Source organism: Rhodococcus indonesiensis, from assembly GCF_047782815.1.
Lineage (GTDB): Bacteria > Actinomycetota > Actinomycetes > Mycobacteriales > Mycobacteriaceae > Rhodococcus > Rhodococcus indonesiensis.
Map to the genome: position 1 here is coordinate 3,585,896 of NZ_CP180630.1, position 55,104 is coordinate 3,640,999.

Below are 55,104 nucleotides of genomic sequence, written 5' to 3' on the forward strand. Positions count from 1 at the left end.
GAACTCGGCGCCGCCCTGGGGGCGTTCGTGCGCGAACTCGGGCACGCCGACCCGGAGGACGCCGCCGCCCGGTGCCGTCGCGGCGGCCTGGACGACAACGCGACCACGAACCTGACCCGGCTGCTCGAGGAGCAGCGCACCGCCACGGGGCATCTGCCCACCGACCGCACCCTGGTCGTCGAGCGGTTCCGCGACGAACTCGGCGACTGGCGCCTGGTGCTGCACTCCCCGTACGGGATGCGGGTGCACGCACCGTGGGCGCTGGCCGTGGGCGCGCGACTGCTCGACCGATACGGCGTCGAAGCCGCACCCACGGCGTCGGACGACGGCATCATCGTCCGGCTCCCCGACACCGAGGACGCACCGCCGGGGGCGGAGGTGTTCGCCTTCGACACCGACGAGATCGAGGATCTCGTCACCGAGCAGGTCGGCGGCTCGGCACTGTTCGCGTCCCGCTTCCGGGAGTGCGCGGCGCGCGCCCTGCTGCTGCCACGCCGCAATCCGGGTAAGCGCGCGCCGCTGTGGCAACAGCGCCAGCGGTCGGCCCAGCTGCTCGACGTGGCCCGTCGCTACCCCACCTTCCCTATCCTCCTCGAGACGGTGCGGGAATGCCTCCAGGACGTCTACGACCTGCCTGCCCTGCGCAGCCTGCTCGGCCGTGTCGCCCGGCGGCAGGTCCGGATCGCGGAGGTCGAGACAGCCACCGCGTCGCCGTTCGCGACCTCGCTGCTGTTCGACTACGTCGGCGCGTTCATGTACGAAGGCGACAGTCCCCTCGCCGAGCGGCGCGCCGCGGCCCTGTCCCTGGACTCGACCCTGCTCGCCGAACTGCTCGGCCGGGTGGAGCTGCGCGAGTTGCTCGACGCCGACGTCATCGCCCGGGCCGAACTCGAGCTGCAGCATCTCGCCCCGGACCGCAGAGCCCGCGACGCCGAGGGTGTCGCGGACCTGCTCCGGTTGCTCGGCCCGCTCACCGACACCGAGATCGCCGAGCGCACCACGGCCGATCCGGCCGCCTGGCTCGACGAACTGGACGCCCAGCGCCGGGTGCTGAAGGTGTCCTTCGCCGGCCGGGAGCGGTGGTCCGCCATCGAGGACGCCTCGCGTCTCCGGGACGCTCTCGGAGTCCCGTTGCCGATCGGCGTACCGACGGCGTTCGTCGAGCCGGTGCCCGATCCGCTGGGCGACCTGATCGGCCGGTACGCCCGCACCCACGGCCCGTTCACCGCGGCGGAGGCGGCGGCCCGGTTCGGGCTCGGCACCGCGGTGGTGCAGGACGTGCTGCACCGGCTGGCCGCCGAGAAGCGGGTCAGCGCAGGTGAGTTCCGGCCCGGCACGACGGGCGCCGAGTGGTGCGACACCGAGGTGCTGCGGCGGCTGCGGCGACGGTCGCTCGCGGCGGCACGACACGAGGTGGAGCCGGTCGGCACCGCCACCCTCGGCCGGTTCCTGCCGGCGTGGCAGCACGTGGGCGGCGGCCTGCGCGGGGTGGACGGGGTGGCCGCGGTCGTCGAGCAACTGGCCGGGGTGCCGGTGCCGGCGAGCGCTCTCGAGCCGCTGATCCTCGCGCCGCGGGTGCGGGACTACTCCCCCGCGATGCTCGACGAACTCACCACGACGGGCGAGGTGCTGTGGGCGGGGTCGGGGCAGATCTCCGGCAAGGACGGCTGGGTGTCGCTGCACCTGACCGACACCGCCCCCCTGACCCTCGCGCCGGCGGCCGAGATCGAACAGACCGACGTCCACCGCGGCATCCTGGACACGCTCGCGGGCGGCGGGGCGTTCTTCTTCCGTCAGCTCACCGAGGCCCTCGGCACCACCGATACGGAAACCGCCTCGGCACTGTGGGATCTCGTGTGGGCCGGCCTCGTCTCGGGGGACACGCCGGCCGCGCTGCGCGCCCTCGTCGGCGACACCTCCCGCGCGACCCCCGCGCACCGCACGCCCCGACGCGCCCCGCGCGCCCGGATGTACCGCGGCCGTCCGGCGCTGCCGAGCCGGACCGGGCCACCGACGGTCGGTGGGCGGTGGTCGCTGCTGCCCGACCGGGAAACCGATCCGACAGTGCGCGCCCACGCCGCCGCGGACCTGCTGCTCGAGCGCTACGGTGTGGTCACCCGCGGCGCGGTCGTCGCCGAGGGCGTGCCGGGCGGCTTCGCGCTGATGTACAAGGTACTGAGCCGGTTCGAGGAGACGGGGCGGTGCCGCCGCGGCTACTTCGTCGACACGCTCGGCGGTGCGCAGTTCTCCACCCCGGAGGTCGTGGACCGGTTGCGGTCCTACGGCGAGTCGCTCGAGGGCCGCCACACCGGCACACCCGCGGTGACGCTGGCCGCGTGCGACCCGGCGAACCCGTACGGCGCGGCACTGCCTTGGCCGAAGTCGGCGGCGCCCGAGGACTCGCCGCGGCACCGCCCCGGCCGCAAGGCCGGGGGGCTGGTGGTGCTCGTCGACGGCGAGCTGGGTCTGTTCGTCGAACGCGGCGGCCGCACGGTACTGACGTTCACCGAGGACCCGGGGACACTCCGCGGTGCGTGCGCGTCACTGGCCGGGTCGGTCAAGGGCGGGGGCCTCGACACTCTCGTCGTCGAGAAGGTCGACGGCAGTTCCATTCACGGTCACCTGTTCGCGGAATTCCTCGCCGAGGCCGGCTTCTCGGCCACCCCCCGCGGTTTCCGGTTGAGGGCCTGATGCCCGAGGGCGACACCGTCTTCCAGGCGGCCACCCGGCTGCGCCGCGCCCTCGCGGGAAAGCCGTTGACGCGCTGCGACATCCGCGTGCCCCGGTACGCGACGGTCGATCTGACCGGCACCGTGGTCGACGAGGTGCTCGCCCGGGGCAAGCATCTTCTGATCCGCGTCGGTGCGCACACCCTCCACACCCACCTGAAGATGGAGGGGGTGTGGGACGTCCACGCGCCCGGGACCCGCTGGCGCCGTCAGGGATATCACGCCAGGATCGTGCTCGCGGTCGCGGACGCCGAGGCCGTGGGCTTCGACCTCGGGATCGTCGAGGTGCTGGACCGCGACCGCGAGGAGGAGGCCGTGGGACACCTGGGACCCGATCTGCTCGGCCCGGACTGGGACCCGGCAGCCGCCGCCGCGAACCTGATGCGCGATCCGGGCCGACCCGTCGGTCTGGCGCTGCTCGATCAACGGGTGATGGCCGGGGTGGGCAACGTGTACCGGTGCGAGCTGTGCTTCCTGCGGGGCGTGCACCCGTCGACACCGGTCGCGGACGCGGGAGATGCGGCCGCCTGGGTCGATCTGGCGCACCGCCTGCTGGTGTTCAACCGGGACCGCGTCAGCCGGATCACCACCGGCGACCGCCGGCCCGGCCGGGGCACATGGGTATACGGACGCGCGGGCAAGCCGTGCCGCCGGTGCGGAACCACGATCCGGACCGGCATGCTGGGGTCGGCGAGCGACCCGGATCGCAAGATCGACTGGTGCCCGCACTGTCAGCCGCGCGACGGGGACGGCTGAGCCGGCGCGTCCCGCCGGCTCGGTCGTCCCGCGGCTCGGTCGTCCCGCGGCTCGGTCGTTCCGCAGCTCGATGGTTGCGCAGCTCAGTGGTTGCGCAGCGCGTCGATGAGCTCACCCTTGCGCTTGGACGAGTAGCCCGAGATCCCGAGCTCCTTGGCCCTCTTCTTCAACTCGTCGACGGTCCAGTCCTCGTAGGACCCCGACGTACCGCCCTTGTGGCCGACGGAGGACCGGCCGCGCTTCGCCGCCGCGTTCGAGATCCGGGCGGCCTTCTCCTTGGAGGCGCCGTCGTCGCGCAGTTCCTGATACAGCTTCTCGTCCTTGATCGACGACCTGGGCATGATGCCCCTCCTTTCGTCGAGCGTGCCGTCGTCTCGGGAATACCCCTCCGCCTGCGGCCCTACACTTCCGGCCTGGACGAGCAGGCCCACGCAGTGCCGCACCAACCGCTCCGGCGACACCGCGACGGTGCCGTCCAGATAGCCGATGAACAGGCTCGTCAGCGCCCCGACGAGCCCGACCGCCACCATGTGCCGCTCCTCGCGGTCGGCGATCGCCGTGAGCTGCTGCTGGACGAGCAGCACGAACGTGGGAGCGAGGTCGAGTCCCTGACCACCGAGCGACGGCTCCCGCAGCGGGCCGAGCAGCAGCACCCTGCCCACGGCCGGGCGGTCCACGATCAGCTCGACGAAGGCCGGGACCGCCGCTCCGGGAACGTCCCGCGGTTGCGGGACCGTTCCGACCGCGCCCTCCAGCACTGTGCGCACCTGTTCCCCGACCGCTGCGTACACGGCGCGCACGAACGCGTCCCGGTCGTCGAAACTGTCGTAGAAGCACCGTTCGGTCAGGCCGGACGCCCGGCACACGGCGCGGACGTCGGCCGCCGGTCCGTCCGGCGCACCGAGCAGGTCGATGCCCGCCGACAACAGTGCGTCCCGGCGTGCCCGCCGGCGTTCCGCCATGTCGGTGCCGCCCCAGCGCCGTCGCGCCCTCTCCACCACCGCGATCCCGTCGTCGACCGTCTGCGCCGTCGGATCCTACGCGCCGGGGCCGGCCGCGACGGATGCACGCGGTTGCCGCCTCGGTGTGCCCGGCGGTCTGTCACCCTTGTCGGCATGGACTCCGATGCCAACGCGCTCCTGCACGGCCCGTTGTTCTCCCGGCGCATGCCGCTCGACCGCGGCAATGCCGCCAGTCGCATCAGCGCCTACATCTACGGCAACGTCCTGGTGCTCGCGGCACTCGTACCGATCGTCACCGGGCCGAAGTACGTCGGCATCGCGATCGTGCTCGGCACGGCTCTGTCGACGTTCGTCGCCCACACGTTCGCCGAGGCGGTCGGGCACACCGTGCGCCAGGGCACCCCGTTGAGCCGCGCGGAGAAGATCGCCGAACTGCGCAACTCGGTGCCGATCCTGAGCTCGGCGGTCCTGCCGTGCGCGATCCTGGGGATGGGCTGGCTGGGGTGGCTCGAACCGCGCACCGCCCAGCTGCTCGCCGAGGTCGCCGTGCTGGTGCGGATCGGAGGCATCGTCTTCGTCATCGGCCGCCTCAACGGGGAGCGGCCGGGCCGAAGCTCGTTGGTCAGCGCCCTCGCGCTCACCGCCGTCGCCGCGACCGTGGTGCTCGTCAAGGTGATCCTGACCCACTGACATTGCGCTCCCGGCTCGGCGACCGATGTCGGGGCGCGTCGACCACCGCTGCTGCCCCGGCCGCGACTCAGGCGCCCGTCGGCACCGGCTCGAGGATCTCCGCGCGTGCCTCCGGAGCGGCCGCCCGCAGTGCGTCGGCGGACTCGTCGTCGGGCCGGCTCTGCGATTCGATCTCCGCGTCGACCCTCGCCCGGTAGGTTGCGATCTCCTGCTCCACCGTCGCGGCGTCCCACCCCAGGACGGGTGCCACCAGGTGGGCCGTCTGCTCGGCGCAGTGCACGCCGCGATGGGGATACTCGATCGAGATGCGGGTGCGGCGGGCGAGGATGTCCTCGAGGTGCAGCGCTCCCTCCGCCGTTGCCGCGTAGACGACTTCTACCTGCAGATACTGTGGGGCATCGGTGAGCGGTTCGAGCAACTCGGGCCGGTCGGCCGCCACCTCGAGCACCTCGTCGATCAGCGATCCGTACCGGTCGAGCAGATGCTTGATCCGGTACGGATGCAGGCCGTACCGCTCGGCGAGCTGCATCGTCTGGTTCACGAGTGCGAAGTAGCCGTCGGCCCCGACCAACGGCACCCGTTCCGTGATGGAGGGGGCGATCCGGGCGGGGATGTCCTCGGCCGCCAGGTCGACGGCATCCTCGGCCATCACCCGGTAGGTGGTGTACTTGCCGCCGGCGATCGCCACGAGCCCGGGCGCGACCCGGGCCACGGCGTGCTCGCGAGACAGCTTCGACGTCTCGTCGCTCTCCCCCGCCAGCAACGGCCGCAGCCCCGCGTACACGCCGTCGATGTCGTCGTGGTCGAGCGGGACGACCAGGACCCGGTTGACGTGGTCGAGGATGTAGTCGATGTCGGCCTTCGTCGCGGCGGGGTGGGCGAGGTCGAGATTCCAGTCGGTGTCGGTGGTGCCGATGATCCAGTGGCTGCCCCACGGGATCACGAACAGCACGGATTTCTCGGTGCGCAGGATGATCGCCGAGTCACTGACGATCCGGTCGCGCGGCACCACGATGTGCACGCCTTTCGACGCGCGCACCCGGAACCGGCCGCGCTGCCGGGACAGCGCCTGGATCTCGTCGGTCCACACCCCCGTGGCGTTGATCACCACGTGCGCCTTCACCTCGGTGATCGAGCCGTCCTCCGAGTCACGCACCCGTACGCCGGAGACCCCGTCGGCCTCGCGCAGGAACCCGACCACCTGAGTCGAGGTGCGCACCACGGCGCCGTAGTGCGCGGCGGTGCGGGCCACGGTCATCGTGTGCCGCGCGTCGTCGACGACGGTGTCGTAGTACCGGATCCCGCCCACGAGCGAGTCGCGTTTGAGCCCGGGCGCCATGCGCAGCGCGCCGGATCGAGTCAGATGTTTCTGGGCGGGCACGGATTTGGCGCCGCCCATCCGGTCGTAGAGAAAAATCCCCGCGGCGATGTACGGGCGCTCCCACCCGCGGTGGGTGATGGGGAAGAGGAACTTCAGCGGCTTGACCAGATGCGGGGCCAGCGTCGAGAGCGACAGTTCGCGTTCGCGCAGCGCCTCGCGGACGAGGCCGAACTCGAGTTGCTCGAGGTAGCGCAGCCCGCCGTGGAACATCTTCGACGAGCGGCTCGACGTGCCCGAAGCGAAGTCCCGCGCCTCCACCAGTGCGACCCGCAACCCGCGGGTGGCGGCGTCCAGGGCGGCGCCGGCGCCGACGACACCGCCACCGATGACCACCACGTCGAACTGTTCCGAGCCGAGTCGTCGCCACGCGTCACGGCGCTGCTGCGGTCCGAGGACCTGGACGCCTGGTTGGTTGGTCACCGCATCGCTCCCGTGAGTCGCCGACGTTTCCGCACTCAGGCTAGTAGGTTCGTCCGCAGACTGCCGTCCCGAACCACACGCCCGGAGAGGTTGCCGTGACCCGATACATCGCCGCGATCGATCAGGGGACCACGTCGAGTCGCTGCATCATCTTCGACCACGACGGTCGCATCGTGGCGTGGGCCCAGACCGAGCACGAACAGATCCTCCCCCGCGCCGGCTGGGTGGAACACGATCCGGAAACGCTGTGGATCAACACTCGCGAGGTCGCCGCCCTGGCACTGGCGAAGGCGGATCTCACGCGTGCCGACATCGCCGCGATCGGGATCACCAACCAGCGCGAGACCACGGTGGTGTGGGAACGCTCCACGGGCCGGCCCGTCCACAACGCGATCGTGTGGCAGGACACCCGCACCGATCGCCTCGTCGAGCAGCTCGCCGGGGACGCGGGCGTGGACCGGTATCGCGACGCCACGGGCCTGCCGTTGTCGACGTACTTCGCGGGCCCGAAGGTGCGGTGGATCCTCGACAACGTCGAGGGCGCCCGGGAGCAGGCGGAGGCCGGCGAACTCGCGTTCGGGACGGTGGACAGCTGGATCCTGTGGAACCTCACCGGCGGCACCGGCGCAGGCAACCGGCAGCCGGGGGTGCACCTCACCGACGTCACCAACGCCTCGCGCACGATGCTCATGAATCTCGAGACACTGCAATGGGATCCGGACATCTGTGCGGATTTCGGTATTCCGATGTCGATGCTGCCGGAGATCCGGAGCTCGTCCGAGATCTACGGCTACGCCCGTGACCGCGGACCGCTCGCCGGCGTCCCGGTGGCCGGCATCCTCGGCGACCAGCAGGCCGCGACGTTCGGTCAGGCGTGCCTGTCGCCGGGGGAGGCGAAGAACACCTACGGAACCGGCAATTTCCTGCTTCTCAATACCGGGACGACGCCGGTGCGCAGCGAGCACGGACTGCTGACCACCGTGTGCTACCGCGTCGGCGATGCCCCGGCCGTGTACGCCCTCGAAGGGTCGATCGCCGTCACGGGCTCCCTGGTGCAATGGATGCGCGACAATCTGGGGCTCGTGCGCACGGCCGCGGAGATCGAGGACCTCGCCGCCACGGTCCCCGACAACGGCGGCGCGTACTTCGTACCGGCCTTCTCGGGCCTGTTCGCCCCGCGGTGGCGCCCCGACGCGCGCGGTGTGATCACCGGCCTCACCCGCTTCGTCAACCGGGGGCACCTGGCGCGGGCCGCACTCGAGGCGACCGCCTATCAGACCCGCGAGGTCATCGAGGCGATGCACGCCGACTCCGGTGTCGAACTGCACACCCTGAAGGTGGACGGCGGGATGGTCGTCAACGAGACCCTGATGCAGTTCCAGTCGGACATCCTCGGCGCCCCCGTGGTCCGTCCCGTGGTCTCCGAGACCACCGCGCTCGGTGCGGCGTACGCGGCGGGCCTGGCGGTCGGCTTCTGGGACGGTGAGGACGACATCCGGCACAACTGGGCGGCCGGCCGGACCTGGGAACCGAAGATGGACGGCGCCGAGCGGGAACGGCTCTACGCCGAGTGGAACAGGGCGGTCGAACGGACCTACGGCTGGGCCTGAGTGGCGTCGCACACGTGCGGCACTGCGGCTCCGGGGCGGGTTCCGGCTCGCGCGGCGCGGCCGAGCCGCCTCGGTGAGGTCGGCCTCCCCGGCGGTCGCGAAACGTAGCCGCGCACTGCGGCTGTGGTCCCCGGAGACCACGAAGGCGCCCGGCACGCACGCGACGCCGTGCCCGGCCGCGACGGGCAGCACCGTTCGGCGAGGGCCGCGAAATGCCCGGGCCGCGCGGCGCGGCGGCCTCGGGAACCCTCATTCCGGAACGAGGTCACCCGGCACAGGGTGCAGCACCCGCGTCCGCATCGCCTCGGGAGCGACGTCGCGCGGGTGGGTGAGGTAGTACTCCCGGAACGGTCCCCCGGCCCCGAGACCGCGCTCCTCCAGCCACCCGAACAGGGCGTGATAGGCGACCGGCAGCAGCGCGACCGGACCGACGAAGTCCACGCCCGCGAAAGTCCCGCCGGTCAGCGTCGTCGTGGCGGTGTCCGCACGTCCGGGTGGGGACCGCAACTCGAGGCCGACGCCGAACTGCACCACCCCGTCGAGGGCGGCCGGGTACTGCCCCACCACCGGCGCGTCGGTGGGCAGCCCGGCGCTCGTCGCGTCCGCCAGCAGCGCCGTCACGAGGTTCGTCACATCCGTATCCAGAGCCTCGGCGGTCGATTCCCCGTTGCGCCACAAGACCGTTCGATCCTCGATCCGGTACCGGCGCACGGGGAGGCCGTCGGCTCCGGCGTCGGCGAGGGAAGCGACGAGGGCGAGTGCCCGGTACTTGCGGGCGGCCTCGCGCTCGATCCGCTCCCGCTCCGCGGCGAGGACGGCCTCGGTGTGTCCGGGGTCCTGCAGCAGGCGACGGATCGCCGGGACGGACACCTCGGCTCTGCGCAGTACCGCGATGCGCAGAGCCGCGGCGAGCTGCTCGCGCGAGTAGTACCGGTATCCGGTACGCGGATCGACCCGGCCCGGAGCGAGCAGCCCTTCGCGGTCGTAGTGGCGCAGCGTCCTGACGCTCAGCCGGGACATCCGCGCGAACTCGCCGATGCTCAGCCATCCGCCGGCCGGACTCACCCGGTCACCACCGCCCCGCTACCGGCAACCTCCGGCGCGTACGGGATCACCGTGATGACGTCGACGAGCAGGCCGTCGGGATCGACGGTCATGAAGTGCCGCTGCCCGAAGTCCTCGTCGCGCAGTTCCGACGCGATCGGGAGTGCGAGGTCCCCGGCTCGCGCGTACACGGCGTCGACGTCGTCGACCTCCACCGAGATCAGCACGCCGGCGGGGGTGGAGCGGTGGGGCCGGGGAATCGTCTCGTGGCCGTGTGCCACGAGACCGAGCTGCACGGTCTCGTCGGTCGCCGCCTGCAGCTGCACATACCAGCCGCTGTCGAAGACCACGCGCAGACCGAGCAGCCCGGCATAGAAGTCGCGGCTGCGGGCGACGTCGTGAGCGGGGACCACGGGGAAGATGCTGTTCGTTCGCATGCGTCCACCGTCGGCCCTCCCCCAGGGAGAGAGTCAAGGACGTCGCCGCCGGTCATCTGGCTCAGTCCAGGTGGTCGTCGTGCCGCATCAGCTGACGCGCCGCCTCGGTGATCGACCCGGTCAGCGACGGGTAGACCGAGAAGGTGTGGGCGAGGTCGTCGACGCTGAGGTTGTTCTGCACCGCGATCGCGATGGGCAGGATCAGCTCCGAGGCGGTGGGCGCGACCACCACACCACCGATCACGACGCCGGTGGCGGGACGGCAGAAGATCTTCACGAAGCCGCGGCGCAGCCCCGCCATCTTCGCGCGGGGGTTGGTGTGCAGCGGCAACATCACGGTGCGGGCCGGGACCTCGCCGTTGTCGATCGCGGCCTGGCTGACACCGACCGTGGCGATCTCGGGCCGGGTGAACACCGCCGAGGCGACGGTCTTGAGCCGGATCGGGCTGACCCCCTCACCGAGGGCGTGGTACATCGCGATGCGGCCCTGCATCGCGGCCACCGACGCCAGCGGCAGCAGCCCGGTGCAGTCGCCGGCGGCGTAGATCCCCGAGACGGACGTGCGCGAGACCCGGTCGACCTGGAGGTAACCGCCGCGGTCGAGTTGCAGGCCGACCTTCTCCAGCCCGAGGCCCGCCGTGTTCGGCACCGAGCCGACCGTCATCAGCGCATGGCTGCCCTCGACGATGCGGCCGTCGGCCAGCTTGACGCGGATCCCGTCCCCGGTGCGCTCGACGGCGTCGGCGCGGGCGTGCTTGACCAGGTTCACGCCCCGCTCGGCGAAGGCGTCCTCGAGCACGAGGGCGGCGTCCTCGTCCTCGTGCGGCAGCACCCGGTCGCGGCTCGAGACCAGCGTCACCTGCACGCCGACCTCCGTATAGGCGGAGACGAACTCGGCGCCGGTCACACCGGAGCCGACGACCACCAGGTGCTCGGGCAGCGCGTCGAGGTCGTAGAGCTGACGCCAGTTGAGGATGCGGTCACCGTCCGGCTCCGCACCGGGCAGCACCCGCGGGCTCGCGCCCGTCGCGATGAGCACGACGTCGGCGTCGAGGACCCGCTCCTCGCCGGTGGAGAGGTCGGCGCGCACCTGGTGCGCCGCCATCCCGACCTGGGTGTCGATGAGCTCGCCGCGTCCGCTGAGCAGCTGCACGCCGGCCGCCTCGAGCTTGGTGCGGATGTCCGCGGACTGCGCCCGGGCGAGGCTCTTGACACGGGTATTGACCTCGGGCAGCGCCACTCCGGCGCTCTCGAGCCGAACGCCGAGGTCGGCCGCTCGGCGCATGTCGGTGCGGATGCCCGTGGACGCGATGAACGTCTTGGACGGCACGCAGTCGAAGAGCACGCAGGCACCACCGATCCCGTCCGAATCGATCAGTGACACGGTCGCGCCGTACTGAGCCGCCACCAGCGCCGCTTCGTAGCCCGCAGGGCCGCCGCCGATGATCACGATCCGGGTCATTGTTCTCCTCTGTATCGATTCCGAGATGGTCCTCGGTCCGGGATGTGCGGGCGCCGGGGTTGCCGAACGTCCGCAGACACGCTATGCCACGGGCACCGTCCTGCGCACGCGGACGCCACCACGAAGCGGCCGGCGCCCCGTGTCCTGCGCCGGACGGTCAGCCATTAGCCTGTACCCCGTGCCGATCTACGCCGCCTACGGCTCCAACATGCATCCCGAGCAGATGCTGCAGCGCTGCCCGCATTCGCCGATGGCCGGAACCGGCTGGCTCCACGGCTGGCGGCTGACCTTCAGCGGCGGCGACATCGGCTGGGAGGGCGCGCTCGCCACCGTCGTCGAGGACCCCGACTCGAAGGTGTTCGTCGTGCTCTACGACGTGCCCGACGAGGACGAACGCAGCCTCGACCGCTGGGAGGGCTCCGAACTCGGCATCCACCGCAAGATCCGGTTGCGGGTGGACACCGACGACGGGCCCGTGCTCGCCTGGCTGTACGTCCTCGACGCGTACGAGGGCGGCCTGCCGTCGGCGCGCTACCTGGGCGTGATGGCCGACGCCGCCGAGATCGCCGGTGCCCCCGCCGACTATGTGCGGGATCTGCGCACCCGCAACAGCCGTAACGTCGGGCCCGGCCGGCCCGACAGCTTCTAGGCCGGCTTCCCGGCCCCGCCCGGCCGAGCCGGGTAGAACGGCACCGGGACGCCGACCCGCAGCGTCACCGGATCCCCGGGCTGCACGTCGTGCGACGCGGCCCGCTGCGCCCGGATCGTCTGCCCGGCACCGGTCACCCGCACCTCCGTCAGGGCGCCCCCGAAGGCCAGGTCGAGCACGGTGAACTTGGACGGCTCGTCGGTTGCGGCGACCTGCACCTGCTCCGGGCGTACGAGGACGTGGCCCTTGCCGTGGGCGGGGGTCGCGAGGGGAACCGCCCCGATCACCGTGTGCGCGCGGTCGCCGGCCGCGTCGGCGTCCAGGACGACCGAATCCCCCACGAAGGCACCCACCTCGAGCGTCGCGGGCCACCGGTAGACCTCCTCCGGCGTGCCCACCTGCGCCAGACGCCCGCCGAGCATCACCGCGACCGTGTCCGCGATGGCCAGGGCCTCGGCCTGGTCGTGGGTGACGAGCACCGAGGCGACCTCCTGGTCCCGCAGCAGGGTGCGAACCTCGGTGCGCAGGCTGGACCGCAGCCCGGCATCGAGAGCGCTGAACGGCTCGTCGAGCAGGACGACGGCCGGATTGGGCGCGAGCGCCCGTGCCAGCGCGATGCGCTGTTGCTGACCGCCGGACAGCTGCGACGGCTTGCGCTGGCCGGTGCCGGCCAGGCCGACCAGTTCCAACAGCTCCTCCACGCGACGCTGCCGCACGGACTGCTGCCGCACCATCGACCGCCACGTCGGCTGCACCAGCCCGTAGCCGACGTTGCGCGCGACGCTCAGATGAGGGAAGAGCGCACCCTCCTGCGGCACCAGCCCCACCCCACGGCGCTCCGGCGGCAGCGCCGTGAGGTCGCGTCCGTCCGCGACGACGCGGCCCGCTGCGGCCGGGTGCAGGCCCGCGATCACCCGCAGCAGCGTGGTCTTGCCTCCACCGGAGGGCCCCAGCACGGCCAGCAGCGCGCCTCGTTCCACCGTCAGCGAGACGTCGCTGACGACCTTCGTCCGCCCGTACCGGGCGCAGACGCCCTCGAGACAGAGCCCGCTCATTCCTCACCGCCACTTTCCGCATCGACCCGGCCGCGCAGCAGCCGGCCCAGCACCAGGGACGGCAGCGCGGCGACGAGCACCAGGATCGCCGCGTACGGGGCCGCCGACCCGTACTCGAGGGTCTCGGTGTACTTCCACATCCGTGACGCCAGGGTGTCCTCCCCGATCGGCACGAGCAACAACGTCGCCGGCAGTTCCTTCGCGATGGTGAGGAACGCCAGTGCCGCCCCCGCGACGACGCCGGGCGCCGCCAGCGGGATCATCACCCGGATGCCGGTCCGCATCCGTCCGCTGCCGAGCGTCGCGGACGCGTCCTCGAGGCCGAGCGGAATCGAGGCGACCGCCGCGCGGATCGAGCCGACGGCGAGCGGCAGGAACAGCACCGCGTAGCCCATCACGAGCATCGGGGTGTGCTGGTACCACTGCGGCAGCAACCGGATCCCGAAGAACACCAGGGCCAGGCCCACGGTGATGCCGGGCAGTGCGAATCCGACGTAGGCGGCGCTCTCGGTGAACCGCGAGACCGGCGAGGTCGACCGCGCCGCCAGGACGCCGACCGGGAGGGCCAGCGCGGTGGTGAGCAGCGCGCCGAGGGCAGCCACCCACAGGGTGTACGTCGTCGCCGTCCAGATCCCCGCCCAGTCGATCGCCGCCTGCTGCGAGAACCACAGCCAGCGCGCGAGTCCGGCGAGCGGCACACCGACGCCGGCCGTCAGCACGACGGCGAGGAACGCCAGAGCCGTCCACCGCTGCCGGCCCAGCGGTACGGGCGCGGCGGGCCGTGGGGCGCCGGAGCCGATGCGAGCGGTGGCCCCGCGGCGCACCCGGCGTTCGGAGACCGTCAGCGCGACGGCGAGCACGACGAGCACGAGGCCGAACACCGCCGCCGGCGTGCGGTCGAGCAGCCCCCGGTAGCTGCCGTAGATGGCGAGGGTGAACGCCTCGTACCGCATCAGCGCGACGGCCCCGAAGTCGCTGAGGGTGTACAGCGCCACCAGCAGGCCGCCGGCCGCCGCGGTGGGCCATACCTGCCGCAGGGTGACGGTCAGCGTGGTGCGCAGCCGGGACCGGCCGAGAGTACGCGCGACCTCCTCGAGCCCCGGGTCGACCGAGGCCAGCGCGGCGGACACCGGCAGGTACACGTACGGGAAGCTCGCCGCGGTCAGGACCAGCGCAGCACCCGCGAAGCCCGCGAGCCCGGGGAACTGGGCGATGTACACGAACCCGGACACGTACGACGGAATGGCGAGGGGAACGCTCAGTGCGAGGGCGAACCACCGTCGGCCGGGCAGGTCTGTGCGTGCCGTGAGCCACGCGGCGGTGACCCCGACGACGAGGCAGGCCACGGTGACGGTGAGCGCGAGAATGCCGCTGCGCCAGACCAGATCGAGGGTGCGCTGCCGGAACACCAGCGACCACACCCGGTCGGGACCGTCGGCGAACGCGCGCATGACCAGGTGCGCGACGGGGGCGAGTGCGAAGACCGAGACACCCAGCGCAGCCAGCGTGAGAACCGGCCGGCTGCGCCGGGTGGGACGGAGCGAGGCGAGCTGGATCAGATGAATCCCAGCTCCTGCAGCAACGCCTGGGTCTGCTCGAGCGAGGCGAGTTCGGCGAGTTCGATGTCGGCATTGCCGATCTCGGACAGCGGACGCAGCTGATCCTTGGTCTCGACACCCTCGACGACCGGGTACTCGGACGTCTCGTCGGCGAAGTACGTCTGGGCTTCGGGCGAGAGCAGCGCGGCGACGAACTGCTCCGCCTGTTCCTTCTGGTCCGTGGTCTGTACGACGCCGGCCCCGGCGATGTTCACGAGTGCGCCCGGATCACCGGCCTGGAAGTAGTAGACCTGCACGTTCAAGTTCTCGGCACCGCGCTCGTCCGCGAGGCCGTACCAGTAGTAGTGGTTGGTCAGGCCGAGGGTGACCTGGCCGGTGTCGACGCCTTCCATCAGCGGGCCGTTGCCCTCGAACGCCACCGGCTCGTTGGCCTTGAAGCCCTCGAGCCAGGCGCGGGCGCCGTCCTCGCCGCGCGCGACGCGCAGCCCGGTGACGAACGCCTGGAACGACGCGTTGGTCGGGGCGAAGCCGATCTGGCCCTTCCACTTCGGGTCCAGCAGGCCGTCGATGCCGGTGGGCAGATCCTGTGGCTGCACCTTCTGGTCGTTGTAGACGAGTACACGGGCACGTGCGGAGGTCGCCACCCAGGTGCCGTCGGCAGCGCGGTAGTCGGCGGGAACCAGGTCGGTCACCGAGGCCGGCAGCGTCTCGAGCAGCCCCGCCTGGTCGAGCAGGCCGAGCGCACCGGCGTCCTGGGTGAACACCACGTCGGCGGGCGAGGAGGCGCCCTCCTCCACCAGCTTCCCGGTGATCTCCGGGGTGCTGCCGTAGACGACGTCGATCTCGAAGCCGAGCGTGCCCTCGAGCTGGTCGATCAGGGGTGCGACCAGGTTCTCGCTGCGCCCGGAGTACAGGGTGAGCGCACCGGTGGAGTCACCCTCGGACTCACTCGAGTCGCTGCCGCACGCGGCCAGCGCGGCGGCAAGTACCCCGGCCGACAGTACTGCGACGGCTCTGCGTCGAAATTGCATTCCGGACCTCCTGGCGTGAGCGGCGACTCACAGGCAACGTACAGGTTGCCTAAGCCTAACCTGAGCCCAGGGCCAGGTTCGTCATCACCCGTACGCCGACCGCCAGGGCACGTTCGTCGAGATCGAAATCGGGCTGGTGGATGTCGAGCTTCGGTCCGGTCCCCCGCCACACACCCAGCCGGGCCATCGCACCCGGAACCTGTTCGAGGTACCAGGAGAAGTCCTCCCCGCCTCCGGACTGCGGGGTGTCCGCCAGCGCGTCCGGGTCGATCGCCCGCACCGCGTCCTCCACCATGCGGGCCGACACCTCGTCGTTGACGACGGGTGGCACACCGCGCCGGTAGTCCAGCTCGTAGCTCAGACCGGTCGGGGCGAGCAGGCCGTGCACGATCTCGCGCACCATCGGCTCGAGCAGTTCCCACGTCTCGTGGTCGCCGGTGCGGACGGTGCCGGTCAGCATGCCGGTGCGGGGAATCGCATTCGCGGCCTTGCCCGCCGCGACCGCGCCCCACACCATCACCGTGCTCGTGCGGGGGTCGATGCGCCGGCTGAGCATGCCGGGCAGCCCGGTGATCACGGTGCCGAGGCCGTACACCAGATCGCCCGTCAGGTGCGGGCGGGAAGTGTGTCCTCCCGGCGAGTCGAGAACCAGCTCGACCGTGTCGGCGGCCGAGGTGATCGCCCCGACCCGCACCCCGACCTTGCCGGCCTCGAGTCTGGGATCGCAGTGCAGCGCGAAGATCCGGACCACGCCCTCGAGCGCGCCGGCGGCCACCACGTCGAGCGCGCCGCCGGGCATCACCTCCTCGGCGGGCTGGAAGATCAGCCGCACCCCCACCGGCAGCTCGGGCACCGAGTTCAGCGCCAGCGCCGTGCCGAGCAGCACGGTCGTGTGGGCGTCGTGCCCGCAGGCGTGCGCCACGCCCGGCACGGTGGAGGCGAACGACAGGCCCGTCATCTCCTGCATGGGCAGCGCATCCATGTCGGCACGCAGGGCGATCCGCGGCCCGTCGGGACCGAGATCGCAGATCAGGCCCGTGCCGCGCGGCAGCACCTTGGGTTCGAGCCCGGCGGCCGCGAGTGTGCTTCCGACGAACTCGGTGGTCGCGTACTCCTGACGGGCCAGTTCGGGATTGGCGTGGATGTGCCGGCGCCACGCCGACAGGTCGTCGGTGTGCTCGCCCAGCCATTTCTCGATGTACGGGTTCATCGGCGTGCCACGTTCTCGAGCAGCCGCGCACGTTGCGTGGGATCGGCCGCCGCCCGGGCTGCCGTCGCGGCCAGGGCGCGGGCGCCGTCGAGGACGGCGAGGTCCGCCGAGGCGGTGACGCACGCGTCGGCGAACGCCGCCTGGTGGGTCACCGCACCACCGGAGTCGAGACCGATCACCGGGTGGATACCCGGCACCACGTTCGTCACGTTTCCCATGTCCGTACTGCCCAGCGGGCGCGATCCTTCCTCCTCGACGGGCAGCGGCGTGCGCCCGAGACCGATGATCTCCTCACGATAAGCCCGGACCAGCCACGGGTCGGGAGTCAGTTCCGTATAGGTCGGCGACACCGTGCGGATCTCGTGCGTGCAGCCGGCGGCGAGGGCCCCGGCCGCGAAGCAGTTGCCGGCACGCTCGGTCAGGTCGGCGAGGGCCTCCGCGGTAGTCGCCCGCAGGTAGTACAGCAGTTCCGTATGCGCGGGCACGATGTTCGGGGCGGTGCCGCCGTCGCTGACGATCCCGTGGATCTGCTGACCGGGCAGTAGATGCTGACGCAGCAGGCCGACGGCGACCTGCGCGACGGTCGCCGCATCGGCAGCGTTGCGGCCGTATTCGGGAGCGGCGGAGGCGTGCGCCTCACGGCCGGTGTAGCTGACCGCGATGTCCGCGAGGGCCAGCGACGTCGCCCCGGTGATGTCGAACGGGCCCGGGTGCACCATCAGGGCCATGCCGACGTCGTCGAACACCCCGCGTTCGAGCATGAGTACCTTGCCCCCGCCGGTCTCCTCGGCGGGTGTGCCGATGACGCGGACGGTGATGCCGAGCGCGTCGGCGACGGCGGCCAGACCCAGGCCCGCGCCGGCGGCGGCAGCAGCGATGATGTTGTGCCCGCACGCGTGCCCGATCCCGGGCAGCGCGTCGTATTCGGCGCAGATTCCGACGACGAGGTCTCCGCTGCCGAACCGGGCGTCGAACGCGGTGGGCAGGTCGGCGATCCCGGTACGGACCTCGAATCCGCCGCTGCGCAACAGGTCCGCGATCTTCGCGGCGCTGCGGTGTTCGTCGAAGGCCAGTTCCGGCTCGGCGTGGATCGAATGCGACAGGGCGATCAGGCCGTCCGACGCAGCCTCGATCGCCCTGTCCGCATCGCTCGTCACCCGCTCAGTCTGGCACGGGCGGAGAGCACGCACCTCACCCGAGGCGGAAGTTCGACTCGTCCGTCTTCGTCTCGAGTGCCGCGATCAGCGGTGCATGCAGACCACGCTTGATGCCCGCCAGGTTGGCGCCGCGGGTGCCCGTGAGGGTGGCGGCCCGTTCGACGGCGGCGGCCAGCACGGCATCGCCGTCGACGGTGCGATCGACTATGCCCGCCGCGAGCGCGTCACCACCGCCGAACCGGCGGCCGGTCGTGGTCGCCTCGACCGCGGCCTGGATCGGCAGCCGCTCGCGCAGGAGTGCCGACATGCCCACGGTGAACGGCATGTTCAGGGACACCTCGGGCAGGCACCAGAAGCCGCGGTCGGCCCGCATCACGCGGAAGTCGTGGGTCAGCGCGAGCATTGCACCGGCCCCGAACGCGTGGCCCTGCACCGCCGCGACGGTCGCCGCGGGGAAGGTCAGGATCCGCACGTACAACTCGTGCACGGAATCGAGGTAGCTGGGCAGTTCGGGGAGGTTGCCGAAGATCCAGTCGGTGTCGAGCCCGTTGCTCCAGAACTTTCCGGTGGCCGCGGTCACGAGTGCGGCCGGGCCGTCGTGGGCGACGACCTCGTCGAGCAACTCGTGGACGGCGGAGAGCCAGCCGGGATGGAAGCGGTTCTCGGTGTCGCCGCCGGAGCGGTCGCCGAGGTGGAGGACGAAGACGTCGCCGTCGCGGTCGAGGTATGGCATGCGGAGAGGATAGCGCCACAACCTACCCGCGAGTAATAACCGGTGTGGCGCTAGGGTCGACCGACATGGGAGCACCCGATGCCATCGCCGACCCCCCTGCCGAGGCCGCCCGCGCCGCCGCGGCACTCGCCGAGCGCACCGGGGTGCCCGAACACCCCGTGGCGGTGGTGCTCGGTTCGGGCTGGCGCGCTGCGGTGGACCGCTTCGGCGCGGCGGTCGCGGACGTCCCGATGGGCGAACTGCCGGGGTTCGCCCCGCCCACCGCCGAAGGGCATTCGGGCACCGTGCATTCCGTGCGGGTCGGCGACACTCCGGTGCTGCTCCTCGCCGGCCGCACCCATGCCTACGAGGGGCACGACCTGAGCCGCGTCGTGCACCCGGTGCGTACCGCCGTCGCGGCCGGCGCGCGCACCGTCGTGCTCACCAACGCCGCCGGCGGCATCCGGCCCGATCACACGGTCGGTCAGCCGGTGCTGATCTCGGACCACCTCAACCTCACCGGGCGATCGCCCCTGCGCGGCGCCCAGTTCGTCGATCTCGTCGACGCCTACTGTCCGCAGCTGCGCGCCCTCGCCCGTGAGATCGACCCCACCCTCGACGAGGGCGTGTACGCCGGTCTGCCCGGCCCGCACTACGAGACCCCCGCCGAGATCCGCATGCTGCGCACGCTCGGCGCCGACCTGGTGGGCATGTCCACCGTGCACGAGACCATCGCCGCGCGGGCCGCGGGCGCGCGGGTGCTCGGAATCTCACTGGTCACCAATGCCGCCGCGGGACTCACCGGTGAGCACCTGGACCACCACGAGGTGCTCGCGGCGGGGCGGGCCGCCGCCACCCGCATGGGCGACCTGCTGCGTGAGCTGGCGGGCCGGCTGTGAGCCTGCGTTTCGGGACCGCCGGGCTGCGCGGGCCCGTCGGCGACGGACCCGGCTGCATCAACGAGGACGTGGTCGTCCGCACGACCGCGGGCCTGGCCCGGTGGCTCCGGGCGCGCGGGTCCGGCGGCGGCACCGTGGTCGTCGGCCGTGACGCCCGCACCGGATCCGCCGAGTTCTTCGCCGCCGCCACCGAGGTTCTCGCGGCCGCCGGTTTCGCTGTCGTGGCCCTGCCGCGTCCGTTGCCGACCCCGGTGACGGCGTACGCCGTGCGGACCCTCGACGCGGTCGCGGGCGTGCAGATAACCGCGTCCCACAACCCCGCCTCGGACAACGGCTACAAGGTCTACACCCGTGGCGGTGCCCAACTGGTCGAGCCGGACGACCGTGAGATCGAGAGGGCGATCGACGCCGTCGGCGCGGCGTCGTCCGTGCCGCGCACCGCCGTCGCGCCCGCCGGGGACGACCTGGTGGCGCGGTATCTGACGCGCGTCGCCTCGCTACCGCGCGCCACGGCGCGCACCCTGCGCATCGCGCTGACACCGCTGCACGGCGTCGGCGGCGAGACTGCCGTCGCGGCGCTGCACGCCGCGGGCTTCGACGACGTGCACGTGGTGGACGCCCAGTTCGCGCCCGACCCGCGCTTCCCCACCGTGGAGTTTCCCAATCCGGAGGAACCGGGGGCCGCCGATGCCGTCCTCGCTCTTGCCGCCGACGTGGGCGCGGACATCGCGCTCGCCCTCGATCCCGATGCGGACCGGTGTGCCGTGGGTGTCCCCACACCCGAGGGCTGGCGAATGCTGCGCGGCGACGAGACCGGGGCGCTGCTCGGGGACCGAATTCTCGCGGGTGCCCCACGCGGCGCGCTGGTGGCGACGACGATCGTCTCCTCGACCCTGCTCGGCAAACTCGCCGCCGCGCGGGGTGCCCGCTACGCGCAGACCCTCACGGGTTTCAAGTGGCTCGCTCGCGCGGGCGACGGACTCGTGTACGCGTACGAGGAGGCCCTCGGTCACTGCGTCGACCCGGATGCGGTGCGCGACAAGGACGGCATCGCGACGGCGGTCGTCGTCGCAGACTACGCCGCCGAACTGAAGGCCCGCCGAAGCACTCTCGTCGACGCGCTCGATGCCCTGTACCGCGAGTTCGGGCTGCATCTCGGCGACCAGGTCTCGATCCGGGTGACCGATCTCGCCCGGATCGGGGCGATCATGAGCCGGTTGCGGTCCGCGCTACCGGCCGAACTCGCCGGGGAGCCGGTCACGGCCACGGACCTGGCGACGGCGAGCGGCCCGCTGCGCACGGACGCCGTGGTGCTCGAGGGCGCGTCGGTGCGGGTCGTGGTCCGGCCGTCGGGCACCGAACCGAAGCTCAAGTGCTACCTCGAGGCCGTCGCTGCGGACGGCGACCGCGACGGCGCGAGCGCGCGACTGCAGGCGTTGCGCGCGTGGGCCACCGGCCTCGGTGAGCACTGACGGGCGGCACCGACGGGCAGCACCGACGGGCCGGTGACGGCCGCTCGTCGCGGTCGTCACCGGCCCGGAGGAGGAACGACAACCCTCAGAGACGGTGCGGCACACCGTAGGTGATGACGGTGTCGTTGTTCGAGGTGACGGCCCGGGCGTACGGCCGGATCGTGACCGGGCCGAGCGCTCCCGAGACGGAGCCGTGGACCCCGGCCAGCCGGACGGTCGCGGACCGGCCGTCGAACTCCATGTCCTCGACGAACGCCACGTCGGTGATGCCGCCCGGCGAGAGATCGACCTCGATCTCCTGCGACGGGATGATCGACCCACCGATCGTCGCTCCGGTGCTCGCGTCGAGTCCGAGAGCGAACTCGGGGGCGAGTTCGACACCGATACCGAACTCGTTGCCGACCTCCCAGTCGAGGCTGGGAGTGTTGATGTGCACGACGGCCCCGTTGAGGGCGACCGGGTAGCCGATCTGGTAACCGATGGTCAGCTTGGTGTCCTGGAACGAGTCGGCATCGGGCCCGGTGAAGTTGACCGACACCACCTCGTCGTGGAAGAACTCGAAGCTGACGGGCGAGCTGTCGAGCGGCGGATAGGACTGGATCGACGTGTCGGCCTGGAGGACTTCGATGGCGTTGTTGTTTCCGAGGGGCAGTGTCCGGGCGTTGTCGACAGCGGCTCCGGCACTGCCGGACCCCACCACCATGCCCAGCACGGCGGCCGCACCGAGTGCGGTCGCCCGGGCGCACTGTCGAAATCTGTTGCCGGAGAAGGTGTTGATCATCGAGCGGACCTCATTTTCGTGGGCGGTCGAGGACAGTGGACGTTCCAACCGATCACGGGGAGCGTAACCAGAGCAGGCCCGTGGAAAAGGGAAGTTGATCAACTTCCCCGAATCGAGACGGTGCCCGTCCCGGCTGCGGCCGCTCGGACCGGGGTCCTCAGCGGCGTCGCATTCGGCGCCGAAAACCCGTTCCAGCCTGGTATTTCGACCGCCCGGACACCGCCCGGCGCAGGGACGACCGGGCACCCGCCGGCCAACCTCATCCGACACTCTATTGTTATCCTGCAACAACACGGACTATTCGGGCAAAACCGGCGATCCGGTCGTTCGGGGGTTCACCGATGCCGCGCGCGGACCCGCGCAGGAGGTCAGCGTGGGCCGAACTGCCGGTCACCGGCGTCCCCGAGGCCCGGAACGATGTACTTGTTCTCGTTGAGACCGTCGTCGATCGATGCGGTCACGAGCCGGACCGGGTGGCCGGACTCGGACAGCGCCGTCACACCTTCCGGAGCCGCGACCACGCACACCGCCGTGACGTCGGTCGCCCCGCGAGCGACCAGCAGGTCGATCGTGTGCACCATCGAACCGCCCGTGGCCAGCATCGGATCGAGCACGTACACCGGCAGGCCGGACAGGTCGTCGGGAAGCGACTCGAGGTACGGCACCGGCTCGAACGTCTTCTCGTCGCGAGCCAGGCCGACGAACCCCACCCGCGCCTGCGGGATGAGCGCGTGGGCCTGCTCCACCATCCCGAGGCCCGCTCGCAGCACCGGCACCAGCAGTGGTGGCTGTCGGAGGCGCACACCGATCGTCGTCGCCACCGGCGTCCGCACCTCGAATTGCTCGACCGGCGCGTCCCGGATCGCCTCGTACACCAGCATCTGGGTCAGCCGGCGCAGCGCGTACCGGAAGGCTGCGTTGTCGCTGCGCTCGTCGCGCAGCGTGGTCAGGAGGGCAGCGGCGAGCGGGTGGTCGACGACGAGCGAATCCATGCCGGAAGGATAGAACGCCGTCGTTCGCCCGCCGTCGCCGAGTGCTTCCCGGCCCAGCCCATGCGCACGGTCCGTCGCGGTCCTGTTTCCCCGACTCGCCCCGACGCCGGTGCAGGTGTGCCATCGTGACAGTCGGGCATGCGGGCGGACGGGACGGGTGGGCATGTGGGACTACATCGACGAGCGCAAGGCGCAGATCGCCTTCAGCGCGTACCAGCATGTGAGCCTCGTCGTGCAGGCCGTGCTTCTCGCCACCGTCGTGGCCGTCGTGCTCGCGGTGATCGTCACCCGGATCCCCCGGCTCGAACCGGTGGCCAACACCCTCAGTGCCGTCGGTCTGACCATCCCGTCCTTCGCGCTGCTCGGCATCCTCGTCCCGCTCGTCGGGATCGGGGTGGCACCGGCATTCCTCGCGGTCGCCTTCTACGCGACCCTGCCGGTCCTGCGCAACGCGGTGGTCGGGTTGCAGGGCGTCGACGGCACCCTCGTCGAATCCGCGCGGGGAATCGGCATGGGTGAGATCGGCTCGCTCACCCGCGTCCGACTCCCGCTGGCCTGGCCCGTCATCCTCGCCGGCGTGCGGGTCTCGACACAGATGTCCATGGGTATCGCCGCGATCGCCGCGTACGTACTCGGTCCCGGCCTCGGCTCGTTCATCTTCACGGGTCTGTCGCAGATCGGCGGCGCGAATGCACTGAACTCGGCCCTGGTCGGCACGATCGGAGTGGTCGTCCTCGCGCTGGCGCTCGACGCGCTGCTCCTCGCGCTCGGCAAGGTCACCGTCTCGAAGGGAATCCGTGCCTGAGATGAACCCGCCGTCCTCGTCCGCCGCCCGGATCAGCGGCACCGACATCGACCTGATCGACGTGGTCAAGACGTTCCCAGGGCAGGCGCGCCCGGCAGTCGACGGTCTGAGCCTGCACATCCCCGCGGGTGAGATCGTGATGTTCGTGGGCCCGTCGGGCTGCGGCAAGACCACGTCGCTGAAGATGATCAACCGTCTCGTCGAACCCACGTCCGGAACCATCCGGATCGGCGGCGACGACATCCGGTCGGCGGACGTCGACGACCTGCGGCGGCGGATCGGGTACGTGATCCAGGGCGGCAGCCTTTTTCCGCACATGACGGTCGCGCAGAACATCTCGATCGTGCCCCGGTTGCTGGGGTGGGACCGGCGGCGAACCGCGGACCGCGTCACCGAGCTGCTCGAACTGGTCAACCTCGACCCGGACCGGTACCGGGACCGCTACCCGCGGGAACTGTCCGGCGGGCAGCAGCAGCGGGTCGGCGTCGCCCGGGGCCTCGCCGCCGACCCACCCGTCGTGCTGATGGACGAGCCGTTCGGCGCGGTGGACCCGATCACCCGGCTCCGATTGCAGGACGAGCTGCTGCGCATCCACGAAGATCTGCGCAAGACGATCGTGTGCGTCACCCACGACATCGACGAAGCCGTCAAACTGGGCGACCGGATCCTGATCATGCAGGAGGGCGGGCACGTCGCGCAGTACGACACCCCCGAGACGATCCTGTCGGCGCCCGCGAGCCCGTTCGTGGAGAAATTCGTCGGTGCCGGTTCCACCCTCAAACAGCTCTCGCTCAGCCGCGTCGCGGAAGTCGAACTGGCCGAACTCACCACCGCGGAAGTCGGCAGCTCCGCCGACGAGGCCGTCGCACGCGCCAGGGCGCGCGGGGACGACACCGTGGTCGTCCTCGACCGGCGCCGTCGTCCGGTGGCCTGGCTGTGGGTGCGCGAGCTGCAGGGTTCGGGCACCGTCCCGGACGGCGACCCCGACGACCTGGTCACCCTCGACCGGCACGCCACCCTCAACGACGCACTGGACACGATGCTCGCCTCCGCGCACGGGGCCGCGATCGTGACCGGGCGGCAGGGCGAATTCCAGGGACTGATCAACTTCGAATCGGTGACCGGACGGATCCGCGGCGGCGAGTCGCAGTCCGCGGCCGCAGGCCCCGGCGAGACGGGACACCGGACATGAGCATCGACACCGAACCGTCGACCGCCGGGTCCGGTACCCGCCCGGGTCCTCCCTCGCGCCGCCGCGGCGGTACCGCGATGCTGTTCGTCCTGCCGCTCGTCGTCGCCGTGGTGTTCGCCGCCTGGCTGCTGTGGCGCGCGAACGCGGACCTCGACTCGATCGAGGCCCGCCAGCTCGAATGGATCACCATCTCGACTCTCCTCCGGGAACACGTCGAGCTCACGGCGGTCTCGGCGATCCTCGTCGTCGTGATCGCCGTCCCCCTCGGGATCGCCCTCACCCGGCCGGCGTCGCGCGCCCTCGCGCCGGTCGCGGTGGGCGTCGCCAACGCCGGGCAGGCGGCGCCGGCCATCGGACTGCTCGTGCTGCTGGCCATCTGGCTGGGATTCGGATTCGGCACCGCCGTCGTCGCCCTGACCCTGTATGCCGTGCTTCCCGTCCTGCGGAACACGATCACCGGCATCGAAGGTGTCGATCCGACCCTCGTCGAGGCCGGGCGCGGACTCGGCATGTCCGGGTTCGGCGTGTTGCTCCGGGTGGAGCTGCCCCTCGCCCTGCCGGTGATCATGACCGGTGTCCGCACCGCGCTCGTTCTGCTGGTCGGCACCGCCACTCTCGCCACCTTCATCAACGCCGGCGGCCTCGGTTCCCTCATCGTCACTGGAATCACCCTCTTCCGTTATCCCGTCCTCGTCAGCGGTGCGCTGCTGGTGGCGCTGCTCGCCCTTCTGGTCGACTGGGCGGGGCGCATGCTCGAGTTCACGGTCCGGCCGAAGGGGCTCCGCTCGTGACCGCACGCCTTCTGTCCCGGCTCGCCGGAGCGCTCCTCGCGGCGGCGACGCTGGTCGCGTGCGGGTTGGGAACCGCCGGCGGTTTCGTCCCCACCGGCGAACTCGCGGGCCCGCTGCAGTCCGTCGAGCCGCTCGACGGTGCGAGCATCTCGGTCGGGTCGAAGAACTTCTCCGAGGCCCTCCTCCTCGGGAAGATGGCGGTGATCCTGCTGCGCTCGGCGGGCGCGGACGTCACGGATCTGACCAACATCCCCGGCAGCGCCAGTGCCCGCCAGGCGCAGCTCGAGGGACAGGTCGATCTGCAGTGGGAGTACACCGGCACGGCATGGATCGCCTATCTCGGACACGAGGAACCGATCCCCGACGAGCGCGGCCAGTACGAGGCCGTGCGCGACGAGGACCTGCGCGAGAACGGTCTGGTGTGGCTGCCGCCCGCCCCCATGAACAACACCTACGGATTCGCGGCCACCAGCGCCAATGCGCAACGCCTCGGCGTGGCTTCGCTCTCCGACATCGCGAACATCCCGGTCCCCGAACGCACCTTCTGCGTCGAATCCGAGTTCGCCAACCGCAACGACGGTCTGCAGCCGATGCTCGAGACCTACGGCATTCCGCTCGGATCCGGTGTGCCACGCGAGAACATCAGGACGCTCGACACTGGCGCCATCTACGAGGCGACGGCACGCGGCGACTGCAACTTCGGCGAGGTGTTCACCACGGACGGCCGGATCGAGGCCCTGGATCTGACCGTGCTCGAGGACGACCGGAAGTTCTTCCCCATCTACAACGTGGCGGTCGTCGTCCGCGAGGAGACCCTCACCGAGAACCCGCAGATCGCGGAGTTGTTCGCCCCCGTCTCCCGGAAACTGACCGACGAGACACTCATCGAACTGAACGGGCGGATCGACGTCGACGGCCAGGAGCCGGCCGAGGTCGCCTACGACTGGCTGGTTCAGGAGGGCTTCGTCGAATAGGTGACCGGGAGTGGGACACCGGCTGCACCCGCGGCCGTGTCAGTGGACGAACTGCCGTGTCAGTGGACGAACTGCCGTGTCAGTGGACGAACTGCCGTGTCAGTGGACGAACTTCAGTCCCACCACGCCGCCGACGATCATGGTCAGGAACAGGATCTTCCATGCCGAGACCGATTCGTTCCCGGTCGCCATCGCGTACACCACGGTGAGCACCCCGCCGATGCCCACCCACACGGCGTACGACGTTCCCACCGGCAGTCGACGCATCGCGTAGGCCAGGCCCGCCATGCTCGCGATCAGCGCCGTGACGAACACGACCGTCGGAACGAGACGGGTGAACCCTCGGGAGCGGTCCAATGCCGTGGCCCACACCGCTTCCAGCACCCCGGACACCACCAGCACCAACCACGACATCACAGGCTCCCTCGGGCCGTCTTGTCGCACACCGGGTACGGCGCCCCTCGTCCGGGAACCCGGGTTCCGGGCTCGCTTCCAAGGTCCCACACCCCGTGGCGGGGAACAAATCCGGCCCGCCGGCGCGGAACCGGGGCACCACCCGCTGCGTCCAACCGGTCGAAGGACGATCCGTTTCACCGAGGGGGAACAGCCCGAATGGACGCAGGCACCGGAAACCACGACGTGGTACGCGCTCGACCCGAGACGATCGCGGCGTTCGGACGCACCGCTGCGGCCATGGCGGAGCGGCTCCACGAAGCCGCCGCCGAGGCACACGCTGTCGATCCGGCGCCCCTCGCGCCGGCATTCGGTCCGGTCGGCACCGCGTTCCTCGCCGCGTTCACGGCCACTCACCGCGCCCATCGGACCGAACTGACCCGGCTCGGCGGCACCTTCGCGGCAATGGGCGCGGTCGCCGGTGCCACCGCCGCCGCGTACGAACGCGCCGTCACCACCCAATCCGCACTGCTGGAGGCCGCCGGAGCCCCGCGGTGACCGCGGTGCCGGAGGTGGACCTGCTCGCCGCTCCCCTGACCGAGCTGCTGTCGGCGTTCGGCACCGGCACCGTCGCCACCGATCCGGCCGCGGCACTGCGCTCCTGCACAGAACTGGTCGAAGGCGTCCACACGGTGGGCCGGACCGCGCTGGGCGAGCTCGCGTGGGACTGGGCCGGGGCTGCCGCAGAGGCCGCCGTCCGCAGCGGCGAACGGGCCCTGACCGACGTCGTCGCCGCCGCCGACCGCGGGACGGCCATCGCCGACGTCGCGGTGGAAGCGACGACGACCGTCCTCACCGGTGCCGCCGAGGTCGCCCGGCTGATCGACTCGTTCGCGACGCTGGCCGAACGCTCCGCTCCCCTCGCCGCACTCCCACAGGCGCAGATGATGCTGCTGGTGGCGGCCGTCGAGCACATCGCAGCGGGCCTCGACGTCCTGGCCCGGGTCACCTCCACGTTGGCGGACCACACGGCACGGATGGCAGAGCTGATGCCGCCGGATCCTGCCCCGGTTGCACCGCCGGGGCAGGAACCTGTCGTGCCGCGGGACGGCGAGCTGCGAGCCTTCGGCAGCCAGGGAACCGAGGTGCGGCTACCGGACGGCAGCGTGGCCGTCGCACCGAATCGCGCGGCGGCCGATGCCGTGCGGCACGCGCTCTCCCAGCAGGGCACGCCCTACGTGTGGGGTGGGACCGCACCGGGGCAGGGCCTCGACTGCAGCGGCCTGACCCAGTGGGCGTACGGGCAGGCAGGAGTACAGATCCCACGCCTCGCCCAGGATCAGGACGTCGGAACCGCAGTCGACGCGAGCGCGGTGCAACCCGGCGATCTCGCGGTGTGGGACGGGCACGTCGCGATGATCGTCGGAAACGGCCTCATGGTCGAGGCGGGTGACCCGGTCCAACTGTCGCCGATCCGGACCACGAACGGAGAGATGGGATTCCAGGGATTCTTCCGCCCCACCGGGTGAACACGGGAACCGATCGGCGTGGGTGCGCGTCCAAGTCCGGTATGGACATCGCGGAGACGACCATCACGACGGCGACCGCCCGGAACCGGGCCGGCACCGTCTCGGTACGCACCACCGAACAGGGCCTGCCCGTCGACCTGCACATCGATCAGAGCGAACTACGTTACGGCACAGCACAACTGGCCGAACAGATCGTGTCGCTGTGCCGGCGCGCGACAGTCGAGGCCGCTGCGCGGCACCGCGAGGAACTGGCGGACGGAGGCATACCGGAGGGGCTGCTGAATCGGCTGGGCCTGCCCACCCACGACGATGTGCAGCGTGCGCGCCGCGAGGACGGGCACGCGGCCGGTCCTCGCTCGGCGCTCCGGTGGTGAGCGCGATGTCGGCGAGCGACCAGCGCGTGACGGAAATCGTGGAGAGTGTGCGCACGCGGCTCGGGGCCCTGCAGGACTGCGTGGCCGCACTCGGCGTGGTCTCGGGCACCGCGACGAGCCCGGACGGCCTCGTGCGGGCCGAGGTGGACGGCAACGGCGCCCTGACCGGACTGTGGCTCGCCGAGGCGCTGCGCGGGCACCACACCCGCGACGTGACGGCATCGATCCTGGCCACGGCGCACGAGGCCGCACGGGTCGCCGCCGCCGAACGGGCCCGTCTGCTCGGGGAACTCCGCGGTGCGCTCGGGTGACGGCTGTCTCACCGTCGCCCCGCTATGTCTTCGGCCCGGAGATGGCTAGGCTTGGCGACCATGGCTGGAGACATCGTCCCGATCGAGCTCGGTCTCACCGACGGCGACGTCGCGACCCTCTGGGCGCCGCGGTGGCGCGAGGGCGACGACGAATGGGAGGCGTTCCTCGGCCACGGTGACGATCTGTATGCGTTCGGTGCGGTGGCCGAGCTCGTCGCGTTCGTCCGCTCCGGCGCCGACAACGACCTCGTCGAGCATCCGGCCTGGCCGGTCGTGTCCAAACTCGCGGCGGAGGAGTTCGAGCCGGACGAGAGCCATTCGTACGACTTGATCGGCGTGCCGGAACTCGTGGCGGACGACGCGGATCCGGAGTCCGTCGCCGAACTGCAGAACACGTTCGACATCGCGTCCGTCCTCGGCGACGTGTGTGAACTCGAGCCGGTGACGAAGTTCTTCGAGCGGGCCGAGATAGAGGCGCTGCTGAGCCACGGAGTCGCGGCGTTCGAGGGCCGCGAGGGCGTGGAACTGTGGAATCGGGTCGGCGCGGCCGTTGCCGAGGACTGGGACGGGGTGCTCGACGCGATCGACGGCGTCGTGAAGTCACCCGCGGTGGACCCCGAACTCGTCGCCGAAGCCGAAGCGGAACTCGTCGCGGCCGAGGAGAACGTCGTCGAGGCCGAGGACGCGGCCGAGGAGGCGGAGGACGAGGAGTACGAGTTCGTCGACGGGGACGAGGAGACGAGCTTCTGGACCGCGGTCGGAATCGACCCGGTCAAGATCATCGCCTCCGACGGCACGTGGTTCACCCTGCGCTGCTACCTCGACGACGATGCGCTGTTCCTCGGCCGGGACGGGACGATAATGGTGTTCCCCACCGAGCGCGCCCTGGCGCGCTATCTGGCCGACCACCACGACCACGATCTGGCGGCGCTGAACACCTACGACGACATCCGGCACGCAGCGACGGACGGTTCCCTCGAGATCGACGTGACGGACGAGAACGTGTACGTGCTGCCCGGGATCGCCGACGACATCGAGCACGGCACGGAGGCGGTGGACGCCGATCAGCTGGATCTGGCGGTCGAGCTGTTCACCGACGCCGCGAACTACGCCGAGGACGACAGCACCGACGCCGCGCTGGCCGGCTCCACCGAGCTGGGCTGGTTCGTCAACTACGTGCTCGAACCGGATCCGACGCGGCTCGCGCCCAGCGCGCCGTTCACCGCGGAGGCCGAGGCGTGGCGGGCTCTCGAGCGGGAGTTCGAGGCCCGGCTGCACAAGCACTGACCGATCGCCGGAGCACCCGGCGGAGCATCGGCGGGGCGAACAGTTTGCCCGGCGGGTCCACCATCGCCGCGACGCGGAAGAATGCCCGGACCACCTCGGCATCCTGTACGGCAGCGGCGTGTACGAGCGGCAGATAACGGTTGGCCACGCGCACTTTCGCGCCGCGCCGGCCCTCGACCTCCGGCCAGGCGAGGTCTCCGCCGGTCGCCATGTCCCAGGGCACGGCGACGACCTTCGCCACGTCCCGGAACCACCGGTGCGGGTCCGGTTCCCGGCCGCGGGCCAGGTGTTCGGCGAGGAGCACGGCTTCGAACGCCGCGACGCTCATTCCCTGCGCGTAGATCGGGTCGAAGCTGCACACCGCGTCGCCGATCACCAGCAGTCCCTGCGGCAGCCGCCGGCACCGCTCGTAGCGCACGCGTCGGCTTGCCGGAAAGTGGTACGACCGGGGTGCGTCGAGCGGTTCGGCGTCCCGGATCGCGTCGTACACGTCCGGCCACGGCAAGGACCGCACGAAGTCCACCCAGCCCTCCGGTGAGGCCGGAGGCCGCTGACCGAGCATGCCCACCGCCGTCACGAGACAGCGGCCGTTCTCGATCGTCTGGAGAGCGGCGCCGCGCGGGTCGGGCGGGGACGGCGCGAGCAGAATGCCCAGGTCGCTGCCCATGTGTGCCGGATCGGCAGTGTAGGTGCGGGTGACGTACGTGAGATCGACGCGGACCTCCTCCCGCGCGGGCGGGGGGTATCCGAGCTGCTCGAGCCACGCCGGGGTTCGCGAACCGCGCCCGGTGGCGTCGACGACGAGGTCGGCGTCGAGGACTTCCTCGACGCTGCCGTCCGCCCTGCGGAGCACGCGCACGCCGGTGACCCGTCGACCGTCACTGCTCACGGTCGGCCCCAGGGCGTCGCACCGGTCGACGATCCGCACTCCGGGTAGTGCGGCGACGCGGGACCGTATCCGACGTTCGAGATTCGGCCGGCTCGCGCTCACCGCCGTCAGGCCACTTGCCGCCTGCCGGAGGCGGTGGCCGCCGAGATACCAGCGCACGTCGCCGCACTGGTCCACCATCGGCGCCCCGTCTGCGACGAGTTCTGCGGTGAGGCCGGGCAGGAGCTCCTCCATGGCGCGCATCCCGCCGGCCACCAGCACATGGATGTGGCGTCCCTGCGGCACACAGCGCCGCGCCGCGGCGCCGTCCGGCAGCCTGTCGTGGTCGATCACCACCACATCCGAGTACGCATCCGACAACACCCGTGCGGCCAGCAGACCGGCCGTTCCCGCTCCGAGTACCACGGCACGCTCACCGATTCGTGTCGTCATTTCCGGCACCTCCTCGTTCGAGTGCGAGAAGCATGCGGCCGGAATCTGCTCGGTCACCAGTCCGTTCGGTACTCGACTGTGCTCACTGCCGGCGGCCGTACACCTCCTGGTCCCACAGCCAGGACACGATCCGCTCGACCCCTGCGGTCAGATGCCTGCGATACGTGCTGAACGGCAGGCCGAGCGCCGCTGCGGCCGATTCCTGGGTCGCGGCCGGTCGCAGGTACGTCCGGTCCACGGCCCGCAGCAGTTTGTCGTCGCGGGGATGGTCGGCCAGGGTGGTGACCGCGTCGCGCAGCACCTCCTCGAGCAGCGCAGCGTCAGGCTCCCCGGAGCCGGTCCGGTCGTGGAGCACCCGAGTTCGCAGCAGCGGATTGCGGGCGAGGAGGTCGTGTCGCCGCAGGTCGTGCAGTCCCTGCTTGACCGACTGCGCGAACTCGGGTTGGGAGAGCACGAGCAGCACGGGTGCGCCGGGCACGGAGGGGGACGGACCGCGAGCCAGCGCCCGCTCCGTCACCCGCTCGAGCCAGGCGTCGACCGGGACGCGCCGGAAATCGTGGGCGAACAAGCCGAACCGGCGGCGACCGACGACGAAATCGCCGCCGTCGACCCGCGGCAGATCGGCCACCGCGAAGTAGTCGTCCCACCGGTCCGGCTCGGCCAGGACGAGCACGTCGTAGGCAAGACCCCGAGTGGTAAGGCATCGCTGCATCGTGAGAATCGGGACTGCATTGAGCGTCGGCGAGGGGTCCTGGTACGCCTCCCGGTCCACGACGAAGCGGGTCTGGGTGACGACCTCGACCTCGCGCAGCGGCGTACATCGCTGCGCGGCCCGCCATCCCGCCGCGGCGCCCGGGTCGCCGACCCGATCCGCCTCGGTGGCGCGGGTGAGGTCCAGCAGCCCGATCACCCCGCGGACGGTCCCGTCCAGGTCCCGGAGCACGAAGAAGCCGTCCGGTTGCCGTGCGAGCCACCACCGTGCGAGCTGTGCGGATTCCTCGCCCTCTGCAGCCCGGACCAGCTCGACGACCGCCGCGTGGTCGGCAACGGTGGCGGGCTCGGGATAGTGCCGGCCCCAGCTCTCCCACTGCACCGGCGACAGCACGCCGGCGAGGTTGCGGAACACGAACTTCAGATCGAAGATCGCCTGCTGTTGCCGCCGGCCGGTCGCCGAGTCGAGCGCCCGGTGGATGTGCCGCCACACCTGGCGGAAGACGTCGGCGTAGCTGTCGGCGTCCCGCCACCACAGGTCGGCGTCGATGACGTCGCGGGCCAGGTCGTGAGGATGGAGACCGTCGGCTCCGGTCTCGACGAAGGACAGGCCCCGAAGCCACCGGAACGCGTCGTGGGCGCAGTCGTCGTCCGCCCCGAGCGCGTCCCGCAGGAGCGATTCCGTGGTCACGCGGGCGAGGGCGCACACCTCGAGTGCCCGACGGCGGACAGTGCCCGGTTCCTCGTCGACGAACCGGTGCAGCAGCGTCCCCACGAGGTCGGGGGTCAGCGGATCCGCGTCGGCGCTGCCGCCGCGGAGCACCGCGTCGGCGAGCAACGACAGCGCCAACGGGTGGCCGTGGGCCACGCGGCAGAGGCGCTCGTGCAGGTCGTCGCGGACCCCGGCGGCGCGCAGGTACTCGACGCTCTCCGGTGGCGCGAGGTTGCGCAGCGACACCACTCGCAGCAGATCGCCCCATGCCGGATCCGACCGCCACTGCGGCGACGGTGGATTCCGTCCCGCGATCACGACTATCGCGTCTTCCGGCAACCGCGGCAGCAGATTCCGGCGGATCCAGCCGTCGATCGGTGCGAGTGCCTCGTACGTGTCGATCACCGTCACGAGCCGTTGCCCGGAGGTGGTGGCGATTCGGTCCGCGTCCACGTCGAGGTGGTCCGCCAAAGCCGCGAGCACGGCAACCGGGTCGGGGACGAGGTCTCTCCCGTCGAGACGCACGAGAGCGGATCCGGCAGCCACGGCGAGATCGGCGACCTCGTCGAGCAGGCTCGTCTTGCCGATCCCTCCGGGTCCGTACAGGTACAGCACCGAGAACGGGGATCGAGGCGCGTCGAGTGCGGCACGTACCAGTTCGAGTTCGGCCGAACGCCCGACGAACCGGCGGCGGCGGCGCGCGGCGAGCACGTCGCCGAGAGTTGCCGAGGGCGGGACGCGGTCCCTCATACCTCGACCCTACGAGGTGACGACCGCCGGCGGTACCGTCAGCCGATCAGGACGGCGTAGCCGGGCTTGATCACGTTGTCGATGAGCTCGAGCCGCTGGTCGAACGGCAGGAACGCGGACTTCATCGCGTTGATCGTGAACCGCTCGAGGTCGGACCATCCGTACCCGAACGTCTCGACGAGCCGCATCATCTCCTTGCTCATCGTGGTGTCGCTCATCAGCCGGTTGTCGGTGTTGACGGTGACCCGGAACCGCAGACGCGCCAGCAGGTCGAACGGGTGCCGTTCGAGGGTGTCGACGGCACCGGTCTGCACGTTCGAACTCGGGCACAGCTCGAGTGGGATCCGCTTGTCGCGCACGTAGTTCGCCAGCAGGCCGAGGGTGGCGGTGCCGTCCTCGGCGACGGTGATGTCGTCGACGATGCGCACGCCGTGGCCCAGGCGGTCGGTGCCGCAGAACGCGATGGCCTCGTGGATGGACGGCAGTCCGAATGCCTCTCCCGCGTGGATCGTGAAGTGCGCGTTGGCGGCGCGCATGTACTCGAAGGCATCGAGATGCCGGCTCGGTGGGTAGCCGGCCTCGGCGCCGGCGATGTCGAACCCGACGACGCCGCGGTCGCGGAACCGCACCGTGAGTTCGGCGATCTCCCGGGACCGGGCGGCGTGCCGCATCGCGGTGAGCAGCAGCCGCACCCGGATCGGCTGGGCCCCGGAGGCCTCCACCGCGGACTCCCCCGATCGGAAACCTTCGAGCACGTGCTCGACCACGGAGTCCAGGTCGAGCCCCCGCTCGAGGTGCTGTTCGGGCGCGAACCGGACCTCGGCGTAGACGACGCCGTCGGCGGCGAGGTCGAGCACGCATTCGCGGGCGACTCGCTCGAGGCCGTCCGGGGTCTGCATGACGGCCACGGTGTGCGCGAACGTTTCGAGGTAGCGCTCGAGCGACCCGCTGTCGGCCGAGTCCCGGAACCAGCGCGCCAGCTCGGGCTCCGTGCCGGCCGGCAGCCGGTATCCGCAGGCATCGGCCAGTTCGAGCACGGTTCCCGGCCGCAGACCGCCGTCGAGGTGGTCGTGCAGAAGCACTTTCGGCGCGGTCCGCAGGGCGGGTTCGGTCAGTGTCGTCGTCGCCGGCTCCGTCATGCCCCGACGGTAGTCGGCTAGGCGGTGATCCGCTCGACGACGAGCGGCCGTGTCGCCGGCGCGGAATCGGAGATGTGCACGCCCTCGCCGAGGGTCGCCATCGCGGCAGGGAACTTCGCCGGAGTGTCGGTGTGCAGGGTGGCGATCGTGTCCCCGGCGCGGACCCGGTCCCCCGGCTTCGCGTGCAGCTCGATCCCCGCTGCGGCCTGCACGGGTTCGCCCTGCCGTTCCCGCCCGGCGCCGAGTCGCCATGCGGCCACACCCACCGCCATCGCGTCGAGTTCGGCCAGCACGCCGTCGCCGGGTGCGCGCAGTTCCTCCGTGTACCGGGCCGTGGGCAGCGGTGCGTCGGGGTCCCCGCCCTGCGCGGCGATCATCGCGCGCCACCGGTCCATGGCGGTGCCGTCGCGCAGCCGGTCCGCGGGGTCGACGTCGTCGCGGCCGACGGCGGCGAGCATTTCGCGGGCGAGGGCGAGGGTCAGCTCGACCACGTCGGGCGGGCCGGCACCGGCGAGTACATCGACGGCCTCGCGCACCTCGAGGGCGTTGCCGGCGGTGCGTCCGAGCGGGACGTCCATCCGGGTGAGGAGCGCGGTGGTGTGCAGTCCCTCGTCCTCGCCCAGCTCGACCATGGTGCGGGCGAGCTCGCGGGCGTCGCCCAGGTTCTTCATGAACGCCCCGGAGCCGACCTTGACGTCGAGGACGAGGGCGCCGGTGCCTTCGGCGATCTTCTTGCTCATGATCGAGCTGGCGATCAGGGGAATGGACTCGACCGTGCCGGTGACATCGCGCAGGGCGTAGAGGCGGCGGTCGGCCGGGGCGAGGTCGGCGCCGGCCGCGCAGACGACGGCACCCACCTCCGGGTCGGCGAGGATCTCGGCGATCTCGGTGGTGCTCATTTCCGCCCGCCAGCCGGGAATCGCCTCGAGCTTGTCCAGGGTGCCGCCGGTGTGGCCGAGTCCGCGGCCGGAGAGCTGGGGTACTGCGACGCCGCAGGCGGCGACGAGCGGGGCCAGCGGAAGGGTGATCTTGTCGCCTACACCGCCGGTGGAGTGCTTGTCGACGGTGGGCAGGCCCAGGCCGGTGAAGTCGAGGCGCCGGCCCGAGTCGATCATTGCGGTGGTCCAGCGGGCGGTCTCGGCGCGCGTCATGCCCCGGAAGTAGACCGCCATCGCGAGGGCCGCCATCTGCTCGTCCGCGACGACGCCGCGGGTGAACGCCTCGATGATCCAGTCGATCTCGGCGCCGCTGAGTTCCTTGCCGTCCCGTTTGCGGGTGATGATCGACAGGGCGTCAGGCACGGTCGGTCCCTCCCGTCTCGCGCACCGCGTCCAGGTCGCCGGGCCCGAACGCGTCCGGCAGCAGTTCGGAAATGGGGCGCGGTCCGCGGTGCGTGTCGACCTCGAGGCCGGGGCCACCGTGTTCGGCGAGGATCTGCCGGCAGCGCCCGCACGGGCTCAGGACGGCTCCGCGAGCGTCGCAGACGGCGACGGCACGCAATCGCCCGCCGCCACTGGAAATCAAGTTACCGACCAGTACGCATTCGGCGCACAGGCCCACTCCGTGTGAGACATTTTCCACATTGCATCCGACGACTATCCGTCCGTCGTCCACGAGCGCCGCGGCCCCCACCGGGAAACGGGAGTAGGGTGCATACGCGCGTCCCATCACCTCATGTGCTTTGGCGCGCAAGGTTTTCCAGTCTACGTCCGGCATAGTTGCCCATCCTGTCACGGTGGCCGATTCCACGATTCACCGACCCGGCCGGGCCAGATCACAGTTGGAAAGGCAAACCTAACTTGCAATTCGGCGGCCGTACGAACCGCCACGCGAATTAGTTCCCGACTTTCGAATAGGACTAAAGTCGGTCGAAGTCGGTTCAGGTTCACGTCGAGCCCGTGCTGCGGAATCCCCCAGAGGCTGGAGAGGCTCGACGCGTCCACCATTGACGTTGGAGGCACAGCACTCGATGAGCAGCACGACTGAAGCCGCTCCCGCACCGGGGCGCACACGGTCGCTTTACCGGGGAGACCCGGGCATGTGGTCCTGGGTTCTGCACCGGATCACAGGCGTGGCGACATTCTTCTTCCTTTTCGTCCACGTCCTGGACACGGCACTCGTCCGGGTGAATCCCGAAACCTACGACAGTGTCATCGAGACCTACAAGAATCCCGTCGTCGGGCTCATGGAGCTCGGGTTGGTGGCGATGGTGCTCTACCACGCCCTCAACGGCCTGCGCGTGATGCTCGTGGACTTCTGGTCCAAGGGCCCGCAGTACCAGCGGGTGATGCTCTGGACGGTCCTGGCGATCTGGTTCGTGGTGATGATCCCGGCCGCCGGTCGCATCTTCTACAACATGTTTGCGGGGCACTGAGATGACTGAAGCCAAGACTCTCGGCAAGGCGTACGACCGCCCGGCCAGCCTCGACAATCCGCGCTCCCCGCGCCGTGCCGCGAAGAACAACTTCGAGCTCTACGCCTGGTTGTTCATGCGCCTGTCCGGCCTTGCGCTGATCATCCTGGTGCTCGGCCACCTGTTCATCATGCTGATGCTGGACGAGGGCGTGCACCGCATCAACTTCGCGTTCGTCGCCGGACGCTGGTCCAGCCCGTTCTGGCAGTTCTGGGACCTGTCGATGCTCTGGCTCGCGCAGCTCCACGGCGGCAACGGCCTGCGCACCGTCATCGCGGACTACTCCCGCAAGGACTCGACCCGATTCTGGCTCAACACGATCCTGGTCGTGTCGATGATCCTGATCATGGGCCTGGGCACCTACGTGATCTTCACCTTCGACCCCAACATCGTTGCGAGCTAGGGGAGCTACGACTTCATGCAGGAACATCGTTATGACGTGGTCATCGTCGGTGCCGGCGGCGCCGGCATGCGTGCGGCCATCGAGGCCGGTCCCCGCGCCCGCACCGCAGTTCTGACCAAGCTCTACCCCACCCGCAGCCACACCGGCGCCGCGCAGGGCGGCATGTGCGCCGCCCTCGCGAACGTCGAGGAGGACAACTGGGAGTGGCACACCTTCGACACCGTCAAGGGTGGCGACTACCTCGTCGACCAGGACGCTGCGGAGATCATGGCCAAGGAGGCCATCGACGCGGTGCTCGACCTCGAGAAGATGGGTCTGCCGTTCAACCGCACCCCCGAGGGCAAGATCGACCAGCGGCGGTTCGGTGGCCACACCCGTGACCACGGCAAGGCCCCGGTACGGCGCGCCTGCTACGCGGCCGACCGCACCGGCCACATGATCCTGCAGACGCTCTACCAGAACTGCGTCAAGCACGACGTGGAGTTCTTCAACGAGTTCTACGCCCTCGACATCGCGCTGACGCAGACCCCCGAGGGTCCCGTCGCCACCGGCGTCATCGCCTACGAGCTCGCCACCGGCGAGATCCACATCTTCCACGCGAAGTCGATCGTGTTCGCCACCGGCGGCTCGGGCCGGATGTACAAGACGACGTCCAACGCGCACACCCTCACCGGTGACGGCATGGGCATCATCTTCCGCAAGGGCCTGCCGCTCGAGGACATGGAGTTCCACCAGTTCCACCCGACGGGACTCGCGGGCCTGGGCATCCTGATCTCCGAGGCCGTGCGCGGCGAGGGCGGCATCCTCCGCAACGCCGACGGCGAGCGCTTCATGGAGCGCTACGCCCCCACCATCAAGGACCTCGCGCCCCGCGACATCGTCGCCCGCTCGATGGTGCTCGAGGTGCTCGAGGGCCGCGGCGCCGGACCGAACAAGGACTACGTCTACATCGACGTGACCCACCTCGGTGAGGACGTCCTCGAGGAGAAGCTCCCGGACATCACCGAGTTCGCCCGCACCTACCTCGGCGTCGACCCCGTCACCGAGCTCGTGCCGGTGTACCCGACCTGCCACTACGTGATGGGCGGCATCCCCACCAAGATCAACGGTGAGGTGCTGCGCAACAACGAGGACGAGGTCCCGGGCCTGTACGCCGCCGGCGAGTGCGCCTGCGTCTCCGTCCACGGCGCCAACCGCCTCGGCACCAACTCGCTGCTCGACATCAACGTGTTCGGCCGTCGCGCCGGCATCGCTGCCGCCGAGTACGCGAACACCCACGACCACGTGGACCTGCCGGAGGACCCGGCCCGCAACGTCGTGGAGTGGCTCGAGCGGATCCTGGGCGCGGGCGGCAAGGAGCGCGTGGCGGACATCCGCAGCGAGCTGCAGCAGTCCATGGACAACAACGCCTCGGTGTTCCGCACCGAGGAGACGCTCACCAAGGCGCTCGAGGACATCCACGCGCTGAAGGAGCGGTACAAGCACATCACCGTCCAGGACAAGGGCAAGCGCTACAACAGCGACCTGCTCGAGGCCGTCGAGCTGGGCTTCCTGCTCGAGATGGCCGAGGTCACCGTCGCCGGTGCGCTCAACCGGAAGGAATCGCGCGGCGGTCACGCCCGCGAGGACTTCCCGAAGCGCGATGACGAGAAGTTCCTCAAGCACACCATGGCCTACAAGGAGGGGACGGAGCTGATCTCCCCCATCCGCCTGGACTACAAGCCGGTGGTGCAGACCCGCTACGAGCCGATGGAGCGGAAGTACTGATGACAACCCTCGAGAAGAACGAAGCCGACGTCTCGAACCTGCCACCCGTGCCCGAGGGCGCCACGATGGTCACCCTCAAGATCGCGCGGTTCAACCCCGAGGACGGCAAGGGTCAGCACTGGGACAGCTTCCAGGTTCCGGCGCTGCCGTCGGACCGCATGCTCAACCTGCTGCTCTACGTGAAGGGCTACCTCGACGGCACCCTCACGTTCCGCCGCAGCTGCGCGCACGGCGTGTGCGGCTCCGACGCGATGCGGATCAACGGCGTCAACCGCCTGGCCTGCAAGATCCTGATGAAGGACATGCTGCCCAAGGACGGCAAGCCGGTGACCATCACCGTCGAGCCGATCCGCGGCCTGCCGGTCGAGAAGGACCTCGTCGTCGACATGGAACCCTTCTTCGACGCGTTCCGCGCCGTGAAGCCGTTCCTCATCGCCACCGGCAACGAGCCCACCCGCGAGCGGATCCAGTCGCAGGCCGACCGGGCCCGCTTCGACGACACCACCAAGTGCATCCTCTGCGCGTGCTGCACCACCTCGTGCCCGGTGTACTGGAACGACGGCAGCTACTTCGGCCCCGCCGCCATCGTCAACGCGCACCGGTTCATCTTCGACAGCCGTGACGAGGGCGCCGCCGAGCGTCTCGACATCCTCAACGACGTCGAGGGCGTGTGGCGCTGCCGCACCACCTTCAACTGCACCGATGCGTGCCCCCGCGGCATCCAGGTGACGAAGGCGATCCAGGAGGTCAAGCGCGCGCTGCTGTTCGCTCGCTGATCCCCGTACCCGACGAAGGCTCCGCACTCGATCCGAGTGCGGAGCCTTCGTCGTCGCATCAGCCCGGAACGACGACGCCGCGACCGCGGATGCTGCCCTCGCGCAGCCGCCGGTAGGCCGTGGGCCCCTCGTCGAGGGTGAACGTCTCGGTGTGGATGTCCAGCCGGCCGGCGCGGGCCAGCTCCACGACCTCCATCAGCTCGGACCGGGTGCCCCAGTACGGGGTCACGACGGAGGCCCCGAACGGGATCATGAAGAAGCCGACCTTGGCATGCGCGCCGGTGTGGATGCCGACGACCGAGATGTGCCCGTCGACCGCGACCACCTCCTGGGCCATGTCGATCGTGCTCTGGGCGCCGACGAAGTCGAACACCGCCGTCGCCCCCTCACCGCCGGCCAGTTCCCGGACCGCGTCCACCGCACCGGCGCCCGACTTCACCGCCGCGTCGGCACCGACCTCACGGGCGAGTGCGAGGCGGTCGTCGTCGAGATCGACGGCGATCACGCGGGCCGCGCTGACTGCGCGCAGAATCTGGATGCCGACGTGCCCGAGTCCGCCGACCCCGATGACGACCGCCGTCGAGCCGGGTCCCAGCAGCGGCAGGACCCGCGAGATCGCGTGGTACGGCGTCAGGCCGGCGTCGGTGAGCGGAACCGCGGCGACCGGGTCGAGGTCCCCGATCGGGACGAGGTGGCGCGCCGAGTCGACGATCATGTACTCGGCCATCGACCCGGGCGAGCCGAGACCGGGCGGGGTGAGGCCCAGTTCGGCGGCGCGGGTGCAGTAGTTCTCGCGGCCACGCGCGCACGCGTGGCACGCACCGCAACCCCACGGCCCGTACACGGCGACGGCGTCCCCCGTCTCGAATCCGGTGACGCCGTCACCGAGTTCGGCGACGGTGCCGACACCCTCGTGGCCGAGGGTGAGGGGAAGACCGTAGGCGTACTGCCCCGCCGGCATGTCCATCACGAAGATGTCCGAGTGGCACAACCCGGCCGCGGTGACCTTCAGCAGGATCTCACCCGGCCCGGGCGACGGAGTCGGGACGTCGACGACGACCGGCTCGGAGCCGATCTCGGTGTACTGGAGGGCTTTCATGCGCCCGACTCTACGGCCGGGGGTGTGGGCCCGCCCGGTGCTACAGCGACTCTTCCGCTGCGCGACGCCGGCCGTTCCGGCTCCGGACGTCAGGCGGTCCGGACGAGCATCTTGCCGACGTTGCGCCCGCGCATGAGGTCGAGGAAGGCGTCCACCGAGTTGCCGATGCCGTCGACGACCGTCTCGTCGAACACCACGTCGCCGGCCGCGAGCCACGGCCCCATCTTCGCCGCGAACTCGGGGAAGACGTGGGTGTAGTGGCCGAGGGTGAAGCCCTGCAGGGTCAGCCCCCGGGTGATGATGTTGGCCATGTTGTCCGGCCCGGCCGTGCGTTCGGTGTTGTTGTACAGGGCGATTGCGCCGCACAGGGCGGCCCGGCCGCCGTCGCGCAGGACGTCGAGGGCTGCCTCGAGATGGTCGCCGCCGACATTGTCGAAGTACACGTCGATCCCGTCGGGCGCGGCCCGGCGCAGCTGACGCCGCACGGGCGCCGACTTGTAGTCGAACGCGTCGTCGTAGCCGTAGCGCTCGGTGAGCATCGCGACCTTGCTCTCGGAGCCGGCGGAGCCGAGCACCCGGCTCGCGCCCTCGAGCCGGGCGATCTGTCCGGCGGCGGTGCCCACTGCTCCGGCGGCGCCGGAGACGAAGACGGTGTCACCCGGCTGCAGGCGGGCGATGTGCATCAGACCCACGTAGGCGGTCAGCCCTGTCAGGCCGAGGATGCCGAGGTAGGCGGAAATCGGAACCCCCGGAAGCTCGTCGACCACCCGGAAGGCCCTGGCGTCGCCCTGCGCGACGTCGCGCCAGCCCAGATCGTGCAGCACGACCGAGCCGACGGGGTGGGCCGGCGACGTCGACTCCACGACGCGGCCGACGGCGCCGCCGGTCATGGTCTCGCCCAGGGCGAACGGCGGGATGTAGGACTTGACGTCGTTCATCCGTCCCCGCATGTAGGGGTCGACCGAGACGAACTCGTTGACGACGCGGACCTGGTTCGGACCGAGGTCGGGCAGGTCGACCGTCACGGTGCGGAAGTCGTCGTGCGACGGCCAGCCGACGGGGCGCCGGACCAGTTGGATCTGGGTGCTAGAGGTCACCGGGTGTGAACCTTCCTCACGTCTCGAGCCGCTGAGGCAGTTCCCGGCGGCTCCGGAGTATTGAACTGACCTTTCCAATATATACTGGACCGGTCATTGCACAACGGAGATCGGAAGGACGCATGGGACGGCCACCGGGGTTCGACACCGCCGACGTCGTGGAACGGGCACGGGATTTGTTCTGGGACAAGGGCTTCGAGGCCACCTCCGTCCCCGAGCTCGAGCGGGCGACGGGCCTGAACCGGTCGAGTCTCTACAACGCCTTCACCAGTAAGCGCGGGTTGTTCGACGCGGCCGTTCGCGACTACCTCGACCGTGTCGTCCGCCCCCGGCTGCGCGTCCTCACCGACGAACCGACCGCCCCCGATGCGGCGGCACGCTACTTCCGGGCGCTGGCCCGCACCGTCGCGGCCCTCCCGGACGACTCGCCGCGCCGCGGCTGCCTGCTGCTCAACAGCGCCGCCGGCCTCGCCGCGCACGACGAGACGCAACGCGCGGTCGTCACCGCCTACCGCACCGAGCTGGCGACCGCGTTCGCGCACGCGCTGCGCGCCCTCGATCCCGCCGCCGACGACGAGACGCTCGCCCGGCGGGTGCGGGTACTGACGTCGCTGTCGACGAGCACGCTGCTCCTCGCCCGCGTCGACCGCGACGAGGCGGTCGCTACCGCCGAAACCGCGATCGCGCAGCTCGACGAATGGCGCGCGAGCGCTCGCTGAGCAGGACCCCGCCGAGCGCTCCGGCACCGACGAGCGCCAGACCGCCACGCAGCCCGGGCCCCTCGTGCACCTCCACGCGCGGCGTGATCCGTGCCAGCTCCGGGGGCGGCACGTGAGCCATGACCAGATTCTCCTTGGACGATGCCGCCCACGCCGTGGCGAACAACACCATCCGGGCGGTCAGGTTCGCGAACACCAGTACGCCGAGGATCGGGCCGAAGGCCACTCCGGCGGGGCCGCTGGTGACCCGGGAGAGGTAGATCGAACCGACCTGCTTGAAGAGTTCGAACGCCACGGCGGCGAGCAGGCCGGCGCGCATCGCGCTGCGGAAGGTGACGGGTTCCCGGGGCAGCCGGGCGATCACCCAGGTGAACAGCACCCACGTCGCGCACACGGAAATGGCGATCGTCGCCACCGTCAGTGCCACGCCGACGCCGGGCACGTTCTCGAGCCGCAGCAGACCGACGAAGAAGTCCATGACCGGTCCGCTGCTCGCGGCCGACAAGGCCAGCGACGCCACGATGGCGAGGCCGAGGCCGAGGAGGGTCAGCACGTCGTTGACCTTGGTGCGCACGAACCCCGTCTTGCCGTGCGGATGGTCCCACATCGCGGTGAGCGCGTCCCGCAGGTTGGTGATCCAGCCGATTCCTGCATATGCGGCGGTGAGCAGACCGAGGGTGCCCACGGCACTGCGGGAGGCGATCGCGGAGTCGACCAGGCCCTGTACCGTCGCGCCGAGTTCACCGGGGATGTTCTGGGCGATCGCGGTCTGCAGCTGTTCGAGGGTCTCGGGCCGGCCCGCGAGCACGAAGCCGGCAATCGAGAACGACAGCATCAGGATGGGAATCAGGGACAGCACACTGAAGTACGTGATCCCTGCCGCGTAGTAGTCGCCCTTCTGCTCCTGGTATCGCAGGCCGGCCCGCACCAGATGGTCGAGTGCCGGATGCGCCGCGCGCTGCCGCTCGAGAAACCCCGGTTTCGACGGTTCGGTGGAATCGTCGGCCATCGGTGGGCAACTCCTTCCGCGTTCCGCCGCCCGTGTGCTGCGTCCGGCGCACGCCCCGGCTCACTTGCGGGGCAGGAATCCCACCTTGTCATAGACCTGGCCGAGTGTCCGGGAAGCCACCTCGCGGGCCTGGTCGGCGCCGGTCGACAGGATGCGCAGCAGTTCCGCCTCGTCGGCGAGGTACTCGTCCACCTTCGCCTGCAACGGGGTGACGAACTCGGTGAGCACCTCCGCGGTGTCGGTCTTGAGGTCGCCGTATCCCTTGCCCGCGTAGCCGGCCACGAGTTCGTCGACGGGCCGGCCGGACAGGGCGGCCTGAATGGTGAGCAGGTTGCTCACGCCGGGCTTGTTCGCGGGGTCGAAGCGGATCTCGCGCTCGTTGTCCGTCACCGCCGACTTGATCTTCTTCGCCGAAACCTTCGGATCGTCGAGCAGGTTGATCAGGCCGGCCGGGGTCGCGGCGGACTTGCTCATCTTCGCCGTGGGGTTCTGCAGGTCGTAGATCTTGGCGGTGCCCTTGATGATCTGCGGCTCGGGAACGACGAACGTCTTGCCGAACCTGGTGTTGAACCGCTGGGCGAGATCCCGGGTCAGCTCGAGGTGCTGACGCTGATCCTCCCCCACCGGCACCCGCTGCGGCCGGTACAGCAGGATGTCCGCCGCCATCAGCACCGGGTAGGTGAACAGACCGACGCTGGCGTGCTCGGTGCCCTCCTTGGCGGACTTGTCCTTGAACTGCGTCATCCGGCCCGCCTCGCCGAAGCCGGTGATACAGCTCAGCACCCACGCCAGCTCGGCGTGCTCGGGTACCTGGCTCTGGACGAACAGCACCGACCGGTCCGGGTCGATGCCGACGGCGAGCAGCTGCGCGGCCGCCCGCAGAGTGCGCCGGCGCAACCCCTTCGGATCCTGCGGCACGGTGATCGCGTGCAGATCGGGGATGAAGTAGTAGGCGTCGAACTCGTCCTGCAACGGAACCCACTGCTGCAGCGCGCCGAGGAAGTTCCCGAGGTGGAACGAATCGGAGGTCGGCTGGATACCCGACAGCACCCGGGGCCGGGCGGTCGGCGTGGTGGTGTTCTGTTCTGCAGTGCTCGCCATGGTTGTCGATACTTTCACGTGCGGGAAGAGCCGCTCCCGGGAGGTCGGCTCCGATCGCGGGGTCCGCCCGGATCAGCGGAACTGCACGGTGACCGGGGCGTGGTCCGACCAGCGCTCGGCATAGGTGGCAGCGCGCTCGACGCGGGCCTCCTTCGCCCGGGCGGCCAGCCCCGCCGTCGCGAGGTGGTAGTCGATCCGCCAGCCGGCGTCGGTGTCGAACGCCTTGCCGCGGTAGGACCACCAGGAATACGGGCCGTCGACGTCGGGGTGCAGGGCGCGCACCACGTCGACCCAGCGGCCGTCGGCGAGGAGGGCATCGAGCCAGGCGCGTTCGCCGGGCAGGAACCCGGACTTCTTCACGTTGCCCTTCCAGTTCTTGATGTCGCGCTCGGTGTGGGCGATGTTCCAGTCCCCGCACACCACCATGTGCCGGCCCGCGGCCTCCGCCTCGGCGGCCCGGTGGTTCAGGTGCGCCGCGAACGACGCCATGAACCGCTCCTTCTCTTCCTGCTTCGGGGTGTCGGCCTCCCCGGTGGGCAGGTACAGACTGCCGACGGTCAGATCGCCGAAGTCCGCCTCGACGTACCGTCCGGAGGCCGCGAACTCGTCCTCGTCGAACCCGACGCGGGAGGAGTCGGCGGGGCGCCGCGACAGGATCGCGACCCCGGCACGGCCCTTGGCCTCCGATTCGGCCGACACGACGTACCACCCGGCATCGAGGGCCGGCGCGATCGCCGCATGGAACTGCTGCTCGGTGGCGCGCACCTCCTGCAGGCACACGATGTCGGCGGGCTCGGTGGCCAGCCAGGCGAGCAGTCCCTTGCCGGCGGCGGCACGGACGCCGTTGACGTTGACGGTGGAGACGACATGAGGCACGCCGGTCACCGTAGCGGACGGACCCGACCCGCAACGACGACGGGACGCCCCCGGCAGGGGCGTCCCGTCGTGTGCGGTCCGTGCGTCAGGCGCGAGCCTTCTGGAGGTTCTCGTCGAGCGCGGCGAGGAACTCCTCGGTGGTCAGCCAGGCCTGCTCGGGTCCGATGAGCAGGGCGAGGTCCTTGGTCATCTGGCCGGCTTCGACGGTCTTGATGACGACGTCCTCGAGCTGCTGGGCGAACTCGATCACCTCGGGGGTGTTGTCGAGCTTGCCGCGGTGCTCGAGACCACGGGTCCAGGCGAAGATCGACGCGATCGGGTTGGTCGACGTCGGCTTGCCGGCCTGGTGCTGCCGGAAGTGCCGGGTGACGGTTCCGTGGGCAGCCTCGGCCTCGACGGTCTTTCCGTCCGGGGTCATGAGCACGGAGGTCATCAGGCCCAGCGAACCGTAGCCCTGTGCGACGGTGTCCGACTGGACGTCGCCGTCGTAGTTCTTGCAGGCCCAGACGTAACCGCCTTCCCACTTGAGCGAGGAAGCGACCATGTCGTCGATGAGGCGGTGCTCGTAGGTGAGTCCGGCGGCGTCGAACTCCGCCTTGAACTCCTCCTCGTAGATCCGCTGGAACTCGTCCTTGAACATGCCGTCGTAGGCCTTGAGGATCGTGTTCTTGGTCGAGAGGTAGACCGGGTAGTTCTGCTGCAGGCCGTAGGACAGCGAGGCCCGCGCGAAGTCCTGGATGGACTTCTTGTAGTTGTACATCCCCATGACGACGCCGCCGTCCTCGGGAATCTGGCACACCTCGTGCTGGATCGGCTCGGAGCCGTCCTCCGGCGTGAAGGTGATGGTGACGGTGCCCGGGCGGTCGACCTTGAAGTCGGTGGCGCGGTACTGGTCGCCGAAGGCGTGACGGCCGACGATGACCGGCTTGGTCCAGCCCGGCACCAGACGGGGCACGTTCGAGATGATGATCGGGGCACGGAAGATGGTGCCGCCCAGGATGTTACGGATCGTGCCGTTGGGCGAACGCCACATCTTCTTCAGGCCGAACTCCTCGACCCGGGCCTCGTCGGGAGTGATGGTGGCGCACTTGACGCCGACGCCGTGCTTCTTGATGGCGTTGGCCGCATCCACGGTGACCTGGTCGTCGGTCGCATCGCGGTGCTCGATGCCGAGGTCGTAGTACTCGAGATTCACATCCAGGTAAGGATGGATCAGCTTGTCTTTGATGAACTGCCAGATGATGCGGGTCATCTCGTCGCCGTCGAGTTCGACGACCGTTCCCTCAACCTTGATCTTGGACATGTGCGCTTCGCGTCCTCCTAGGAAGTGTCCCTGGTCCCAAGTCGATCCCACTTTGTGGGTGCGATCGTGGTCGGCTCAATGAACCATTCATGGCGTGCTCACACGTACGGAACACGGTCCAAACAAGACGAGCGTACTGCTATTGCCCCGGCCCGCCAAGCGCACCCCCGGCTACCCGCGGGTAACTTTCGCCTGCTCAGGCGCCCTCCGCCGGCAGGTACGGGTCGCCTACCGAAGCGTCTGTTCGAGCCGCTAGACTCGCGCCAGGTCATGAGTACCAGCGTGAAGCCCCGGCTTGCTGGTCGGCAACCCTCCGGCCAGGGTGGGGTGCTCCGGGTGATGACCCGGTCGTCCGGCGACACGCCGCACGACAAGCCGGTCCGATGGAGGTATTCGTCATGAGGGTTGTGATCATGAGCTGTCGTCACTAGCCGCCCCGACCTCCCGACCACGGCCAGTAAGGACATCATGACCGACAGCGAGAACACCCGGCGCGAAGACGGCTGGAGCTTCGAGACCAAGCAGATCCACGCGGGACAGCCCGCCGGCGGCGACACCCGCGCCCGCGCCCTGCCGATCTACCAGACCACCAGCTACACCTTCGACAACACCGACCACGCCGCCGCCCTGTTCGGCCTGACCGAACCCGGCAACATCTACACCCGCATCATGAACCCCACCCAGGACGCGGTCGAACAACGCATCGCCGCCCTCGAAGGCGGCGTCGCCGCCCTGCTCCTCGCCTCCGGCCAGGCCGCCGAAACCTACGCCCTCCTCAACCTCGCCGCCGCCGGCGACCACATCGTCGCCAGCCCCTACCTCTACGGCGGCACCTACAACCTGCTGCACTACACCCTGCCCCGCCTCGGCATCGAGGTCACCTTCGTCGACGACCCCGACGACCTCGACCAGTGGCGCGCCGCGATCCGCCCCACCACCCGCGCCCTCTACGGCGAAACCATCGCCAACCCCAAGAACCACCTGCTCGACATCCCCGGCATCGCCGCCGTCGCCCACGCCCACCACCTGCCGCTGATCGTCGACAACACCGTCGCCACCCCCTACCTGATCCGCCCCCTCGAACACGGCGCCGACATCGTCGTGCACTCGGCCACCAAATACCTCGGCGGCCACGGCACCGCCATCGCCGGGGTCCTCGTCGACGGCGGCACCTTCGACTGGACCGGCACCGGCCCCGACGGCGCCCCCCGCCACCCCCAGTTCACCACCCCCGACCCCAGCTACCACGGCGTGGTCTACGCCGACCTCGGCGCCCCCGCCTACGCCCTCAAGGCCCGCGTGCAACTGCTGCGCGACCTCGGTGCCGCGGTCTCCCCGTTCAACGCCTTCCTCATCGCCCAGGGCCTCGAGACCCTGAGCCTGCGCATGGAACGCCACGTCGCCAACGCCGAGCGCGTCGCCGAATTCCTCGACCGCCGCCCCGAGGTCACCGCCGTCGCCTACGCCGGCCTGCCCTCCTCGCCCTGGCACGACCGCGCCCGGCACCTCGCCCCCCGCGGCGCCGGCGCCATCGTCACCTTCGAACTCGCCGGCGGCATCGACGCCGGCAAGCAGTTCGTCAACGCGCTGACCCTGCACAGCCACGTCGCCAACATCGGCGACGTACGCTCGCTGGTCATCCACCCCGCCTCCACCACCCACTCCCAACTCACCGCCGCCGAACAACTCGCCGCCGGCGTCACCCCCGGCCAGGTCCGCCTCGCCGTCGGCATCGAGAACATCGACGACATCCTCACCGACCTCACCACCGGCCTCGAGGCGGTCGCGTCTTGACGGCGCGCGTCGACCGGCGCCACGTGGAGCTGCCGCCGGAGGACGGCCGTCTCGGGACGGTCGACATCGGGCCGCTGACGCTCGAGTCCGGCGCGACCCTGCCCGACGTGACCGTGGCGGTGCAACGATGGGGCCGGCTGTCGCCGTCGCGCGACAACGTCGTCCTCGTCGAACACGCCCTCACGGGGGACTCGCACGTGACCGGGCCCGCCGGACCCGAACACCCGTCGCCCGGCTGGTGGACCGGGATGGTCGGTCCGGGCGCGCCGATCGACACCGACACGTGGTGCGTCGTGGCGACGAACGTGCTGGGCGGCTGCCGCGGCACCACCGGACCGGGTTCGCCCGCTCCGGACGGCAAGGCGTGGGGTTCCCGGTTCCCCGGCATCACGGTGCGCGACCAGGTCGCCGCCGAGGTCGCGCTCGCCGATGCGCTCGGCATCGACAGGTTGGCGGCCGTCACCGGAGGGTCCATGGGCGGCATGCGGACGCTCGAGTGGATCATCGGGTATCCGGAACGGGTGCAGGCGGCCCTCGTCCTCGCCGTCGGCGCCCGCGCCACCGCCGACCAGATCGGCACCCAGACCACGCAGATCGCCGCCATCACCGCCGACCCGGACTGGCAGGGCGGGGACTACTACGGAACGGGACGGGTGCCGCGGGCCGGGCTGGGCATCGCACGGCGGATCGCACACCTGACCTACCGGACCGAGGGCGAACTCGACACCCGCTTCGCCAATTCCCCCCAGGGAAGCGAAAACCCCTGGAACGGCGGACGATACGCGGTGCAGAGCTATCTGGAGCACCAGGCCGACAAGCTCGTCGCGCGGTTCGATCCCGGTACGTACGTCGCGCTCACCCAGGCGATGAACCGGCACGACGTCGGACACGGGCGGGGCGGTGTGGCCGCCGCACTCGGATCCACCCCGGTGCCGACGATCGTCGCCGGCGTGGACTCCGACCGCCTGTATCCGCTGCGGCTGCAACAGGAGATCGCCGACGGCCTGCCGGGCTGCGACGGGCTGCGCGTCCTCGAGTCCCGGGACGGTCACGACGGTTTCCTCACCGAGGCCGACGCCGTCGCCAAACTCCTGACCGAGCTCGTCACCCTCGCACGAGGCTGAGGGCCGCGCGCCGCCGGGCCGCGGCCCGGCGGCTCATCCGGTGCCGAGCGGATCGATCGAGACCGCCAGGGCGATGACGAGTCCGCCCACGACGAGGAGCGCGGACACGTCGAAGGCCCGGCTGCGCACGGCGAGGACACCGACCTGATCCTCGGGCACCCACAGGCGCAGCAGACCGGCGAGCAGGGTGGCGCTGCCGAAGACGAACGCGCCACGACGCCACCGGTCCGCCAGGACGAGGATCACCGCCGCGGCGATGACGACCGTCACCGCCAGCAACGGCAGGTTCCGCCGGGCCAGCCGCAACCAGCGCTCCGCGCCGGCCAGGTGCACCACGGGCTCAGCGGCCGGCGAGCTGTTCGGCTCGCTCGACCACGTTCGCCAGCAGGAACGCACGGGTCAGGGGGCCGACGCCACCGGGATTGGGCGACAGGAACCCGGCAACCTCGCCGACGTCGGCGGCCACGTCGCCGCGCAGGCCCTCCGGGGTCCGGCTCACACCCACGTCCAGGACCGCCGCACCCGGCTTGACCATGTCCGCGGTGATCAGTCCCGGCACACCCGCAGCGGCGACGACGATGTCCGCACGCCGTACTTCCGCTGCGAGGTCCTTCGTGCCGGTATGGCAGAGGGTGACCGTCGCGTTCTCGCTGCGGCGGGTGAGCAGCAGCCCGATCGGCCGGCCGACGGTGACGCCGCGGCCCACCACCACCACGTGGGCGCCCGCGATCGGCACCTCGTACCGGCGCAGCAGATGCACGATGCCGCGCGGGGTGCACGGCAGGGCCGCCTCCTTGCCGAGGACCAGGCGGCCGAGGTTGATCGGGTGCAGACCGTCGGCGTCCTTGTCGGGATCGATGCGCTCGAGCGCGGCGTTCTCGTCCAGGTGCTCAGGCAGCGGCAACTGCACGATGTAGCCGGTGCAGCCGGGGTCGGCGTTCAGCTCGTCGATCACCGCGTCGAGCTGCTCCTGCGTCGTGTCGGCGGGCAGGTCGCGGCGGATCGAGTTGATCCCGACCTTGGCGCAGTCGTTGTGCTTGCCGCGCACGTACGCTGCCGATCCCGGGTCGTCGCCGACGAGCACGGTGCCCAGGCCGGGGATGATGCCCTTCGCCTTCAGCGCGGCCACGCGGGCCTTCAGGTCCTCGAAAATCTCGTCGCGGGTCGCTTTGCCGTCCAGGATCGTCGCAGTCACAACCGTCATTGTCTCAGGTCGCCCGGCAACGTCGGACGCAGCCTCACCGGTCAGCCGCACGTCCGGCACCGCGCGGCTGTCCGCTCCGGGCGCGGTCGGTCCCCGGCGGCACCGCCGGAGGTGCAACTGGCAAGCTGAATCGGTGTTCCGAGTGATGTTCTACGAGCCGCGCATCCCACCCAACACCGGCAATGCGATCCGCATGGTCGCCGGGACCGGCTGCGAGCTGCATCTGGTGGGGCCGCTCGGATTCGATCTCTCCGAGCCGAAACTGCGCCGCGCGGGCCTGGACTACCACGATCTGGCGTCGGTGAGCGTGCACGAGGACCTCGAGGCCGCGTGGGCCGCGCTGCGGCCGGAGCGGGTGTACGCGTTCACCGCGCATGCGAGCGTGTCGTATGCCGCACTCGAGTACCGGCCCGGCGACGTGTTCCTCTTCGGGCCGGAACCCACGGGACTGCCCGACGAGGTGCTCGCCGATCCCCACGTCACGACCCGGGTGCGGATTCCGATGCTGCCGGGCCGGCGCTCGTTGAACCTGTCGAACGCGGCGGCGGTGGTCACGTACGAGGCGTGGCGTCAGCACGGTTTCGCGGGGGCGGTCTGAACCGGCCGGGCAACGGACCCATCCGCGCCGGGGACGGCCCCGAATCCCCTTCGACGCCGCGCGGAGCCTCGTCGTGAGGAGACGCCGCAACTGTGGGAACGTGGAACGGGGAGGTGGAGACGTCGTGACTCTTGTCGTGCTGGTCGACCGCGACGGTCGGGAAGTGGGAACCGCCGAGAAGGTGGCAGCGCACCGCCCTCCGGCACCGCTGCATCGCGCCTTCTCGGCGTTCCTCCTCGATGCCGACGGCAACGTCCTGCTGCAACGCAGGAGCCTGGACAAGTACCACTTCGCCGGCCTCTGGGCCAACAGTTGCTGTGGGCATCCCCTCCCGGGTGAGAGCGTGCTCGACGCTGCGGCCCGGCGTAGCTGGGACGAACTGGGTGTGCGCCCGTCGGACCTGCGGGAAGTGGCCTCGGTCGTCTACTCCGCGCACGATCCGGACTCGTCGCTCATGGAGCACGAGTTCGACCACGTCGTCGTCGGACGCGTGCACACGGCTCCTCGTCCCGTTCCGAGCGAGGTGGCCGAGGTGCGGTTCCAGTCCCTCGCCGAGGTCGTGCGCGACGTCGAGCAGACCCCACAGGTGTTCGCGCCGTGGATGCCGCACGTCCTCGGCGCGGTGCTGCCGGCGCTGGCCCGTTAGGCCGCCCGCCCGGTCCCGGGGACGGGCCGGACGTCGGCGTCCCGCTTCTCGTCGCAGGAGAAACGGACGCCGCATCGAAATGTTATACGTCGTTATCATTTCGTGATTTTCCCGCGTCGGGTGTGACACCGGCGCCGGGGATTCTCGGTATCCGGACCACTCCGGGACACCCGGCGACGCGCTCGCCGCCCGGCAGTCGGACGAACGAGTCGGAGAACAGACATGGCGGCACCACACCTCCCCCACCGTCCGAAGAACCCGTCGGCACTGCTCGAGGATCCGCACGCCGGGATCGTCCTCGCGGGCGTCCTCACGGTCGTGGGTGTGCTCGCGGCGGTGGCGATGGCCGGTTCCGCGCTGCTGGCCGTCGCCCTCGCCGTCATCGTGGCCGGTGCCGTGGCCGTCGTCGCCGCCGCTGTCTGACGGCGCGGTGAGGACGCACTTCAGTGCGTTCGGTCAGACCCCGACTTCGATGTCGCGACCGGACTGCTGCCAGGCGACGGTGCCGCCGGCCACCGACACGGCGTTGATGCCGCGGCCGGTGAGATAGCTGGCGGCCTGCGAACTGCGTCCCCCGACCGCACAGATGACGTAGACCGTCTCCGCGTCCGGAATCTCGTCGGCGCGGGCGACGAACTCGCTGAGCGGAATGAGCGTCACTCCGGGCACCCGCACCTGCAGGTACTCGTCGCGCTCACGGACGTCGATGACAGGGGCACCGGCGGCGAGCGCGGTGTCCAGGGCGGCCAGGCCGACCTCACGCATCCTGGTCGTTCCTCTCCGGGTTCGGGACTGGTTCCGGTTTGCCCCGCCGCGCGACGAGCCGGACGATCACGTAGACGACGGCTGCGCACACGGCGAGAAACCCCACCCACGGTAACGCGACGCCCAGAGCGACCACCGACCCGGCCAGTGCCGAGCGCAGCGCGTCCCATCCGGCGAGGACTCCGTCCCAGAAGCTGTCCCGGTCCGCACGGCGCTCCGCCGAGATGTCCACGGTCAGCGTGGACAGCTCGATCTGGTCTGCGAGGTAGCGCTGCTGGGCGACGAGACCGTCGAGTTCGCTCTGACGCTGGGCCAGCGCGTTCTCGGCCTCGATGAGGTCGGCGGTGTTCGCGGCGGAGGCCATCAGTGCGCGCAACCGGTCCACGGACGACTGCAAGGCCGCGATCCGCGCCTCGAGATCGGTGTACTGGAGCGTGACGTCCTCGCGGGTGGTGGTCAGGCTGGTCACCTCGCCGAGACCGCGGATGTCCTCGATCGTCCCGGTGAGCCGGTCCGCCGGCACCCGGACGGTCAGCACACTGCTGGTGCCCGGCTGCTCGGTGACCGAGTCCACCCGCCCGCCCGCGGCCTCGACGAGCGTCACCACCTGTCGTCCGGCAGCGATCGGATCGTCGGCACGCAGAACCAGGTAGCCGGTGACGATCTCCTTGCGCGCGGTGGGCTGCGCGTCCGCGGGTGCCGATTCGCGGGTGCCGTCGGACAGGGACGGCTGCGGCGGTGCGGCCGCGCTCCCGTCACCCGGCCCTTCCCCGCCTCCGGCGCATCCGGCGAGGAACAGCAGGGCGAGCAGGATCACCAGGGGGCGTCGCATGCCGCAGGATGCTAACGGAAGTCGCGGGACTTTCCGATGATGCGCAGATCCATGCGCTGCAACCGGTCCGCGACCACCGTCACCGCCCCTTCCGCGTTCCGCACCCGTCCGCGCACCAGCAGCGCCGGTGCGGTGTGCGCGAGCGTGCGGTACCGCGCCCACAGCCCCACGGAGCACACCACGTTCACCATCCCGGTCTCGTCCTCGAGGTTGAGGAAGGTCACACCCTCGGCGGTCGCGGGTCGCTGCCGGTGCGTGACCGCGCCTCCCACGAGTACCCG

Annotated in this window: 56 protein-coding genes, 1 pseudogene and 2 riboswitches (2 of these 59 only partly in view); of the genes and pseudogenes, 26 read left to right on the forward strand and 31 right to left on the reverse strand. The window is 70.6% G+C overall.

The genetic code is table 11. The features are described from left to right. Window positions 1–2,691 carry the 3' portion of an ATP-dependent helicase gene (locus tag ACM26Y_RS16595; protein WP_416061398.1) on the forward strand. The gene continues 1,827 nt to the left of window position 1, outside the view, so the window shows 2,691 of its 4,518 coding nt (coding positions 1,828–4,518); its start codon lies off the left edge, out of view; its stop codon occupies window positions 2,689–2,691. Continuing rightward, a complete protein-coding gene (locus tag ACM26Y_RS16600) occupies window positions 2,691–3,485 on the forward strand; it encodes a DNA-formamidopyrimidine glycosylase family protein (RefSeq protein WP_065922379.1) in 795 nt (264 codons plus the stop codon). Before ACM26Y_RS16595 ends, ACM26Y_RS16600 begins: the two co-directional genes overlap by 1 nt. A gap of 83 nt (window positions 3,486–3,568) precedes the next feature. Here ACM26Y_RS16600 and ACM26Y_RS16605 read toward each other — a convergent pair whose 3' ends face one another. Beyond that, complete coding sequence (locus ACM26Y_RS16605) at window positions 3,569–3,826, reverse strand: Rho termination factor N-terminal domain-containing protein (protein WP_029544682.1); 258 nt, start codon at window positions 3,824–3,826, stop codon at window positions 3,569–3,571. Window positions 3,827–3,883: 57 nt separating this feature from the next. Next, window positions 3,884–4,447 (reverse strand): annotated as a pseudogene (locus ACM26Y_RS16610) (hypothetical protein); the annotation flags it as partial. A gap of 153 nt (window positions 4,448–4,600) precedes the next feature. Here ACM26Y_RS16610 and ACM26Y_RS16615 point away from each other — a divergent pair. Then, complete coding sequence (locus tag ACM26Y_RS16615) at window positions 4,601–5,137, forward strand: hypothetical protein (protein ID WP_416061399.1); 537 nt, start codon at window positions 4,601–4,603, stop codon at window positions 5,135–5,137. Window positions 5,138–5,204: 67 nt separating this feature from the next. Here ACM26Y_RS16615 and glpD read toward each other — a convergent pair whose 3' ends face one another. Further along, the gene (gene glpD / locus ACM26Y_RS16620; RefSeq protein ID WP_054372157.1) at window positions 5,205–6,938 is read right to left on the reverse strand and encodes a glycerol-3-phosphate dehydrogenase; all 1,734 of its coding nucleotides are present in this window, start codon (window positions 6,936–6,938) and stop codon (window positions 5,205–5,207) included. A gap of 95 nt (window positions 6,939–7,033) precedes the next feature. Here glpD and glpK point away from each other — a divergent pair, with 95 nt between their 5' ends. Next, window positions 7,034–8,548 carry a glycerol kinase GlpK gene (glpK, locus tag ACM26Y_RS16625; protein WP_003935703.1) on the forward strand — a complete coding sequence of 505 codons (1,515 nt, stop codon included), beginning with the start codon at window positions 7,034–7,036 and terminating at the stop codon, window positions 8,546–8,548. Window positions 8,549–8,797: 249 nt separating this feature from the next. On the opposite strand, the gene ACM26Y_RS16630 is transcribed toward glpK, so the two are convergent. From ACM26Y_RS16630 to ACM26Y_RS16640, 3 genes are all read right to left on the reverse strand, one after another. Continuing rightward, window positions 8,798–9,613 (reverse strand): MerR family transcriptional regulator, encoded by an 816-nt coding sequence (locus ACM26Y_RS16630; protein ID WP_416061400.1) that lies wholly within the window; start codon window positions 9,611–9,613, stop codon window positions 8,798–8,800. Beyond that, window positions 9,610–10,029 carry a VOC family protein gene (locus ACM26Y_RS16635; RefSeq protein WP_040781790.1) on the reverse strand — a complete coding sequence of 140 codons (420 nt, stop codon included), beginning with the start codon at window positions 10,027–10,029 and terminating at the stop codon, window positions 9,610–9,612. Before ACM26Y_RS16635 ends, ACM26Y_RS16630 begins: the two co-directional genes overlap by 4 nt. 61 nt (window positions 10,030–10,090) lie before the next feature. Continuing rightward, on the reverse strand, window positions 10,091–11,491 hold the full coding sequence (locus ACM26Y_RS16640) for an NAD(P)H-quinone dehydrogenase (protein WP_416061401.1): 1,401 nt from the start codon (window positions 11,489–11,491) through the stop codon (window positions 10,091–10,093). 178 nt (window positions 11,492–11,669) lie between these two features. Between ACM26Y_RS16640 and ACM26Y_RS16645 the strand changes: the two genes are divergently transcribed. Continuing rightward, window positions 11,670–12,140 (forward strand): gamma-glutamylcyclotransferase, encoded by a 471-nt coding sequence (locus ACM26Y_RS16645; protein WP_006939627.1) that lies wholly within the window; start codon window positions 11,670–11,672, stop codon window positions 12,138–12,140. On the opposite strand, the gene ACM26Y_RS16650 is transcribed toward ACM26Y_RS16645, so the two are convergent. From ACM26Y_RS16650 to ACM26Y_RS16675, 6 genes are all read right to left on the reverse strand, one after another. Then, on the reverse strand, window positions 12,137–13,195 hold the full coding sequence (locus ACM26Y_RS16650) for an ABC transporter ATP-binding protein (RefSeq protein ID WP_416061402.1): 1,059 nt from the start codon (window positions 13,193–13,195) through the stop codon (window positions 12,137–12,139). The two genes, ACM26Y_RS16645 and ACM26Y_RS16650, sit on opposite strands and share 4 nt — an antisense overlap. Beyond that, the gene (locus ACM26Y_RS16655; protein WP_003935709.1) at window positions 13,192–14,646 is read right to left on the reverse strand and encodes an ABC transporter permease; all 1,455 of its coding nucleotides are present in this window, start codon (window positions 14,644–14,646) and stop codon (window positions 13,192–13,194) included. The genes ACM26Y_RS16650 and ACM26Y_RS16655 overlap by 4 nt, the downstream gene beginning before the upstream one ends. A gap of 104 nt (window positions 14,647–14,750) precedes the next feature. Continuing rightward, window positions 14,751–15,785, reverse strand: a complete 1,035-nt coding sequence (locus tag ACM26Y_RS16660) for an iron ABC transporter substrate-binding protein (protein ID WP_003935710.1) — start codon at window positions 15,783–15,785, stop codon at window positions 14,751–14,753. Between the two features lie 55 nt (window positions 15,786–15,840). Then, window positions 15,841–16,995: a M20 family metallopeptidase gene (locus ACM26Y_RS16665; RefSeq protein ID WP_003935711.1), complete on the reverse strand. Its 1,155-nt coding sequence runs from the start codon at window positions 16,993–16,995 to the stop codon at window positions 15,841–15,843. Then, a complete protein-coding gene (locus tag ACM26Y_RS16670; RefSeq protein ID WP_054372151.1) occupies window positions 16,992–18,152 on the reverse strand; it encodes a M20 family metallopeptidase in 1,161 nt (386 codons plus the stop codon). Before ACM26Y_RS16670 ends, ACM26Y_RS16665 begins: the two co-directional genes overlap by 4 nt. Before the next feature lie 34 nt (window positions 18,153–18,186). Then, a complete protein-coding gene (locus ACM26Y_RS16675; RefSeq protein ID WP_416061403.1) occupies window positions 18,187–18,885 on the reverse strand; it encodes an enoyl-CoA hydratase/isomerase family protein in 699 nt (232 codons plus the stop codon). Window positions 18,886–18,950: 65 nt separating this feature from the next. Between ACM26Y_RS16675 and ACM26Y_RS16680 the strand changes: the two genes are divergently transcribed. Both ACM26Y_RS16680 and ACM26Y_RS16685 read left to right on the forward strand, forming a co-directional pair. Beyond that, the gene (locus ACM26Y_RS16680) at window positions 18,951–19,763 is read left to right on the forward strand and encodes a purine-nucleoside phosphorylase (RefSeq protein ID WP_416061404.1); all 813 of its coding nucleotides are present in this window, start codon (window positions 18,951–18,953) and stop codon (window positions 19,761–19,763) included. Next, window positions 19,760–21,235: a phospho-sugar mutase gene (locus ACM26Y_RS16685; protein WP_416061405.1), complete on the forward strand. Its 1,476-nt coding sequence runs from the start codon at window positions 19,760–19,762 to the stop codon at window positions 21,233–21,235. Before ACM26Y_RS16680 ends, ACM26Y_RS16685 begins: the two co-directional genes overlap by 4 nt. Window positions 21,236–21,320: 85 nt before the next feature. On the opposite strand, the gene ACM26Y_RS16690 is transcribed toward ACM26Y_RS16685, so the two are convergent. Then, window positions 21,321–22,016 (reverse strand): MspA family porin, encoded by a 696-nt coding sequence (locus ACM26Y_RS16690; protein ID WP_003935716.1) that lies wholly within the window; start codon window positions 22,014–22,016, stop codon window positions 21,321–21,323. Window positions 22,017–22,384: 368 nt separating this feature from the next. Next, complete coding sequence (gene upp / locus ACM26Y_RS16695; protein ID WP_054372194.1) at window positions 22,385–23,008, reverse strand: uracil phosphoribosyltransferase; 624 nt, start codon at window positions 23,006–23,008, stop codon at window positions 22,385–22,387. A gap of 163 nt (window positions 23,009–23,171) precedes the next feature. Here upp and ACM26Y_RS16700 point away from each other — a divergent pair, with 163 nt between their 5' ends. From ACM26Y_RS16700 to ACM26Y_RS16715, 4 genes are read left to right on the forward strand one after another with little or no spacing between them, the layout of a single operon-like run. After that, a complete protein-coding gene (locus ACM26Y_RS16700) occupies window positions 23,172–23,813 on the forward strand; it encodes an ABC transporter permease (protein ID WP_054372193.1) in 642 nt (213 codons plus the stop codon). A 1-nt stretch (window position 23,814) separates the two neighbouring features. Then, on the forward strand, window positions 23,815–25,005 hold the full coding sequence (locus ACM26Y_RS16705) for an ABC transporter ATP-binding protein (protein ID WP_003935719.1): 1,191 nt from the start codon (window positions 23,815–23,817) through the stop codon (window positions 25,003–25,005). Beyond that, the gene (locus ACM26Y_RS16710) at window positions 25,002–25,796 is read left to right on the forward strand and encodes an ABC transporter permease (RefSeq protein WP_003935720.1); all 795 of its coding nucleotides are present in this window, start codon (window positions 25,002–25,004) and stop codon (window positions 25,794–25,796) included. Before ACM26Y_RS16705 ends, ACM26Y_RS16710 begins: the two co-directional genes overlap by 4 nt. Continuing rightward, the gene (locus ACM26Y_RS16715; RefSeq protein ID WP_416061406.1) at window positions 25,793–26,770 is read left to right on the forward strand and encodes a glycine betaine ABC transporter substrate-binding protein; all 978 of its coding nucleotides are present in this window, start codon (window positions 25,793–25,795) and stop codon (window positions 26,768–26,770) included. The genes ACM26Y_RS16710 and ACM26Y_RS16715 overlap by 4 nt, the downstream gene beginning before the upstream one ends. Window positions 26,771–26,869: 99 nt before the next feature. Here the strand turns inward: ACM26Y_RS16715 and ACM26Y_RS16720 are convergent, their stop codons facing one another. After that, on the reverse strand, window positions 26,870–27,184 hold the full coding sequence (locus ACM26Y_RS16720) for a DMT family transporter (RefSeq protein ID WP_003935722.1): 315 nt from the start codon (window positions 27,182–27,184) through the stop codon (window positions 26,870–26,872). Between the two features lie 10 nt (window positions 27,185–27,194). After that, window positions 27,195–27,261: riboswitch (guanidine-III (ykkC-III) riboswitch) on the reverse strand. A gap of 121 nt (window positions 27,262–27,382) precedes the next feature. On the opposite strand from ACM26Y_RS16720, the gene ACM26Y_RS16725 reads away from it, so the two are divergent. The 5 genes from ACM26Y_RS16725 to ACM26Y_RS16745 are packed head-to-tail and all read left to right on the forward strand — an operon-like array spanning window position 27,383 to window position 30,664. Next, a complete protein-coding gene (locus ACM26Y_RS16725) occupies window positions 27,383–27,721 on the forward strand; it encodes a hypothetical protein (protein ID WP_371383557.1) in 339 nt (112 codons plus the stop codon). Further along, window positions 27,718–28,692, forward strand: coding sequence for a C40 family peptidase (locus ACM26Y_RS16730; RefSeq protein ID WP_416061407.1), 975 nt, complete (start codon window positions 27,718–27,720; stop codon window positions 28,690–28,692). The genes ACM26Y_RS16725 and ACM26Y_RS16730 overlap by 4 nt, the downstream gene beginning before the upstream one ends. Window positions 28,693–28,733: 41 nt before the next feature. After that, window positions 28,734–29,066 (forward strand): hypothetical protein, encoded by a 333-nt coding sequence (locus tag ACM26Y_RS16735; protein WP_416061408.1) that lies wholly within the window; start codon window positions 28,734–28,736, stop codon window positions 29,064–29,066. A gap of 5 nt (window positions 29,067–29,071) precedes the next feature. Further along, window positions 29,072–29,377, forward strand: coding sequence for a YbaB/EbfC family nucleoid-associated protein (locus tag ACM26Y_RS16740; RefSeq protein WP_003935726.1), 306 nt, complete (start codon window positions 29,072–29,074; stop codon window positions 29,375–29,377). 60 nt (window positions 29,378–29,437) lie between these two features. After that, window positions 29,438–30,664, forward strand: a complete 1,227-nt coding sequence (locus ACM26Y_RS16745; RefSeq protein WP_416061409.1) for a primosomal protein — start codon at window positions 29,438–29,440, stop codon at window positions 30,662–30,664. On the opposite strand, the gene ACM26Y_RS16750 is transcribed toward ACM26Y_RS16745, so the two are convergent. The 5 genes from ACM26Y_RS16750 to ACM26Y_RS16770 form a co-directional block, all read right to left on the reverse strand. Beyond that, window positions 30,597–31,985, reverse strand: a complete 1,389-nt coding sequence (locus ACM26Y_RS16750) for an NAD(P)/FAD-dependent oxidoreductase (protein ID WP_416061410.1) — start codon at window positions 31,983–31,985, stop codon at window positions 30,597–30,599. The genes ACM26Y_RS16745 and ACM26Y_RS16750 overlap by 68 nt on opposite strands. An 82-nt stretch (window positions 31,986–32,067) precedes the next feature. Then, complete coding sequence (locus ACM26Y_RS16755; RefSeq protein ID WP_416061411.1) at window positions 32,068–34,158, reverse strand: ATP-binding protein; 2,091 nt, start codon at window positions 34,156–34,158, stop codon at window positions 32,068–32,070. A gap of 38 nt (window positions 34,159–34,196) precedes the next feature. Then, window positions 34,197–35,297, reverse strand: a complete 1,101-nt coding sequence (locus ACM26Y_RS16760; protein ID WP_289378742.1) for an adenosine deaminase — start codon at window positions 35,295–35,297, stop codon at window positions 34,197–34,199. 17 nt (window positions 35,298–35,314) lie between these two features. After that, a complete protein-coding gene (locus ACM26Y_RS16765) occupies window positions 35,315–36,598 on the reverse strand; it encodes a thymidine phosphorylase (RefSeq protein ID WP_371383552.1) in 1,284 nt (427 codons plus the stop codon). Continuing rightward, window positions 36,591–37,013 carry a cytidine deaminase gene (locus tag ACM26Y_RS16770; protein WP_416061412.1) on the reverse strand — a complete coding sequence of 141 codons (423 nt, stop codon included), beginning with the start codon at window positions 37,011–37,013 and terminating at the stop codon, window positions 36,591–36,593. Before ACM26Y_RS16770 ends, ACM26Y_RS16765 begins: the two co-directional genes overlap by 8 nt. Before the next feature lie 253 nt (window positions 37,014–37,266). Here ACM26Y_RS16770 and sdhC point away from each other — a divergent pair, with 253 nt between their 5' ends. From sdhC to ACM26Y_RS16790, 4 genes are read left to right on the forward strand one after another with little or no spacing between them, the layout of a single operon-like run. Beyond that, window positions 37,267–37,671 carry a succinate dehydrogenase, cytochrome b556 subunit gene (gene sdhC / locus ACM26Y_RS16775; protein ID WP_072786530.1) on the forward strand — a complete coding sequence of 135 codons (405 nt, stop codon included), beginning with the start codon at window positions 37,267–37,269 and terminating at the stop codon, window positions 37,669–37,671. Window position 37,672: 1 nt separating this feature from the next. Continuing rightward, window positions 37,673–38,113, forward strand: a complete 441-nt coding sequence (locus tag ACM26Y_RS16780; protein ID WP_003935734.1) for a succinate dehydrogenase hydrophobic membrane anchor subunit — start codon at window positions 37,673–37,675, stop codon at window positions 38,111–38,113. A gap of 15 nt (window positions 38,114–38,128) precedes the next feature. Further along, complete coding sequence (gene sdhA, locus ACM26Y_RS16785) at window positions 38,129–39,880, forward strand: succinate dehydrogenase flavoprotein subunit (RefSeq protein WP_289378740.1); 1,752 nt, start codon at window positions 38,129–38,131, stop codon at window positions 39,878–39,880. After that, window positions 39,880–40,656 carry a succinate dehydrogenase iron-sulfur subunit gene (locus ACM26Y_RS16790; protein ID WP_003935736.1) on the forward strand — a complete coding sequence of 259 codons (777 nt, stop codon included), beginning with the start codon at window positions 39,880–39,882 and terminating at the stop codon, window positions 40,654–40,656. Before sdhA ends, ACM26Y_RS16790 begins: the two co-directional genes overlap by 1 nt. 58 nt (window positions 40,657–40,714) lie before the next feature. Here ACM26Y_RS16790 and ACM26Y_RS16795 read toward each other — a convergent pair whose 3' ends face one another. Together ACM26Y_RS16795 and ACM26Y_RS16800 are read right to left on the reverse strand one after the other, a co-directional pair. Continuing rightward, window positions 40,715–41,755, reverse strand: a complete 1,041-nt coding sequence (locus ACM26Y_RS16795; protein WP_416061413.1) for an NAD(P)-dependent alcohol dehydrogenase — start codon at window positions 41,753–41,755, stop codon at window positions 40,715–40,717. 89 nt (window positions 41,756–41,844) lie between these two features. After that, window positions 41,845–42,852: an NADP-dependent oxidoreductase gene (locus ACM26Y_RS16800; protein WP_371383551.1), complete on the reverse strand. Its 1,008-nt coding sequence runs from the start codon at window positions 42,850–42,852 to the stop codon at window positions 41,845–41,847. Between the two features lie 122 nt (window positions 42,853–42,974). On the opposite strand from ACM26Y_RS16800, the gene ACM26Y_RS16805 reads away from it, so the two are divergent. Next, entirely contained in the window at window positions 42,975–43,571 is a 597-nt protein-coding gene (locus ACM26Y_RS16805; RefSeq protein ID WP_003935740.1) for a TetR/AcrR family transcriptional regulator, read from the forward strand. Here the strand turns inward: ACM26Y_RS16805 and yhjD are convergent. From yhjD to ACM26Y_RS16825, 4 genes are all read right to left on the reverse strand, one after another. Next, window positions 43,516–44,580 carry an inner membrane protein YhjD gene (gene yhjD, locus ACM26Y_RS16810; RefSeq protein ID WP_416061414.1) on the reverse strand — a complete coding sequence of 355 codons (1,065 nt, stop codon included), beginning with the start codon at window positions 44,578–44,580 and terminating at the stop codon, window positions 43,516–43,518. The genes ACM26Y_RS16805 and yhjD overlap by 56 nt on opposite strands. Before the next feature lie 60 nt (window positions 44,581–44,640). Further along, complete coding sequence (gene trpS / locus ACM26Y_RS16815; protein ID WP_003935743.1) at window positions 44,641–45,681, reverse strand: tryptophan--tRNA ligase; 1,041 nt, start codon at window positions 45,679–45,681, stop codon at window positions 44,641–44,643. 72 nt (window positions 45,682–45,753) lie between these two features. Beyond that, complete coding sequence (locus tag ACM26Y_RS16820) at window positions 45,754–46,557, reverse strand: exodeoxyribonuclease III (protein ID WP_200863125.1); 804 nt, start codon at window positions 46,555–46,557, stop codon at window positions 45,754–45,756. 85 nt (window positions 46,558–46,642) lie between these two features. After that, complete coding sequence (locus ACM26Y_RS16825) at window positions 46,643–47,860, reverse strand: NADP-dependent isocitrate dehydrogenase (protein ID WP_003935745.1); 1,218 nt, start codon at window positions 47,858–47,860, stop codon at window positions 46,643–46,645. Window positions 47,861–48,126: 266 nt separating this feature from the next. After that, window positions 48,127–48,242, forward strand: a riboswitch (SAM riboswitch). Between the two features lie 86 nt (window positions 48,243–48,328). Between ACM26Y_RS16825 and ACM26Y_RS16830 the strand changes: the two genes are divergently transcribed. Together ACM26Y_RS16830 and metX are read left to right on the forward strand one after the other, a co-directional pair. Next, window positions 48,329–49,654: a bifunctional o-acetylhomoserine/o-acetylserine sulfhydrylase gene (locus ACM26Y_RS16830; protein WP_416061415.1), complete on the forward strand. Its 1,326-nt coding sequence runs from the start codon at window positions 48,329–48,331 to the stop codon at window positions 49,652–49,654. Then, window positions 49,651–50,778 (forward strand): homoserine O-acetyltransferase MetX, encoded by a 1,128-nt coding sequence (gene metX / locus ACM26Y_RS16835; RefSeq protein ID WP_040783352.1) that lies wholly within the window; start codon window positions 49,651–49,653, stop codon window positions 50,776–50,778. The genes ACM26Y_RS16830 and metX overlap by 4 nt, the downstream gene beginning before the upstream one ends. Before the next feature lie 33 nt (window positions 50,779–50,811). Here metX and ACM26Y_RS16840 read toward each other — a convergent pair whose 3' ends face one another. Further along, window positions 50,812–51,114, reverse strand: a complete 303-nt coding sequence (locus ACM26Y_RS16840) for a DUF3017 domain-containing protein (protein ID WP_003937991.1) — start codon at window positions 51,112–51,114, stop codon at window positions 50,812–50,814. A 4-nt stretch (window positions 51,115–51,118) separates the two neighbouring features. Further along, on the reverse strand, window positions 51,119–51,973 hold the full coding sequence (locus ACM26Y_RS16845) for a bifunctional methylenetetrahydrofolate dehydrogenase/methenyltetrahydrofolate cyclohydrolase (protein WP_416061416.1): 855 nt from the start codon (window positions 51,971–51,973) through the stop codon (window positions 51,119–51,121). Window positions 51,974–52,115: 142 nt separating this feature from the next. Between ACM26Y_RS16845 and ACM26Y_RS16850 the strand changes: the two genes are divergently transcribed. From ACM26Y_RS16850 to ACM26Y_RS16860, 3 genes are all read left to right on the forward strand, one after another. Then, a complete protein-coding gene (locus tag ACM26Y_RS16850) occupies window positions 52,116–52,580 on the forward strand; it encodes a tRNA (cytidine(34)-2'-O)-methyltransferase (protein WP_003937993.1) in 465 nt (154 codons plus the stop codon). Window positions 52,581–52,704: 124 nt separating this feature from the next. After that, window positions 52,705–53,226, forward strand: coding sequence for an isopentenyl-diphosphate Delta-isomerase (gene idi, locus ACM26Y_RS16855; protein WP_235157466.1), 522 nt, complete (start codon window positions 52,705–52,707; stop codon window positions 53,224–53,226). Window positions 53,227–53,448: 222 nt separating this feature from the next. Next, the gene (locus ACM26Y_RS16860; protein WP_003937995.1) at window positions 53,449–53,649 is read left to right on the forward strand and encodes a hypothetical protein; all 201 of its coding nucleotides are present in this window, start codon (window positions 53,449–53,451) and stop codon (window positions 53,647–53,649) included. Window positions 53,650–53,682: 33 nt separating this feature from the next. Here the strand turns inward: ACM26Y_RS16860 and ACM26Y_RS16865 are convergent, their stop codons facing one another. The 3 genes in view from ACM26Y_RS16865 to ACM26Y_RS16875 are tightly spaced (at most 11 nt apart) and all read right to left on the reverse strand, a layout consistent with a single transcriptional unit that may run on beyond the window. Further along, on the reverse strand, window positions 53,683–53,991 hold the full coding sequence (locus tag ACM26Y_RS16865) for a rhodanese-like domain-containing protein (RefSeq protein ID WP_003937996.1): 309 nt from the start codon (window positions 53,989–53,991) through the stop codon (window positions 53,683–53,685). Next, window positions 53,984–54,823, reverse strand: coding sequence for a DUF4349 domain-containing protein (locus tag ACM26Y_RS16870; RefSeq protein WP_003937997.1), 840 nt, complete (start codon window positions 54,821–54,823; stop codon window positions 53,984–53,986). Before ACM26Y_RS16870 ends, ACM26Y_RS16865 begins: the two co-directional genes overlap by 8 nt. A gap of 11 nt (window positions 54,824–54,834) precedes the next feature. Next, window positions 54,835–55,104: the final stretch of an error-prone DNA polymerase gene (locus ACM26Y_RS16875; protein ID WP_416061417.1), read on the reverse strand. The gene runs 2,991 nt beyond the window's last position; the window shows 270 of its 3,261 coding nt (coding positions 2,992–3,261); its start codon lies off the right edge, out of view — the gene reads right to left on this strand; its stop codon occupies window positions 54,835–54,837.

Excerpts from the sequence above, each read along its gene's own strand:
- ACM26Y_RS16605 (WP_029544682.1), bottom strand. The coding sequence starts at position 3,826 with ATGCCCAGGTCGTCGATCAAGGACGAGAAGCTGTATCAGGAACTGCGC.
- ACM26Y_RS16735 (WP_416061408.1), top strand. The coding sequence starts at position 28,734 with ATGGACATCGCGGAGACGACCATCACGACGGCGACCGCCCGGAACCGG.
- upp (WP_054372194.1), bottom strand. The coding sequence starts at position 23,008 with ATGGATTCGCTCGTCGTCGACCACCCGCTCGCCGCTGCCCTCCTGACC.
- ACM26Y_RS16745 (WP_416061409.1), top strand. The coding sequence starts at position 29,438 with ATGGCTGGAGACATCGTCCCGATCGAGCTCGGTCTCACCGACGGCGAC.
- ACM26Y_RS16755 (WP_416061411.1), bottom strand. The coding sequence starts at position 34,158 with ATGAGGGACCGCGTCCCGCCCTCGGCAACTCTCGGCGACGTGCTCGCC.
- ACM26Y_RS16655 (WP_003935709.1), bottom strand. The coding sequence starts at position 14,646 with ATGCGCGCGTTCGCCGACGGTCCCGACCGGGTGTGGTCGCTGGTGTTC.
- ACM26Y_RS16600 (WP_065922379.1), top strand. The coding sequence starts at position 2,691 with ATGCCCGAGGGCGACACCGTCTTCCAGGCGGCCACCCGGCTGCGCCGC.
- ACM26Y_RS16860 (WP_003937995.1), top strand. The coding sequence starts at position 53,449 with ATGGCGGCACCACACCTCCCCCACCGTCCGAAGAACCCGTCGGCACTG.
- ACM26Y_RS16665 (WP_003935711.1), bottom strand. The coding sequence starts at position 16,995 with ATGAACCCGTACATCGAGAAATGGCTGGGCGAGCACACCGACGACCTG.
- ACM26Y_RS16690 (WP_003935716.1), bottom strand. The coding sequence starts at position 22,016 with ATGATCAACACCTTCTCCGGCAACAGATTTCGACAGTGCGCCCGGGCG.
- ACM26Y_RS16795 (WP_416061413.1), bottom strand. The coding sequence starts at position 41,755 with ATGAAAGCCCTCCAGTACACCGAGATCGGCTCCGAGCCGGTCGTCGTC.
- ACM26Y_RS16710 (WP_003935720.1), top strand. The coding sequence starts at position 25,002 with ATGAGCATCGACACCGAACCGTCGACCGCCGGGTCCGGTACCCGCCCG.
- ACM26Y_RS16725 (WP_371383557.1), top strand. The coding sequence starts at position 27,383 with ATGGACGCAGGCACCGGAAACCACGACGTGGTACGCGCTCGACCCGAG.
- trpS (WP_003935743.1), bottom strand. The coding sequence starts at position 45,681 with ATGGCGAGCACTGCAGAACAGAACACCACCACGCCGACCGCCCGGCCC.
- ACM26Y_RS16870 (WP_003937997.1), bottom strand. The coding sequence starts at position 54,823 with ATGCGACGCCCCCTGGTGATCCTGCTCGCCCTGCTGTTCCTCGCCGGA.
- ACM26Y_RS16700 (WP_054372193.1), top strand. The coding sequence starts at position 23,172 with ATGTGGGACTACATCGACGAGCGCAAGGCGCAGATCGCCTTCAGCGCG.
- ACM26Y_RS16750 (WP_416061410.1), bottom strand. The coding sequence starts at position 31,985 with ATGACGACACGAATCGGTGAGCGTGCCGTGGTACTCGGAGCGGGAACG.
- ACM26Y_RS16705 (WP_003935719.1), top strand. The coding sequence starts at position 23,815 with ATGAACCCGCCGTCCTCGTCCGCCGCCCGGATCAGCGGCACCGACATC.
- ACM26Y_RS16720 (WP_003935722.1), bottom strand. The coding sequence starts at position 27,184 with ATGTCGTGGTTGGTGCTGGTGGTGTCCGGGGTGCTGGAAGCGGTGTGG.
- ACM26Y_RS16660 (WP_003935710.1), bottom strand. The coding sequence starts at position 15,785 with ATGCAATTTCGACGCAGAGCCGTCGCAGTACTGTCGGCCGGGGTACTT.
- ACM26Y_RS16830 (WP_416061415.1), top strand. The coding sequence starts at position 48,329 with ATGACCGACAGCGAGAACACCCGGCGCGAAGACGGCTGGAGCTTCGAG.
- ACM26Y_RS16740 (WP_003935726.1), top strand. The coding sequence starts at position 29,072 with ATGTCGGCGAGCGACCAGCGCGTGACGGAAATCGTGGAGAGTGTGCGC.
- ACM26Y_RS16675 (WP_416061403.1), bottom strand. The coding sequence starts at position 18,885 with ATGCCATACCTCGACCGCGACGGCGACGTCTTCGTCCTCCACCTCGGC.
- ACM26Y_RS16640 (WP_416061401.1), bottom strand. The coding sequence starts at position 11,491 with ATGACCCGGATCGTGATCATCGGCGGCGGCCCTGCGGGCTACGAAGCG.
- ACM26Y_RS16680 (WP_416061404.1), top strand. The coding sequence starts at position 18,951 with ATGGGAGCACCCGATGCCATCGCCGACCCCCCTGCCGAGGCCGCCCGC.
- ACM26Y_RS16635 (WP_040781790.1), bottom strand. The coding sequence starts at position 10,029 with ATGCGAACGAACAGCATCTTCCCCGTGGTCCCCGCTCACGACGTCGCC.
- ACM26Y_RS16865 (WP_003937996.1), bottom strand. The coding sequence starts at position 53,991 with ATGCGTGAGGTCGGCCTGGCCGCCCTGGACACCGCGCTCGCCGCCGGT.
- ACM26Y_RS16805 (WP_003935740.1), top strand. The coding sequence starts at position 42,975 with ATGGGACGGCCACCGGGGTTCGACACCGCCGACGTCGTGGAACGGGCA.
- ACM26Y_RS16760 (WP_289378742.1), bottom strand. The coding sequence starts at position 35,297 with ATGACGGAGCCGGCGACGACGACACTGACCGAACCCGCCCTGCGGACC.
- sdhC (WP_072786530.1), top strand. The coding sequence starts at position 37,267 with ATGAGCAGCACGACTGAAGCCGCTCCCGCACCGGGGCGCACACGGTCG.
- ACM26Y_RS16790 (WP_003935736.1), top strand. The coding sequence starts at position 39,880 with ATGACAACCCTCGAGAAGAACGAAGCCGACGTCTCGAACCTGCCACCC.
- ACM26Y_RS16615 (WP_416061399.1), top strand. The coding sequence starts at position 4,601 with ATGGACTCCGATGCCAACGCGCTCCTGCACGGCCCGTTGTTCTCCCGG.
- ACM26Y_RS16780 (WP_003935734.1), top strand. The coding sequence starts at position 37,673 with ATGACTGAAGCCAAGACTCTCGGCAAGGCGTACGACCGCCCGGCCAGC.
- ACM26Y_RS16825 (WP_003935745.1), bottom strand. The coding sequence starts at position 47,860 with ATGTCCAAGATCAAGGTTGAGGGAACGGTCGTCGAACTCGACGGCGAC.
- ACM26Y_RS16770 (WP_416061412.1), bottom strand. The coding sequence starts at position 37,013 with ATGCCGGACGTAGACTGGAAAACCTTGCGCGCCAAAGCACATGAGGTG.
- ACM26Y_RS16650 (WP_416061402.1), bottom strand. The coding sequence starts at position 13,195 with ATGAGCGGGCTCTGTCTCGAGGGCGTCTGCGCCCGGTACGGGCGGACG.
- sdhA (WP_289378740.1), top strand. The coding sequence starts at position 38,129 with ATGCAGGAACATCGTTATGACGTGGTCATCGTCGGTGCCGGCGGCGCC.
- yhjD (WP_416061414.1), bottom strand. The coding sequence starts at position 44,580 with ATGGCCGACGATTCCACCGAACCGTCGAAACCGGGGTTTCTCGAGCGG.